Raw genomic sequence first — 55,243 nt, forward strand, 5'->3', positions numbered from 1 at the left:
GACCGGATTGACGATGCCCAGGATGTGGCCCGAACTGGACAGCACGAAGCGCTTTTCGCCCGCCAGATGCCGGTGGATGCGGAAGGCCTGCTGCCACGGCGCGATGTGGTCGTCCTCGGCTGCCACCGCATACAGCGGCTGGGTGATGCAATGCAGATCGAGCGGCTCGCCGGCCACGGTCAGCGCGTCCGGCTTGATCAGCTTGTTGTGCAGGTAAAGCTCGCGCAGATACCAGCCGTGCATGGCCTGCGGCATGCGCGTGGCGTCCATGTTCCAGTACAGCACGTCGAAGGGCGGCGGCGTTTCGCCATACAGCCAGCCATTGACGACGTAGTTCCAGATCAGGCTGTTGGACCGCAGCAGGCGGAAGGAGGCGGCCATTTCCTTGCCGTCGAGATAGCCCTTCTGCGCCATCGCGTCGCACAGCGAACGCACGCTGGATTCGTCGATGAATACCTCGATCTCGCCCGGCGCGCGGAAGTCGATCAGCGTGGTGAGCAGCGTCCAGTCGGCGACCGGAACCTCGTCCGGCGCGAAGCGGCGGTTGGCCCAGGCCATGTACATCGCCAGCGCGGTACCGCCGATGCAGTAGCCCACCGCGTGCACCTTCGGCGCGCCGGTCAGCGCGCGCGCGGTCTCTACCGCGGCATGTACGCCTTCGAGCAGGTAGTCGTCGAAGGTGACGTCACGCATCGAGGCATCGGGGTTCTTCCAGCTGGTGATGAACACGTCCAGCCCCTGGTCGAGCAGGTAGCGGATCATGCTTTTCTTCGGCGCCAGATCGAGCACGTAGAACTTGTTGATCCACGGCGTCACGATCACCACCGGTTGCGTGTGCACCTTCGCCTGCGTCGGCGCGTAATGGATCAGTTCGAGCAGACGGTTGCGCATGACCACCGCGCCCGGCGTGGTCGCCAGGTTCTCGCCGACCTTGAAGTCATCCGGGTCGGTCATGCGCACGTCGCCGGCCTTCAGGTCGTCGAGGAAGTTGCGGAAACCGCGCACCAGACTCTCGCCGTGCGTTTCCATCGCCTTGCGCAGCGCCACCGGATTGGTGAACAGATAGTTGGTCGGCGCCACCGCGTTGAGCCAGTTGCGCCACCAGAACGCCGCACGCTCGCGGTCCTTTTCCGACATGCCCGGCGTGTCGTACAGCATGTCCTGGGTGTGCCGGGTGAAGGCCAGATACCACTCCTTCATCAGGTCGAAGGTAGGCAGGTCGGTCCACGCCGGATCGGCGAAGCGCGCGTCGCCCTCGGTGACCGGAATCGGATCAGTGTCGGGCAGACCAAACAGCCGGTTCAGCGTGTGCTGCTGCAGCCGCCACAGATCGGACGACAGGCTGACCAGCCGGTCACTCAGTTCCTTGGGATGCGCTGCCCACGCCAGCTGCGCGTGCACGATGGGCGCGGTCATGCCGAAGGGGTCGGTCGAACGGGCGATGCCGTCGAGCAGTTCGTGAAAGGTCTGGTGCCACAGTTCGACCGGCCCGGCCGTGGTGGCCCCGTTTTCGGCGTCGTTCTCGTACGGGCTGCGGGAGGTGTGGTTCATGGTGCGGACTCCTGATGACATCGACCTCGCGGTCACTGTACGCCGATCGCCTGGTCGAATAACTTGCTGAACGCCTCGAAATTCTCGATGTGCGGCATATGGCCCAGGCCCGGCAGTTCGAACAGCACAGCGCCCGGAATCAACGCCGCCGCCGTCCGGCCCAGCCGGTCGTAGCGCCCCAGTTCGTACTCGACGCCAGGACGCATCCAGTTGCGGCCCGGTCCGGTACGGTCACGCGTGCCGATGATCAGACTGACCGGCACCGACAGATCCCCGAACTCTGTCACAACAGGCTGGGTGAAGATCATGTCGTAGGTCAAGGCATTGACCCATGCGACCTGATTCCTGTCCGGTCCCTGCATCTGGCCGATCATGAAACGGGTGAGCGCCGCGTAGCGCGCGTTCCACTGACCGTCGTAATAGTTGTCGCGCTGATACTTCGCGATGCTGTCGGCCGTCTGCTTCTGTTCGACGCCGTAAAAGAAGTCGGTGTCCTTGTGCTCGACATACTTCAGATAGTTCTCCAGCCCGATCGGATTCACCAGCACCAGGCGCTGCACCGCCTGCGGGTACATCAGCGCGAAACGGCTGGCCAGCATGCCGCCCATCGAATGGCCGACGACGATGGAGCGCTCGATGCCGAGCGAGGCCATCAACGCGCGGGTGTGGCGCGCCAGCGTCGGAAAGGAATACTGGTACTGGACCGGTTTGGACGACTTGCCAAAACCGATCTGGTCCGGAATGAGCACGCCGTAGCCCAGCTTCTGCAGATGACGCGCGGTGCCCGCCCAGTAATCGGCGTTGAAGTTCTTGCCATGCAGCAAGGTGACCACCGGCTTGCCGGCTTCGCCCGGAAGATGGATGTAGGCCATTTCGAGCGATTGCCCCTGCGACGACAGCGGGAAGAACTTCACGTCGAAGGCATAGGCATAGCCGCCGAGCCGTGCGTCGTAAGACAGCGTCGACACGTCTTCGGCGCGAGCCGGGGGAGAAAGCGGCAACAGCGCCGCGAACGCGAGGGCGCACAGTCTGGGCAGGAACACTGGATTCTCCGAAGTGGCACACCCCCGGTCGACGCGAGGTCGCCGCCGGGGTTCCGGAGCAGTGTAGGCGAGTCGCTTGACGCCGGCGTTCAGCCGCCGCTGAGTGCCTGCACGATGACCAGTTCACCGGCGGCATCGGCCGCCTGTGCCAGATCGCGCACCTGCTGTCCGTCGACGAAGAAGCGGATGTGGCGGCGTATCCGCCCCTGTTCGTCGATCATGCGGAAGGCGATGCCCGGATACTGCAGGTCGAGCGCGGCCACCACGTCGGCCAGCGTGGCGCCGTCGGCTTCGGCGTGCGCACTTTCGGTGTAGGAACGCAGCGCACTCGGTATCAGCACCTTCATGTGCACGGCCGCTCCGCCACCTCGACGGCGTAGATGTCGGGCAGGTGGCGCGCAATGCAGTGCCAGTGTGCGCCCTCGTCGCTGCTCGCCCACAGTTCGCCGCTGGTGGTGCCGAAGTAGAGTCCGACCGAGGGCTGAGCATCTGCCGTCATCGCCTGCCGCTTCACCGTCCACCAGGCCTGTTCAGCCGGCAGGCCGGCGTCCTGACGCTGCCATTGCTCACCACCATCGCGGGTGACGAATACCGCCGGCTTCCCGCCCGGGCTGGTGCGCGGCCACACGGCGGTGCCGTCCATCGGGAACACCCAGGCGGTGTCCGGATCGCGCGGATGCACCACCATCGGGAAACCGATATCGCCGACCTCGGCCGGCATGCCACCGCCGATGCGCCGCCAGCGCGTGGCCGGCCGGTCGAGCCGGTAGATGCCGCAGTGGTTCTGCTGGTAGAGCCGGTCCGGGTTGGCCGGGCACAGGCGGATGCAGTGCGGGTCGTGAAAGGTCGGCTGCGTCACGTCGAAACCCTCCACCACTTCGAGACCCTCGATCAGCGGCGCGAAGCTGCGACCGGCGTCGAAGGACTCGTGCACGCCGCCGCCCGACATCGCCATATACATATGCATCGGGTCGCGCGGGTCGACGATGATCGAGTGCAGCTTGGGACCGTCCGGCGTACCGTCCTGCGCCGTACCCATCCACTCCAGATATCGCGGGTCGTCGTTGATCGATGAGCACGGCGCCCACGTATCGCCGCCATCGTCGGAGCGGAACAGGCCCTGCGGACTGGTGCCGGCGTACCAGACGCCGGGCTGGCTGGGGTGCCCCGGCGTGAGCCAGAAGGTGTGATCGACACTGCGGCCCACGCCGCCATCGACCTTCGCGAAGGCCGGCGGCCGCGCGGCCTCGCTCCATGTCTGGCCGAAGTCGGTCGAGCGGAACATGGTCGGCCCGAGGTGGCCGGTCTTGGCTGCCGCCAGCAGCGTGCGGCCGTCACGCGGATCGAGTACCAGGTGGCTGATGATGTGACCGAGAAAATGCGGGCCATCGACCCGCCAGGTCTTGCGTTCGGCGTCGCCGTGATAGAGCCAGGCGCCCTTGCGGGTGGCGACCAGCAGGGTAACCGCAGATGGGGATGACATGGGCTTTCCTCCTTGTTCCGTGAGGGGCCGCGGCGCAGCACTGTGCCGCGGGACTACCCGGTCGACGAAGCACGCACCGGCATTTCGACATCGCAGCTCGTCATCGTTGCAGCTTTCGCGCCCCGGTCGCAAGATGACGTCATCGCATCGCCCGGGGAATTCCCATGCGTGTACTGGTCACCAACGCCGACGACGACTTCCGCGTCAAGGCCTACGCCGGCACCAGCGGCGTGCTGCTGGCGATGGACGTCGACGCATCGCGACGCGCCGGCCTGCTCGGCTTCGCGATCGAGCAGAAGGAAGGCACGAAGAAGTGGCAGTGGCTGCTGAACAGTCTCACCTTCCCCGGCCGCGCGCACACGCTGGAAAAATGGGCGGCCACCCCGAGCAATCTGGCGCCGATACAGAAATTCCGCTGGGCCGACTACAGCATCGCGCCCGGCACCCGCTGCCGCTACCGCGTACATCTGGTGTACGGCAGCGCCGAGCGGCCTGAACTGGGCGAGTCACTGGAGCTGGCGGTCACCACCGACGACGGCAAACCCAGGGGTCATGGCGTCGTGTTCAACCGGGCGGTCGCCGCCAGCCAGGCCTTCGGCCGCAAGTTTCCCGAGCTCGACGCGCTGCTGAGTCGCCCGGAGAACAAGGACCTGCCGATCGAGAAATGGCCGGCCGCGCCGCGCGACTGGCTGCAGAACGGCCTGCTCGACCGGTTGCTCGCCTTCATCGCCCGCGCCAAGGATTCAACCTGGGCGCTGGACATCGCGATCTACGAATACGAACTGAAGGCCATCGCCAGCGCCGTGCGGGCGGCGCACCGGCGCGGCGCGCAGGTGCGCGTGCTCTATCACGGCAAGGCCGGCGACGAACAGACGGTGCAGAACGAGGCGGCGCTGAAATCGATTCCGAAGGCGAAGAAGCGGGCGCGCCTCACTTCGAAAATCTTTCACCACAAGTACATCGTGCTCAGCAAGCTCGGCCGCGGCGGCACCCGCACGCCGCGCGCCGTATTGTGCGGCAGCACCAATTTCACCGAGAACGGCGTGTACCGGCAGGCCAATGTCGTGCACACCGCCGACGACAAGGCGGTGGCGGCCGACTATCTGGCGCTGTTCGAACAGATCTGGGCCGCGCCCGGCGACGTTGCCGCCACCCGCGCGTGGATCAACGAACACAACCCGGTCGCGCCGACCGGCCGCATCTGGACCGGCTTCTCGCCGCGCTCCGGCGGCGGCGACCTTGCCGCCTTCGCCTACCTGATAAACGGCGCCAAAAGCGACCTGCTGTTCGCCACCGCCTTCGCGCTGCCGGAACCGATACTCGACGCCCTGCTCGGCAAGGCCAACGACCAGGTGCTGCGCTACGGCATCCAGAACAGCGCCAGCCGGATTACCGGCTTCCACGCCGATCGCACCGCCGAATTCACGACGCCGGCGCTGCTCACCAGCGGTCTGGAAGGCTGGGTCAAGGAAGGTCTGCGCGGCCAGCGCGGCAACCTGCTGGTGCACCTGAAAGCCATCGTCACCGACTTCACCACCGACCATCCGGTCATCCTCAGTGGCAGCCACAACCTCAGCGCCTCGGCCAGCAGCGGCAACGACGAGAACGTCCTTGTCATCCGCGGCGACACCGACCTTGCCGACCGCTACGGTCTGGAAGTGCTGCGCTTCTACGAGCACTACCGCTTCCGCTACTACGCGAAACTGCTGAAACTGAAGGAGGCGAAGCCGCTGTCGCCGGATGACAGCTGGGCCGACGCCTATTACCGCAGGGGCAATCTGAAGATGCTGTCCAGGCTGCGCTTCTCCGGTCGCTGAAGTGCTGCGCTCATGCGCGAGCCGATATCTCCCAGCACGCCGCCGTGAAGCGCACCATTCCGTCGTCTTTGTAGGGCCGGAAAGCTTCGTGTAGTGCATCGATCACGCGTGCGCGGGTGTCTGCGTCGGCCTGCTGCAGCGCGCCCCCGACCGGGCCGAGCAGCGTGAAGTAGCGTTCGAGCTTGACGGCCGGCAGCGCGCATTCGATGTCGAGCGGATGGATATCGACATCCTGCCAGCCGCTGCGCGCCAGCACCTCGCGTACGAAAGTCCGGTCGGCGAAGGCGAACTGGCCCGGCGCGCCCGGGCGACGCGCGGGCAAGTCGGGCAGCAGCGGTTTGGCCGCGCGCTCGGCGGTGGTCATGAAGGCGTTCTCGTCGCCGCCGCGCCAGGCGATGGCGTGCAGCGCACCACCGCTGCGCAGCGCCGCGCGCAAATGGGCAAACGCATCGACCGGGCGCTCGAAGAACATGACGCCGAAACGCGACACGATGAGGTCGGCGGCGCCGGGCGCAAAGTCATGCCGTGCGGCATCGGCGCAGACGAAGCACGCGGCCGAGGCGCTGGCCAGCGCGCGGGCACGGGCCGCGGCGATCATCGGCGCCGACACATCGACACCGACACAGTGCGCTCCGCTGTCCAGTGCCTCGGCCAGCGCCAGCGTGGTGGCGCCGGTACCGCAGCCGACGTCGATCACGCTGCGCGCGGACCTCGTCCGTGCCCCCTCGACCAGCCGTTCGGAGAAGGGCGCGAACAGCGCATCGAGCAGCGGCTGTGCCTGCACCCAGGCGTCTCCGGCCGGACCGTTCCACAAAGCTGACTGCGCGTCGCCGTGCGTCGTTGAAGCATCCATCGTTTCTCTCCTGACTTGCCCGCGATGTGCGGTGTGAGCACTATGCAAATTCAAGTCGACTTGAGGTCAAGCCCATGAGCGATCTGGATATCGCCGAAGTGGCGCAACGCGCCGGCGTCACCGCGGCGACCCTGCGTTTCTACGAGGAAAAGGGGCTGATACGTTCGATCGGCCGGCGCGGTCTGCGCCGCGTATTCGGCGAGGGCGTGCTGGAAAGACTGGCCCTGATTTCGCTGGGCCGCGCCGCCGGTTTCTCGCTGGATGAGATCGGCCGCATGTTCGCACCGGGCGGCACGCTGGACATCGACCGTGGGCTGCTGGCCGAACGCGCGGACGAAATCGAACACACGATACGCAGGCTGAGCGCGCTGCGCGACGGCCTCCGGCATGCCGCGGCCTGTCCTGCGCCCAGCCATCTGGAATGTCCGACCTTCCGCCGCATCCTGCGCGCGGCGGAATCGAAGTCGCTGATGCGACGCCTGCCTTCGCCCCGCAGGACGGTCTGAACTCAAGCCGCAGCGCGCCGCCCGAAATCGGCCGCGTCGATGCCGAACCACGCGACGCCCGGCGTCTTCTCGACGACGATGCATTCGCCGTCGAGCCGGTAAGTCAGTTGCAGGTGGTGACGCGGGCTGGACAGCACCGCCGGATTGAATACCGCAAAGTTCTCGCCCTCCGGCCGGCGCACCGACTGCACCACCAGGCCGGGATGGCCTTCGCGGTGGATGCGCGCGCCGACCGACTGCGGGAAGCTGTAATCGAGCGGATGCAGCAGATCCGGCCAGTCGGCCGTGAGCGGCCGGAAATCCAGCAATGCAGCGGCGCAGCCCACGACATAGACCTTGCGCTCGGCCGCCACCGATTCGCGCTCGAAACCGGCGTCGGCCAGCAGACCGTTGCGCCAGTGCCAGGCGGACTCATAGACCGTGGTCTCGACCGACTCCGAGCCGTACCAGACGCCGTGACGGCCGTCGGAAAAGCGGCTGGCCTGCCAGTTCTGGAAAGGCCAGGCGATGGCGTTGAACCACTCGGCGTCCTCGAACGGACGGTGCAGCACCGGCGTAGCCGAGCGGTAAGGCGGCGGCTTGGCGTCGCCCTCCACCTTCTGCGCCAGCAGCCACTCGGCCGGATCCTCGGTCAGGTCATCGAACAGGTCCTGCGAACTGCGCAGCGACACGATGTTGCGGAACACGTCGCGCTGCACCTCGGCCAGCGCGAGGCGGGCGAACAGATCGCCGAGACTCACTGGCCGCGCGCCCGATCCAGATAGGCGCGCACCATCAGCAGCCCGGCAAAGCCCCACTCCTTCACCACCTCGACCGGGGTGAGGTTGTCGAAAGCGCGGTTGCGGGTGCTCATCCAGCGGTAGGCGAGGTCGCGGTTCTGCGGGAACAGCAGGCGCAGGTTCTTGTGAATGCCCAGCAGGTGACCGACCCGCTCGTACTGGTCGCGGCTGGTGCCGATCGGCTCGCCGCGCCGGTAGCGCGCCAGCGCCGCCCGGTTGCTGGCGGCGATGCCAAGCAGCGCGGCCTGGTCTTCGGTGCCGAGCTTCCAGTGATCGAGCAGGGTCATGATCATGCGGGCCAGTGCGCCCCGGTCTTCCGAAGCGCTGATTCCCTTGTCTGCGATGGCGCCCATGACGGCTGTCCTCCGTGATTCCGAATCAAGCTGAAGCATAGCCCATTTGTTTCGATTCACACGGTGTTTGTTCCCATGGAAACAAACATTCAGGAACAGCGCCCGCGCAGATGCTTCAGCGCAAGGCCTCGGCCATCGCCTCGCCCATGCGCACCGAACGGCCCGGCAGCCAATCGGCGCGGGCGCGCAGCACGCCCTTCGGGAACAGCATGACGACGGTCGAGCCGAGCAGGAAGCGGCCCATCTCCTCGCCGCGGGCGAGCCGGATGTCCTGATCGTCGTAACGCCACTCGCGCAGGGTTCCGCTGCGCGGCGGATTGATCAGCCCATGCCACACGGTCTGCATGCTGCCGACCACCATGGCGCCGACCAGTGTCAGCACGAAGGGGCCGAAATCCGAATCGAACAGGCAGACCACGCGTTCATTGCGCGCGAACAGGCCGGGCACGCCCGCCACCGTCGCCGGGTTCACCGAGTAGAGGCTGCCCGGTACATGGACCATGCGCCGGAGCCGCCCGGCACAGGGCATGTGGATGCGGTGGTAGTCCTTCGGGCTCAGGTAGATCGAGATCGCTTCGCCGCCGTCGAAAAGATCGACCAGCGCCGCGTCACCGCCCACCAGCGCACGTGCGCTGTAGGGGTGCCCCTTCACCTGCAGCAAGGTGTCGCCATCGAGCTGCACGCAGTCGATCACGGTGCCATCGACCGGGCTGACGAAGGGCGCATCGGCCAGCGGACGGGCGCCTTCGCGCAGCGCGCGGGTGAAGAAATCGTTGAAGCAGGCGTAGTCCGCGGGGTCAGGCCGGGCCGCCTCGCTCATGTCCACGCCGTACTTGCGGATGAACCAGGGAATGATGCCGCGCGTCCAGGGCGCCCGCGAATTCGCCACGAATTCGGCGAAACGCGTCAGTGCCTGCTTGGGCATGCCGTGCTGGGCCAGCACGAAAAGGCGATCACGAAGATCAGGTGACGGCATTGTCGGGTCTCATGTGGGGGTGCCTCCCCGGGCGGATACGCAGGACGGGTGGCAACACGGCCGCGAGCTGCTGAACAGGAAAGCCCCGATTTTCTGGCCCCGCATATTAATTGAAGCATGGGCCACCGGCATGCGTCGCGCCCACCGATGAACGCATCGTCTGCCGGTCAGCCGGTCGCCGAACGGAATCGCCACCGCCGGTCGGATGCGCTATCGAAGCACATGTCCCGATGCTAGGCTCATAACTTCATCCAACCCGACGCCCAGGCTGGCCCACCGCAGCGTGCGGCTGCACCGGTGTCATTGAAAGAGGAGCGGAACATGAAGAGAGCCACTTCTGCATTGCTTTGCCTTGGCCTGATCGCCAGTCCCTGCGCATGGTCCGCCAGCGGACAGATCGACAGCTTCGGCGCCAGCCAGACCACGGTGCAGGCCGGCAGCACGGTGGATTTCTTCGTGTCCTTCAACGTGAACACCTCGTCCCGGATGGACGGTGGCAGTGACCCGATAGAACCTGCAGCGGTCGAGGGGTACCAGGAATGGATGATCAACTGGTACTGGTACGAGGCTGAAACGGTGACGGCCGTCTACCTGCAGGCCGCCGGCCAGAACTTCAACGACTATCCCGCTGGGTCGCCCGGCAGCTCATATGCCAACGGCTGGACCTTCTCGGTACTGTTCCCGACCGCCGGCACCTTCGACATTGTCGTCGGCGGCGGATGGAGCGCCACGAACGCCATCTCTTCCGGCAGTGAGATCGCTTACCGGGATTGCATGAGTGATGGGGGCGGCGGGCTGAGCTGCTCGTCATGGCAGTACAGCTATCCGCAGTACGACGACTTCTCGTCGACCGACGGTTCATTCGATGGCAAGTCGATCACCATCAACGTCACAGCGGTGCCCGAGCCGATGACAGCCGCACTCTGGCTGGCTGGTCTCGGATGCCTGCTGACCGCCCGCCGCCGCCGGCGCCCCTGAACGGCCCGGCCTCCTCGCCAGTGGGAGGCATCGCAGCGGAACACGCGATGCGTCGGGCGCCGGAGCCCGCCGGGGACGGCCGGGAACGGCACGCGTCCGGCACAGGGCCGGGCACAATGCGACGACATGGCAACATCTTCGCCCAGGCAAGGTCTGCCTGCCGCACAGGTGTCGGCCGCCCTTCCGTACCCTGTGCGGGTCCGTTTCCGTCCCACTTCCATCGCACGCGCATGAGCAAGGCCTCCTTCTCCAACCGACTCCCCGCCGCCGCCACCGTCCGCGTGCGCGGCGCCCGCGAACACAATCTGAAGGACATCGACGTCGAGCTGCCGCGCGACGCGCTGGTGGCGTTTTCCGGCGTATCCGGGTCCGGCAAGTCCTCGCTCGCCTTCGGCACGCTGTATGCAGAGGCGCAGCGGCGCTATCTGGAATCGGTGGCGCCGTACGCACGCCGGCTGATCGATCAGGCCGGCGTGCCGGATGTCGACAGCATCGAGGGCCTGCCGCCGGCGGTGGCGCTGCAGCAGCAGCGCGGCACACCGGGCGCGCGCTCATCGGTGGGCAGCGTGACCACGCTGTCCAGCCTGCTGCGCCTGCTCTACTCGCGCGCCGGCCGCTACCCGGCACGCCAGCCCATGCTGCAGGCCGAGGACTTCTCGCCCAACACGCCACAGGGCGCTTGCCCGGACTGCCACGGTCTGGGGCGCGTGTTCGAGGTGAGCGAAGACACGCTGGTGCTCGATCCGTCGCTGACCATACGCGAAGGCGCGGTCAGCGCCTGGCCGCCGGCCTGGCACGGCCAGAACCTGCGCGACATCCTGGTCAGCCTGGGCATAGACATCGACACGCCGTGGGCGAAGCTGCCGCGCAAGGTGCGCGACTGGATCCTGTTCACCGACGAACAGCCGGTGGTACCGGTGTATGCCGGCTTCACGCCGGAGGAAACGCGTCTCGCGCTGCGGCGGAAGATGGAGCCGAGCTATCAGGGCACTTTCACCAGCGCACGTCGCTACGTGCTGCACACCTTCGCCAGCACGCAGAGCACGCTGATGAGAAAGCGGGTGTCGCGCTACATGCGGGCGAGCGACTGCCCGGCCTGCGACGGCAAGCGGCTCAAGCGGGAAGCGCTGGCGGTCACCTTCGCCGGGCTGGACATCGGTGCACTGTCGCGCCAGCCGCTGTCCGAGGTGGCACGCCTGCTGGCATCGGCTGCCGCCGGCGAGGCGGATGCACGGCTGTCGGAGGAAAAGCGCCTCGCCGCACAGAGGCTGGCCGGCGACGTGGTCGACCGCGTCGAGGTGCTGCTGCGGCTGGGCCTGGGCTATCTGACGCTGGAACGCAGCACGCCCACGCTGTCGCCGGGCGAACTGCAGCGGCTCAGACTGGCCACCCAGCTGCGCTCGCAGCTGTTCGGCGTGGTCTATGTGCTGGACGAACCGTCCGCCGGCCTGCACCCGGCCGATGGCGAAGCGCTGTTCGACGCGCTGCTGCAGCTGAAGCAGGCCGGCAACAGCGTGTTCGTGGTCGAGCACGACCTCGACATGATCCGCCGCGCCGACTGGGTGGTCGATGTCGGTCCGGGCGCAGGCAGCGAGGGCGGACGCATCGTCTATAGCGGCCCACCCGCAGGTCTTGCCACGGCCAGGTCATCGGCCACCGCGCGTTTCCTGAAGTCCGACCTGCCGCCGGTGCGCACACCGCGCACGCCGTCCGGCTGGCTGGCGCTGCACGACGTGAGCCGCAACAACCTGCACCGGCTGGACGCGCGCATCCCGCTCGGCGTGCTGTGTGCGGTGACCGGCCTGTCCGGCTCCGGCAAGTCCAGCCTGATCAGCCAGGCACTGGTCGAACTGGTGGCGGAGCACCTGGGCCACGTGGTCGAGGCCGAGCCGGACAGCGACGACGGCGAGCAGCCGCCGGTCGACAGTGCGCCGACCGAAGGCCGGCTGGGCGAAGGCGCGGACGCGATACGCCGGCTGGTGCGCATAGACCAGAAGCCGATCGGCCGCACGCCCCGCTCCAACCTCGCCACCTATACCGGACTGTTCGACGAGGTGCGCAAGCTGTTCGCGCAGACGCCAGCGGCGCGCAAGCGCGGCTACGACGCCGGGCGCTTCTCGTTCAACGTGGCCAAGGGTCGCTGCCCGACCTGCGAGGGCGAAGGCTTCGTCAGCGTCGAACTGCTGTTCATGCCCGGCGTGTACGCGCCCTGCGCCGACTGCCACGGTACCCGCTACAACCCGGCCACGCTGGCCGTGTCCTGGCAGGGCCGCAATATCGCCGAGGTGCTGGACCTCACCGTGGATCAGGCCTGCGAGGTATTCACCGGCGAGCCGCGGGTACGCGCCCCGCTCACGCTGCTGAGCCGGCTCGGCCTGGGCTACCTTAGGCTGGGCCAGCCGGCGACCGAACTGTCGGGCGGCGAGGCGCAGCGCATCAAGCTCGCCACCGAACTTCAGCGCAGCGGACGAGGCGGCACGCTCTACGTGCTGGACGAACCGACCACCGGCCTGCATCCGGCCGACGTCGAACGCCTGCTCGCCCAGCTCGAAGTACTGGTCGATGCCGGCAACAGCGTGGTGCTGGTCGAACACGACATGCGGCTGGTGGCGCGCGCGGACTGGGTGATCGACATGGGGCCGGGCGCCGGCGCCGAGGGCGGGCGCATCGTCGCCGAGGGACTGCCGGCCGACGTGGCAAAGGCGAAAGGCAGCCGCACCGCGCCCTATCTGCGGCGGGCACTGGAAGGCGGGCGCGGGAAAGAGTGAGGGGTCCGCTCGGACCCCAGTCTCAGGCGTAGGTATCGATGATGTTCTTGCTGGCGGGCGGCGCAGGCTGAGGGGTCGGCAGTGCCTGCAGCAGTTGCGCGGCGTTCGACGCCTGAATGTCCAGTGCCTTTCTGAGCACCAGGGTGCCGGCGGCGTCGACCACCTTCTGCTGCGACATCGAGGTAGCGGCGCTGGCGATTGCGGAAACGTCCATGTGATCTCTCCTGCGCCGACGACCGGCGCGCTGACAGTCTTAACGACGCGCAGCGCGCCGGCTTGAACGCGGACCGTTCGTCGCCGCTCGCATCACGCCACGGCCTCAACGTCCACCACGATCATGCCCGCTGCCACCGTGTTGTAGGTGCTGTCGTCGATGACGACGAAAGCGCCGGTCGAGCGGTTCAGCACATAGGGGTCGGCAAACACCGGATGTGCCAGCTTGAAGCGCACGCGGGCGATGTCGTTCATCACGAGCCGTTCGGCGGGCATACGCTCCAGCGTGTTCACGTCCAGCCGGTGCTCGATGGCCACCAGCTTCGCCCTGACTTCACGCGTCGTATGACGGATCAGGTAGGTGCGGGTGCGGTCCATCGGCAGATCCGACAGCCAGCACAGGTCGGCGGTGATCTGGCGCAGCACCTGCGGCGGGTACTCAGGCGCCACGATCATGTCGCCGCGCGACACGTCGATGTCGTCGTCGAGCAGCAGCGCGACCGACTGTTCGGCCCCGGCGTGTGCAAGCGCTTCGCCGCCGATCTCGATGGCCCGAACCGTGGTGCTCAGGCCAGAGGGCAGCACGCTCACCGTATCGCCGACCGCGATGCGTCCGGCCTCGACCCGGCCCATGAAGCCGCGGTAATCGTGCAACGCGGGATTCGCCGCGTCCTGCGGACGGCAGACCCACTGCACCGGAAAGCGGAAGGGGTGGGCGTGCGGTGCCACCGCTGCCGGCGCGCTTTCCAGCATCTCCATCAGCGTGGACCCGTCGTACCAGTGCAGGTGTTCGCCACGGTCGACCACCATGTCGCCGCGCAGGGCGGACATCGGCACGAAGCGCGCCTGCCCGATGCCGACGCCGGCCGCGAACGCGAGGAAGTCATCGCGGATGCGCTCGAACACCGGCTGCGCGAAGTCGACCAGATCCATCTTGTTCACCGCCACCACCAGCTGCGGAATGCCGAGCAGCGCCGCCAGCTGTGCATGGCGACGGGTCTGCGTCAGCACGCCGCGGCGCGCGTCGATCAGGATGATGGCCAGATCGGCGGTCGACGCAGCGGTGACCATGTTGCGCGTGTACTGCTCGTGCCCCGGCGCATCGGCGATGATGAACTTGCGCCGGCCCGACGAGAAATAGCGGTAGGCGACATCGATGGTGATGCCCTGTTCGCGCTCCGCCTGCAGACCGTCGGTCAGCAGCGACAGGTCGATCGCTTCCATGCCGCGGCGTGCCGACGTGCGCTCGATCGCCTGCAGCGTGTCGGCGAGGATGGCCCGGCTGTCGTGCAGCAGGCGGCCGATCAGCGTGCTCTTGCCGTCGTCCACGCTGCCGCAGGTCAGGAAGCGCAGCAGGCCCTTGTCTTCAGATGTACTCATATGCGGTCCTCGATGACCGGTCGCAGCGCGGCCGGTGCTCAGAAATAGCCTTCACGCTTGCGCTGTTCCATCGACGCGTCGCCGGTCTGATCGTCCAGTCGCGTGGCACCACGTTCGGTCAGGTCGGTGCTCGCGGTTTCGATAAGGATGCGCGCGACGGTATCGGCATCCGACTCGACCGGCGCCGTGCAGGAAATGTCGCCGACAGTGCGGAAACGCACCCGCCGTAAGACGACCTGCTCACCAGGCCGCGGCAGGCTGGTCAGTTCGCCGCTGGCCAGCGGCACGTTCACCGGCACCGGCAGACCGTTGCGCAGCACCACCTCGCGCTCGTGCGCGAAATAGATGGACGGCAAGGCCAGCCGCTCGCGCTCTATGTATTGCCAGACGTCGAGTTCGGTCCAGTTCGAGATCGGAAAGGCGCGCACGTTCTCGCCCACATGGGTGCGGGCGTTGTAGAGGTTCCACAGTTCGGGGCGCTGGTTCTTCGGATCCCACTGACCGAATTCGTCGCGGAAACTCATGATGCGTTCCTTGGCGCGCGCCTTCTCCTCGTCGCGCCGGGCGCCGCCGATGCAGCCGTCGAAGCCGAACTCCTCGATCGCTTCAAGCAGCGTGACCGACTGGTGCCGGTTTCGCGATTCGTCGGCGTGCTTGAGTACGACCGAACCGCGACGGATCGAATCCTCGACCGAACGCACGATGAGCCGCTCGCCCAGTTCGGCGGCGCGGCGGTCGCGGAACTCGATCACCTCGCGATAGTTGTGGCCGGTGTCGATGTGCAGCAGAGGGAAGGGGAAGCGACCGGGCCGGAAGGCCTTCTCGGCGATGCGCAGCAGGCAGACCGAATCCTTGCCGCCGGAGAACAGCAACGCCGGGCGGGCGCACTGGCCGGCCACCTCGCGCATGATGTGGATGGCCTCGGCCTCCAGCCAGTCCAGATGCGACAGGCTGGCGTCGTCGCGCAATGTGGGTATGGGTGCATTCATGACAGGAACCTCACTGGACGGGAACGGCGGATGGCGCGGACGCCTTGGTCGCTGCGCCGCCGGTGAAAGGCAGCGACTGCCACTGGCCGGCTGCGTAGCGCAGCATCCGGGCGCCGTCGAAGCGCCACAGATGCAGCCAGCCGTTGTCGACCAGCTGGCGCACCACGGCATGCTTGCCGAGCACGCGTTCGATGGCGGCCGCCGGCGCGTCGATCGCGACGGTCAGGCGCACCGGTTCGTGCACCCAGCGCTCGCCGTCGTGCAGCGACTGCCGCGACAGGCCGATGCGCAGATCGCCGCCGTTGCCTTCGAACACGCCGATGCGCCCGCCGACCACGTTGTGCAGCAGCTTGTTGCCGCTGCCGAAGTGCGCCGGTGCGCAGGTCGAAGCGTGGTACTGCCAGTTGATCCAGTGCGTCACCAGCATCGGCGCGGTCATCAGCAGTTCGAGCAGGCTGCCGTCGGCATCGCGCGCGCTGTCGTAGTCGTGCAGGAAGGTACGCCCGTTCAGCACCGCCGATTCGCTGCGCGCACGCGGCGCGATGATGAAGGCGGCGTTGCCGGCCAGGCCCCACTCCGGCCGCGTCTGCGCACCGTCGTTGGCGCGGCGGCGCAGCTGTGACAGCAGCGCGCCATGACCGGCGCGCGGGTCCAGGCCGAGACTGGCGGCGCGCTCGCGCCTGACCTGGTCGCCGGCGTGGGCGAATACCGGCTCCAGACGCTCCCAGCGGGCGCGCGCCTCGGCCGGCAGCAGGTCGAGATCGAAGCCTTCGATCTCATCGGTCGTCGTGTTGTGCAGCCCGGCGACGAACACCGTCACGGCGGGGATGTCGATGCCACGCTGCACCAGCGCCGCACGCACTCCGGCATCGTTGAGCAGGCGCGCAAGCGCGCGGGCATTCACCTCGCCGGTCTGTCCGCAGCAGGCGCCACAGTCGAGCGCGGCGGCATGCGCGTTGTTGGCGCTCTGGCTGCCGTGACCGATCAGCAGCACCAGCGGCGCCAGTTCGCGCTCCAGACCCATCGCGCGCAGCACGCGCTCGGCCAGCGCCACCCGTGCGTCGAGGTCCAGCCCGTCCAGCGTCGGGCGGCACAGTGCGCGATAGCGCGACGGCAGGCCGTCGAGGTCGTCGCGCGCACGCGCCTCGCGTGACGGATGCAGCCAGCGCGCCAGCTTGCCAACGTAGCCGACGCCGGCCGCTTCGACGAAGGAGAAAGCCGCTCCCGGCCAACGACTCGCCGACCGCCACGAGCGCCGACCGGCGAACTGACGCTGGCGCGCCGTGGCCGCCTCGACATCGAGCGGATCGCCGTCGCTGCCGCCGTCGATGCGATCGGTCACCTCGATCGCCGGAGCCAGCAGGCCGGGCAGTTGCGGGCGGCGGGCGTCGGTGGCGAAGGGCGTGTAGGCGATGGGCAGGCCGAAGAAGCCGGCAAAACCGAGCGTGCGCATGCCCGGCCACACCGCCTCCAGTGCCCGGCGCATCGGTTCGCTGCGCACGTCGATGCAGAAGGCCGCCTGCACCTCCGGCCGCGTCGCCGGCGCGTCCAGTACCTGCGGGCTGCTGGCGCAGGCCAGTCGCAGCGCAAGATCCCGCTGGTAGGCGGCGTCGAGCGCCGACTGCCATACTTCGTCGATGCGCAGCATGTCCTCGGCGCGGGCGAGCGTCGCCGGTGCCTCGGCCCAGGCCGCCTGCACCGCGGCAAAGGAGCGTTCCGCCGACTGGTCGCAGTGGCCTTCGAGCAGCAGCGCGCCCCAGGCCAGCCGGATGGCCAGCAGATCGCGCAGGTGCGGGTCCGCACCGCCGCGCTGCGCGGCCTCCCAGCCGAGATAGGCGCACCACGACGCCCAGCCGTTCACCGTCAGCAGCACCGCCTCGAGGTAGTCGGCCCATGCCTGCTCCGGCAGGCCCAGGCGCTGCAGCACCCAGCGCTCGGCCTCGACGCGGTCGGCCGGCAGCGCATGCAGCCGCCGGCTCAGATCGGGCAGACCCATCAGCACGCCGATGCCGTGGTCGTGGCTCAGCGTGTCGCGCCAGAAGGCATACAGACCGCCGCCGCGCTCGGGCTGCCAGTCGGCCTGGTGCTCGTCGAAATAGGCGGCGCAGGTCTGGCTGACCTGATGGGTGATGGCCTGCCGCCAGGACAGCCGCTGGTGGCGCGCCGGGTCGTCGTCGAGCACGTCGATCAGCAGCGGCAGCCGGGGCAGTTCGGGTGTCAGGTCGAGGGCGGCGACGCAGGTGGCGGCATCCAGTCCGTCGGTCGTGCCCGGCGGCAGCGAGGTCAGTGCAGCCGTCAGGTCAGCCGCGGTGACGCGACCGCTGCGCCAGGCCTGCTGCAGAAGGTCGCGCGACGGAAACACCGGTATGCCAGCCAGTACCGCCATCCGTGCGGCAACCGTGCGCACGCTGTGGCCGATGCGCGACCAGTGCGGATTGACGGCGATCGCCCGGTCCAGCGGCCAGGCTGGCGCGATCGCGGCGCAGGCGGTGGAACAGGCGGCATCGATACGGCGCTGCAGCAGGTCGTCACGCGGCGCATCGATCGGCGCGACGAGGTCACGGGGCGGCTGCGTGCGGACGGCTTCGGGGACAGAGGTGTGCATCATCATCTCCAGGCGATCGAATCAGGGCTGCGCGGGGGCGAGGTCGGCGTCGCCGGTGCGGCCGGCGGCGACGGGCGGAATCCAGCGGGCAGGCCACAGCGTCAGCGCGAGACGGGTGTAGAACTCATCGACGTAGAAGCCGGCGTAACTCAGACGTCGCCAGGTGGACAGCCACTGCGGCCGGGTCTGCAGCACGACCATCCAGCCGTAGAGCAAGGTCATGCCGGCCAGCGTGACGAGGCCGGCGACCTCGTCGGGCCGGTCGTTGAGGCCGAGCGGCAGCCGATGCGCGACACCGGCGGCCAGCGTCAATCCGGCCACGGCAACGAGACCGGCAGCGCCCTGCCAGAGCGCAGCACGCGTGCGCTCGGTAGCGGACGGCAGCCACAGCAGAGGCGCCCAGGCCAGCGCCAGAACCAGCGTCCACCATTGCGGCCAGTGTGCACCCGCCAGCCACGCTGTCGCCAGCACGGCCGCGCCAGTGATCAGCGGCGCCAGCAGCAGGCTGGGCAGCGCGGCACGCTGTTCGCCCAGCATCCTGCGCAGCCGCGTATCCCGGACCACACCGGAGGCGGCGAGGAAGGCGTGCGCTTTGTACAGCGAGTGGCCGATCAGGTGCAGCGCGGCGAACATGTACAGGCCAAGGCCGCACTCGAGCACCATGAAACCCATCTGCGCCACGGTGGACCAGGCCAGCCTCACCTTGATGCTCACCCGCGTCAGCATGACCATGCCGGCCAGCAGCGCGGTCGCCAGACCGGCGATCACCAGCAGCCAGCGCGCAGCGGGCACCGCATCGAGCAGCGGCGAGAAGCGGATCAGCACGACGCCACCCAGATTGACGACGCCGGCGTGCAGCAGGGCCGACACCGGGGTCGGCGCCTCCATCACCTGGATGATCCAGCCGTGCGCCGGCAGCAGCGCGGTGCGCAGGATGACCGCGATAGCGACGCACAGCGCGCTCGCCTGCAGTGCCACCGATGCGCCGTGCGCGTCAAGATGGCGCCACAGTTCCGACAATGAGCCGCTGCCGACCTCGTTCCAGGCCAGCGCCGCAGCGATGATCAGCAGGACATCGGCGAGACGGTCGGCCAGGCTCTTCTTGTGCGCCGCAAGCAGCGCGAACGGGCGGTCGCCGTAGAAGCACAGCAGGCGCTGCAGCGCGACGCCGACCAGCGCCCAGGCGGCGATCAGCAGAACCCAGTGGTCGGCGATCAGCATCAGGTGCACCGCGACCAGCACGCCCGACAGCGCCGCCACGTAGCGGCGCTGTCCTGCCTCGCCCTGCAGATAGCGCGACGAGAACACGCCGATCACCGTACCGACCGCCTGCACCAGGATGGCCATCGCTGCGGTGAACGGGCCGAGCGCGATCCAGCCGTCGAGGCGCGGACCGGGCAGATCGCTTGCCAGCCACAGCAGCAGCGGCGTGGCCAGCGCCGCCAGCAGCGCGACCGCGGACAGCTGCGTGAAGCGGCGCCAAAGTGGCGCATCGTCGCGACCGCGCAGCCGGCTCAGCAGCATCGGCAGGGACATCAGCAGGGCGGGCAGCAGCGCGCCGGCCCCCGACTTCAGACTGTATGGATCCATTCCACATCTCCTCGATAGCATTGGCATCGATGATGTGGCGCAGCAAACGTTCTGTAAAATACAATGAAAAGAATATTTCGTTCTTTTAATCAGAACAATGAATCTCGAACAGCTCAACTTCCATCACCTGCTCTACTTCTGGCGCGTCGCCCGGACCGGCCACCTGACGCGCGCGGCACAGGAACTGCACGTGTCGCAGTCGGCACTGTCGGCGCAGATCCGGCAGCTCGAAGAGCGCCTCGGCGAGCCGCTGTTCGAGCGCAGTGGACGAAGTCTGATACTTACTCACACCGGGCAGATGGTGATGTCCTACGCCGAGGACATCTTCGGACTGGGGCAGGAAATGCTGGGCCGGCTGCAGGGCCGCGCCGACGGGATGATCCGGCTGCGAGTCGGCAGCGTCGCCACGCTGTCGCGCAACTACCAGGAGAACTGGATACGGCCGCTGCTGACCGATCCGACGGTCGTGCTGACGCTGGAATCGGGCCAGATCGACGGCCTGATCGACCGGCTGCTCACACATCAGCTCGACGTCGTGCTGGCCAACGAAGCGGTCGCTGCCGACGCGAACCGCCCGCTCCACTGCCGCTTCCTCGGCAGCCAGGAAATCTGTCTGGTCGGCCCCGCCGCCCGCGGCCGGACCAAGGCGATGCGCCTGCCGGACGATCTCGACGGCGTCGACGTCGCGCTGCCCGGTCCGCGCCACGCGCTGCGCGCGCAGTTCGACGCCCTGTGCATGTCGGCCGGCGTCCGCCCTCGCCTGCGCGCCGAGGTCGACGACATGGCCATGCTGCGCCTGATCGCCCGCGACAGCGGCTGGCTCACCGTGCTGCCCGAGGTGGTGGTGCAGGACGAACTGCGCACCGGCGTCCTGGTGATGCTGGGCCGCTCGGCCGAACTGCGGGAGCACTTCTACGCCATCACGACCGCCCACCGTCACCGCATCGCGCGGCTGGAAAGCCTGCTCGCGGGGTCCAGCCCACCGCCGGAACAACCGACGGGCGGCCGGTGAAGCCAGCCGCGCCGTCATCCATTACCATTCTGTTGCAACTGCAACACGCCGCAACGGCTGTCGCACAGACGATTGACACGGCGGCGCGATGATCCGCAATGCACCGTACCGTCTCGCGGTGCCGGAAAGGTGATCGATCATGAATTCGCAGAGAGCAGCGGCCGCCGCACTGGCACTCGGACTGCTCGCGACCAGCAACGCGTGGGCGGACCGCGGCCACCGCCACGGGCATCGTCACGGACGCACCCACGTCGACATCGGCGTGGGCTTTGTCTTCGGGTCGGGCCATTACCGCCCCTGGTACGGCCCGTCACCCTTCTACTATCCCCCGCCCTACTACTACGGTCCGGCCTACTATCCGCCGGTGGTGATCGAGCGCGCGCCGCCGGTCTATGTCGAACGCGATCCGCAGCCGGTCGCCCCGGCGCCTTCGATGTCGCCGCCCCCGCCGCCGCCGAGCACCTGGTACTACTGCGCATCGGTCAACGGCTACTACCCTTACGTCACGGAATGTCCGGAAGGCTGGCAGAGCGTGGCGGCGCAGCCGCCGCGATGAGGTGCGCGCGATGAGGAAGTTTCAACATGCAGCGCTTGCCGCACTGACGCTCACCCTGCTCGCCGGCTGCGCGACGACGCCCAGCGGTCCGAGCGTGATGGCACTGCCGGGCACTGGCAAGAGCTTCGACCAGTTCCGTCACGACGATGCGCTGTGCCGCGAATACGCGCGCGAACAGACCGGTGGCACCGACGCCAGCGAAGCCGCCCGCGACGCCGGCGTGCGCAGCGCAGCAGTCGGTACCGCGGTCGGCGCCGCTGCCGGTGCGTTGATCGGAGGTCGTGAAGGTGCCGGCGTCGGAGCCGGCACCGGCCTGATCATGGGCGGCGCCATCGGCAGCGAAGCGGCACAGAGTTCGGCCCGCGGTACGCAGCGCAGCTATGACCAGGCCTACATCCAGTGCATGTACGCCAAGGGCCAGCGCGTGCCGACCTCCGGCCGCTTCGCCGACCGCGGCACCGGCTCGCCGGCGCCCGCACCTGCGCCAGCCCTGCCGGGACGGGCGAATGCGCCCTATCCGCCGCCACCGCCGGGCCATCAGCCGCCCGCGGCGTCGGCACCGCCCACTGCCGCGCAGTCCGGGCGCGGTAACTGGTACTACTGCGCGTCGGCGCGCGAGTACTACCCCTATGTCAGAACCTGCCGGGAAGGATGGCAGGTGGTGGAGGCCAGTCCGCCGCCAGCCGCTCGCTGACGGCGTTCAGGCGGCACGACGCTGTGCGCCCGCGATAACGAAAAAGGCCGGCTGAAAGCCGGCCTTTTCAATGCGCGCCGAAGACCTTAACGACGGCGTGCGGCAAAACCGACCAGCGCAAGACCGGCCAGCATCAGCGCATAGGCTTCCGGCTCCGGCACGACGGCCACGCCGCTGAAGCTCATTTCCGATACCGAGTAGGCGCCGTCGCCACCCATGGCGTAGATGCGCGCATAGCGGGCGGCCACCGACGGGAAGTCGATGGTGGCCTGGTATTCGGCGTTGCCGGCAACGCTGGAAATGATTTCGCTGCCGAAATTGGATTGACCTTCGAAAGCGAGGTTGGTGAACAGCGTGTTCCAGTTCAGGCCGTCGGTCGACACCTGCACCTGGTAGAAGTCATTGTGATCGACGCCGAGCAGCACGTCGGTCAGCGTGTAGAGCTGGCCGAAATCGAGCGTGAAGGTGGCGCCGGATGCGCCTTCCTGGCCCGACCAGGATACGGCGTCGACGGTGTAGAGCGTCAGCTCGGGTGCGACGTAACCATCGGCGAGGATGGACAGGTCGACGCCGTCGATCGAGTAGCTGCCGGTGGCGGAGGCGTTGGTCGGCGTGATCGGGGCGGCAGCCCAGGCGGAAGATGCGGCCAGCAGGGAGGCGGCGACAAGCAGGGACTTCATCGGGATGTCCTTATCGGTGAATTGCGTCGGCCACCTTGAAGCAAGACACGCACCACGCGAACAAGCCATTGATTCGAATCGGATTCATCACACGTCCGGCGCCCTGATGTCAAAACCGCCGACATCGGTGGCGCTCAGCCCATGGCGGGTTCGGGCGGCCGCACCAGCATCGCCACTGCCTGGGCCGCGATGCCTTCGCCGCGACCGGTGTAGCCCAGCTTTTCCGAGGTCTTGCCCTTCACGTTCACCGCATGCGGCGGAATGCCGCAGTCGGCCGCGATATGGGCCACCATCTGCGCGGCGTGCGGCGTGATCTTCGGGCGCTCGCAGATGACGGTGGCGTCGATGTTGCCGATCAGCCAGCCGGTGCCCTGCACCTTCTTCACCGCCTCGCGCAGCAGCACCCGGCTGTCGGCGCCGGCATAGGCGGCGTCCGTGTCCGGAAACAGGCGGCCGATGTCACCCAGACCGGCCGCGCCGAGCAGTGCATCGGTGATGGCGTGCAGCAGAACGTCGGCGTCGGAATGACCGAGCAGGCCTTTTTCGTGCGGAATGTCGACACCGCCGATGATGCATCTGCGGCCTTCGACCAGCTTGTGCACGTCGAAGCCCTGGCCGATGCGGAAGGGCAGCGGCGATGCGCCGAGCAGCGGATTCATGCGGCGTTCCCCCGTGTCTGCAGGATCAGTTCGGCCAGCTTCATGTCTTCCGGCCAGGTCACTTTCAGATTGGCCGCGCCAGCGGCAACCAGGCGCGGCTTCAGGCCGACGGCTTCGATGGCCGACGCTTCGTCGGTCACGTCGTTGCAGCGGTCGAGTGCGTCGTGCAGCGTGGCCAGCCGGAACATCTGCGGCGTCTGTGCCTGCCACATCGCGTCGCGCGGCACCGTCGCCTCGACCCGGTCGGTGGCGTCGGCACGCTTCAGCGTGTCGGCCACCTTCTGCGCCAGCAGGCCGCCGACCGGGTCGTCAGCCAGCGTGTCGATCAGCGTATCCAGCATGTCCGCGGACAGACAGGGGCGCGCCGCGTCATGCACCAGCACCCAGTCGTCCGGCCGCGCCCAGCCAGCGATTTCCCACAGTCCGTTGCGCACCGACACCGCGCGGCTCGGTCCGCCGCAATGCACCGGCATCAGCTTGGGTCCGAGCGCGGACCAGTCGAAGCCCTGCCAGTACAGATCCTCCGGCGCCAGCACGACCACCACGCGGTCGATGCGCGGGTGGGCGCACAGCGTCGCCAGCGCGTGGCGAATCAGCGGCTGGCCGGCCAGCGGCAGATACTGCTTCGGCATCTGCGCGCCGAAACGGCTGCCGCTGCCAGCGGCCGGGACCAGAGCGATGTGGCGCGGCATAGGGACTCAACTCCTGCACTGACGCGTTTCGAAGCCGCTCGCCGCCCGCCGGGGTGAGGCAGGGGTTTCGCAGCGCATGCGCTGCGCCTGGCGAACGGACCGGCTGTGCAAAGCCGGTCCCCGTAAGACAAGCCTTGCAGCGCGATGCGCCGCACCTGACCCATGCAGACACAGTGAGCGTGGGGGCATCACGCCAGCCAGCGACAGAGATCGCGCTTCATGTCGTCGACCGACTCCAGCCCGATGGCCAGCCGGATCAGGCTGTCGCGGATACCCGAGGCGTCGCGCGCGTCCTGCGAAATGCGGCCGTGCGTGGTCGTCGCCGGGTGGGTGATGGTGGTCTTGGTGTCGCCGAGGTTGGCGGTGATCGACAGCATGCGGGTCGAGTCGATCAGCTTCCACGCCTCTTCGCGACCGCCCTTCACCTCGAAAGCCACCACCGCGCCGCCGGTCTTCTGCTGGCGCATCGCGATCTCGTGCTGCGGGTGCGACGGCAGGCCGGGGTAGAACACGCGCGCCACCCAGGGCTGAGCCTCCAGCCAGCGCGCCAGTTCGAGCGCATTGGCCGACTGCGCCTGCATGCGTATCGACAGCGTTTCCAGCCCCTTCAGGATGACCCAGGCGTTGAACGGCGACAGCGTCGGCCCGGCGGTGCGCAGGAAGCGCAGCACCTCGTCCATTTCCGCCTTGCGGCCGCACACCGCGCCACCGAGCACGCGGCCCTGACCGTCGAGATACTTGGTCGCCGAGTGGATGACGATGTCGGCACCGAGTTCGATCGGCTTCTGCAGCGCCGGCGAACAGAAGCAGTTGTCGACCGCCAGCAGCGCGCCGGCCGCGTGCGCGACCTGGGCCACCGCGGCGATATCGATCACTTCGGTCAGCGGGTTGGACGGCGTCTCGATGAAGAAGAGCTTGGTATTCGGCTGCACCGCGGCGCGGTAGGCCGCGATATTGGTCGCCTCGACCAAGGTGGTACTGACACCGAACTTCTCGAAATAGGTCGCGAACAGTTGCTGGGTCGAACCGAAGATGCCGCGCGACGCGATGATGTGGTCGCCGCTCTTCAGCAGCGCCATCAGCGTCGACAGGATGGCCGACATGCCGGAACTGGTGGCGATGCAGGCTTCCGCGCCTTCGAGCGCGGCCAGGCGATCCTGGAACATCGTGACCGTCGGGTTGGTGAAGCGGGCGTAGACATTGCCCGGCGCATTGCCGGAAAAGCGGGCGGCGGCCTCGGCCGCGGTGTCGAACACGAAGCTCGAGGTCAGGAACAGGGCTTCGCCGTGTTCGCCGAACTGGCTGCGCTCTATGCCGGCGCGCACGGCGACGGTTTCGGGGTCGTACTGCGCCGGGTCGAAGGGCGCGCGGTCTGTGCTGCTCATGATGTGCTCCATCCAGCCTCATGGCCGGTCATGCGGAAGTTCGAAAACAAAGCGCGAGGCGGGAACGGAGCACGCAAAAACAAAAAACCCGTTCCGCCTCGGAGGCAAAACGGGTTTCCGCAGATACGTTCGTTTCGCCGCTTTAGCCGTATTTGTCCGGGGCCGCCCTCTTTCGACGACGGCCCCGCGCGCCCGCAAGCTGGATTCAAATCGGCGCGTAGTCGGGACATTAGCGCCCGGCCGCTGCAGACGTCAAGCGCCTGCAGCCATCAGGCGTTCTCTTCCGACGCCACCAGGTTCAGGTCGAGCTGGCCGCCGTCCTCGTCCGTCTGCTTGGGCGCTCCCTTGCGCTGGCTCTCGACGCCGTCGAGATAGGCAGCGGTCACGTCGCCGGTGATGTAGCAGCCGTCGAAGCAGGACGTCTCGAACTGGTCGATCGACGGATTGCAGGCGGTGATCGAGGCCTTCAGCATGTCCAGCGTCTGGTAGATCAGTTCGTCGGCGCCGATGGCTTCGCGGATTTCGTCGTCGGTGCGGTTGGAGGCGATCAGTTCGTCGCGGGTCGGCATGTCGATGCCGTAGACGTTGGCGAAACGGACCGGGGGAGCGGCCGAAGCGAAGTACACCTTGCGCGCGCCGGCTTCACGCGCCATCAGCACGATTTCCTGGCTGGTGGTGCCGCGCACGATGGAATCATCGACCAGCAGTACGTTCTTGCCCTTGAATTCCTGGGTGATCGCATTGAGCTTCTGGCGTACCGACTTACGACGCACCGCCTGCCCCGGCATGATGAAGGTGCGACCGATGTAGCGGTTCTTCACGAAACCTTCGCGGTAGGGCACGTTCAGCACGCGCGCCAGTTCCATCGCCGACGGGCGGCTGGAATCGGGAATCGGGATGACGGCGTCGATCTGCAGGTCGGCGTGATCGCGCTGGATCTTCTGCGCGAGGAACTCGCCCATCTTGACCCGCGACTCGTACACCGACACGCCGTCCATCAGCGAATCGGGCCGCGCCAGATAGACGTACTCGAACAGACAGGGCGCGTAGTTCGGACGCTCGGCGCACTGCTGCGTCCTGATCGCGCCTTCCGGCGAAACGAGCACTGCCTCACCCGGTGCGATGTCGCGCAGCAGCTTGAAGCCCAGCGTGTCGAGAGCGACGCTTTCCGACGCCACCAGCCATTCGGTGCCGTTGGCGGTCTCATGGTTGCCGATCACCAGCGGACGGATGCCGTAAGGGTCGCGGAAAGCGAGCAGGCCGAAGCCGGCAATCATCGCCACCACCGCGTAGGCACCGCGGCAGCGGCGGTGCACGCCGGCCACCGCGCGGAAGATGGTTTCGTGGTCGAAGGTCGGGCGCTCGCGCAGCGCCTGCATCATTTCGTGCGCCAGCACGTTGAGCAGTACTTCCGAATCGCTGGTGGTGTTGATGTGCCGCAGGTCGGTGCGGAACATGTCCAGCTTCAGCTCTTCGGAATTGGTCAGGTTGCCGTTGTGCGCCAGCATGATGCCGAACGGCGAATTCACATAGAAGGGCTGCGCCTCGGCCGCGTTGTAGGCAGAACCGGCGGTCGGGTAGCGCACGTGGGCGATGCCCCAGTTGCCCTGCAGATTGCGCATGTTGCGCGTGCGGAAGGCGTCGCGCACCAGGCCCGAGCCCTTGTGCATGTGGAACTTCGGCCCCTGCGCGGTGGCGATGCCCGCCGCGTCCTGGCCTCGGTGCTGCAGCACGAGCAGACCGTCGTACAGCAGCTGGTTAACGGGAGAGGTGGCTACGACGCCGAGTATTCCGCACATGATGGTCAGGCCTTAAAACGAATCTTTTTCGCCACGGATTCCGGCAGCCAGGGCTTCAACGCAATGGCTGCCGTCTCGAGTGGTGGCGTCAGCGCGGCCGACTTCCACCAGGGCTGCTCAGGTGCCGGGGTGTAGGCCGCGCCGACGACGAGGAGCATCAGTATAAGTCCCGCGCGCGCAAGCCCGAACAGCCCGCCCAGCACACGGTCCGGAATGTCCAGACCGGTGGCATGAATCAGCGAACGCATGAGCCAGCGCAGCACGCCGCACAGCAGCAGTACGGCTATGAAGGTGAGGGCGAAACCGGCGACTGCAAGCAGGCCGGGGTCGGAAATGAGGCCGGTCAGCAACTGGGCGGCGTCGCCGCCAAACTGACGGGCGGCGATGAAGGCGAGCACCCAGGCCGCCAGCGCGATCACTTCGCTCACCAGTCCGCGCATCAGCCCGATCGCCGTGGAGAAGACCACGATGCCGATCAGGCCGTAATCCAGAATCGTCATGAACGCGGCGCGATCATCGACCGCATGCCGGCCGCTTCGAGCTTGCGCTGCGCTGCCTCGGCAGCGGTGCGGCTGGAGAAGGGGCCGACCTTGACGCGGGTACGCGTCTGGCCGTCGGCCAGTTTCACGTCCTCGGTAAAGCTGGCAAAGCCCAGTTCCTTGGCACGCGAGCGCAGCTTGGCCACATTGGCGGCGTCGCTGAACACGCCGAGCTGCAGTGCAAAAGCGGTGCCCTGGCCGTCGAGCAGGGCGGCCGCACGTGCGGCTTCGGTCGGCGTCGGTTCGGGCTTCGCTGCCGGTTTGACCGGCTCCGGCTTCGCTTCCGGTTTGGGCGTGGGCTTGGCGGCTTCGGCCGGCGGCGGCTTCGGCGCTTCGGGCTTCACCACCGGCGCCGGTTTGGGCGCGTCGTTCCGGCTGGCCGGCAGCGGCTCGGAATCGGGCGGTGCCGGCGGCGGCGCCGGTTCAGCCGTATCGGCATCGGGCTGCGCGTCGCGCGCCGGTGACGCCAGCGGTGGTGCGGCGTCACGCGTAGGGATGCGGACCGCGATGTCCTGCGCCGGCGGGCGCGGCTCGTGGTCCATCACGATGGGCAGCACGATGGCCGCGGTCAGTGCCAGCGCGATCGCGCCGAGAAGACGGCGGCGCGCACGCTTGCGAAGATCGGTCTGCAGATCTGAATCGGTGGAAGCCACTTCGGGGCGAGTCCTGCGGGTGGGGATCAGCCCTTGGCGGGCGGTGTGGCGGCGTCCGGCAGCGGCGGCCGCGGCGACTGCGCGTACTCGCGCATCACTTCGGCCACGGTCAGGAAGGATCCGAAAACCACGATTCTATCATCGCCCCCCACGCGCTCCCGGGTCGCCTGCCAGGCCTCGACCGGCGACGCAAAGCAATCGACCGAGCCGGCGATGCCGCGTTCCGCGATCATCGCGGCGATGTCCGAGGCCGGAGTACCGCGCGGGCCGCCCAGATCGCACAGCATCCAGTGGTCGATGCGCCCCTTCAGGCGGTCGAGCACGCCGGCGATGTCCTTGTCGCGCAACATGCCCATCACCGCCCAGGTTTCCGGGTAGAAACCCATGCTGGACAGGTTCTCGTTCAGCACCGACGCGGCGTGCGGGTTGTGCGCGACGTCGAAGATGACCGCCGGCCGTCCGGGCATGACCTGGAAGCGACCGGGCAGTTCGACGGTCGCCAGGCCGAGGCGGATGTCGCCGACGGTGACCGGCAGCCGGTCCGACATCGAATCGAGCGCCGTGATGACGGCCGACGCGTTCAGCAGCTGGTTGGCGCCGCGCAGCGCCGGATAGCCCAGACCGCCGCGCTTGACCAGGCGGCCGGGGTCGCGCCGCCAGTAGCCCCATTGCTGACGGTCACCGCCAAAACCGAAGTCACGGCCGGAAATCTTCAGCACGGCGCCGATGGATTCGGCGTAGTCGATCACGGTCTGCGGCGGCACCGGGTCGCCGACGATGGCCGGGCGACCGGCGCGGAAGATGCCCGCCTTTTCGCGGCCGATCAGTTCGCGCGTATCGCCGAGGTATTCCATGTGGTCCAGATCGACGCTGGTGACGATGGCGCAGTCGGCGTCGAAGGCATTGACCGCGTCGAGCCGGCCGCCGAGACCGACTTCCAATACGATGGCGTCGAGATTGGCACGCTCGAACACCTGCCAGGCGCCCAGCGTGCCGAACTCGAAATAGGTCAGCGCGATGTCGCCACGCGCCCGCTCGACTTCAGCGAAGCCCTGGCAGAGCGCTTCGTCACTGGCCGGTTCACCGTTGATGCGCACGCGCTCGTTGTAAGCCAGCAGGTGCGGCGAGGTATAGGTGCCGACGCGGTAGCCGGCGCAACGCAGGATGCGCTCCAGCATGGCGCAGGTCGAACCCTTGCCATTGGTGCCACCGACGATGAACACCGGCACCTTTTGCACCACGCCGAGCGCCTTCTTGACGCTGAGCACGCGATCCAGTCCGAGCTGGATCACCTTCGGGTGCAGGCTTTCGAGATGCTGCAGCCACTCGGGCAGGGTCGAATACATGAATGGGCTGGGCAGGCCGGAATCTGGGCGGACGCGGATATTAGGCGAAGCCGGCTCAGCTCGCCAGCGCTGGCATGCGCTGCAGTGCCGCCAGCAGCCCGGCGATGCGGTCCGGCATCTCGCGGCGGTCGACGATCATGTCGACGGCGCCCTTCTCCAGCAGAAACTCGGCGCGCTGGAAACCTTCCGGCAGCTTCTCGCGTACCGTCTGCTCGATCACGCGCGGGCCGGCGAAGCCGATCAGTGCGCCCGGCTCGGCGATCACCACGTCGCCCATGAAGGCGAAGCTGGCGGACACACCGCCCATGGTCGGATCGGTCAGCACCGAAATGAAAGGCAGGCGGTTCTGCGACAGCTGGGTCAGCGCGGCCGTGGTCTTGGCCATCTGCATCAGCGAGAACAGGCCTTCCTGCATGCGCGCACCGCCGCTGGCGGCGATGCAGACGAAGGGCAGACGCTGCTCGACCGCCAGACGCACGCCGCGCACGAAGCGCTCGCCGACGACGGAACCCATCGAGCCGCCGAGAAATTCGAATTCGAAACACGCCACGACCACCGGCACCGTCTTGATGGCGCCCTGCATGACGACCAGTGCGTCGCCCTCGCCGGTGTCGTCGGCCGCCGCGTTCAGGCGGTCGGCGTAGCGCTTGCTGTCGCGGAACTTCAGCGGATCGACCGGCATCACCTCGTTGCCGATCTCGAACCTGCCTTCGCGGTCGAGCAGGCCGTCGAGACGTGCCCGGGCGCGCATGCGCGAGTGGTGATTGCACTTCGGGCAGACGTTCTGGTTGGCGGCCAGATCGGCGGTGTACAGCACGGCCTCACAGGCCGGGCATTTCGACCACAGCCCCTCGGGCACCGACTTGCGGCCGGCGGCCTCGCTGCGGTTGATCTTCGGGGGGAGAAGTTTCTGCAACCAGCTCATGCCGTGACCTCCTGGCTGTCCATCGCCTGACGGATGCTGCCCACCAGCGCCTTGACGCGCGGCAGAACCTGGTCCGCCGGGCTGCCTTCGATTTCCTCGATGATGCGGCTGCCGATGACCACACCGTCCGCCACCGCCGAGAGAGCCTTTGCCGACGCGCCGTCGCGGATGCCGAAGCCCACGCCCACCGGCATGCCGACCGACTTGCGGATGGCCGGAATGCGCTTCGCGACCTCGCTCACGTCGATGTGACCGGCACCGGTCACGCCCTTCAGCGACACGTAATAGATGTAGCCGCTGCCGATCTCGCCCACCGCCTGGATGCGCTTCTCGGTCGATGTCGGCGCAACCAGGAAGATCACGTCCAGACCCAGCGTACGTATCTTGGCGGCAAAGTCGTGCGACTCCTCGGGCGGATAGTCGACCACCAGCACGCCGTCGGCACCCGCTTTCGCAGCCGCCTCGGCAAAGGCGTCCACACCCATCGCCTCGATCGGGTTCGCATAACCCATCAGCACCACCGGCGTACTTGCGTTGGTGGTGCGGAACTCGGCCACCGCCGCGATCACGTTGCGCAGCGACACCTTCTTCAGCAGCGCGCGCTCGGACGAGCGCTGGATGGTCGGGCCGTCCGCCATCGGGTCGGAAAACGGCACGCCGAGCTCGATGATGTCGGCGCCGGCATCGACCAGCGTGTGCATCAGCGGCACGGTCAGCGAAAGATCGGGATCACCCGCGGTGATGAAGGGAATCAGCGCCTTGCGGCCGGCCGATTCGAGTGCGGACAGGGTGGAAGCGATTCGGGACATGTATTGAAACCGCCGGCCGGACCGCTTGCGCGCCCCGACCGGCAACAGGTTGATCGGGAACGCGTCAGAACTTGATGCCGGATTTCTCGGCCACGGTGTGCATGTCCTTGTCGCCACGACCGGACAGGTTCACCAGGAGGGCGGCGTCCTTCGGCATCGTGGCGGCAAGCTTCATCGCGTAGGCGATCGCGTGCGACGACTCCAGCGCCGGAATGATGCCTTCGGTGCGGCACATGCGATGGAAGGCTTCGAGCGCCTCGTCGTCGTTGATGGTGACGTACTCGGCGCGGCCGGTGTCCTTCAGCCATGCGTGCTCGGGGCCTACACCGGGGTAATCCAGACCGGCCGACACCGAATGCGTTTCGATGATCTGGCCGTTCTCGTCCTGCAGCAGATAGGTGCGGTTGCCGTGCAGCACGCCCGGGCGACCGGCGGTGAGCGAGGCCGAGTGCTGGCCGCTGGCCAGACCGTGGCCGCCCGCCTCGACGCCGATCAGGCGCACGTCCGGGTAGGGAATGTAGGGATAGAAGATGCCCATCGCGTTGGAGCCGCCGCCAACGCAGGCGATCACGGCGTCCGGTTGACGCTGGATCATTTCCGGCATCTGCCACAGGCACTCTTCGCCGATGATCTTCTGGAAGTCGCGCACCATCATCGGGTAGGGATGCGGGCCGGCGACCGTGCCGATGATGTAGAAGGTGTTGGCGACATTGGTGACCCAGTCGCGCATCGCCTCGTTCAGCGCGTCCTTCAGCGTCTTCGAGCCGCATTCGACCGGCACCACGGTGGCGCCCAGCAGCTTCATCCGGTAGACATTGGCGGCCTGACGCTTCACGTCCTCGCTGCCCATGTAGACCACGCACTCCATACCCAGGCGGGCGGCGATGGTCGCGGTGGCGACGCCGTGCTGACCGGCACCGGTTTCGGCGATCACGCGCGGCTTGCCCATGTGCTTGGCCACCATGGCCTGGCCGATCACGTTGTTGATCTTGTGCGCGCCGGTGTGGTTCAGGTCTTCGCGCTTGAGGTAGATCTGCGCGCCGCCGCAGTGATCGGACAGGCGGCGGGCGTGATAGACCGGGCTCGGGCGTCCGACGTAGTGCTTCAGCTCGTATTCGTACTCGGCGCGGAAGGCCGGATCGTCTTTCAGCTTGTCGTACTCGACGCGCAGTTCGTCGAGCGCGGCGATCAGGGTTTCGGCGACGAACACGCCACCGTAAGGACCGAAATGACCCAGAGCGTCCGGATAGTTGTAGGCCGAGGCAGACACCTCAGCCGGCAGATCTTGCTTCCCCATGCTCCACTCCTGATATGAACGCCGCCACTCTGGCGACGTCCTTGATGCCCTTGGCCGATTCCACGCCACTGCTCACATCGACCGCTGCCGGCCGGATGTTGCGCACTGCCTCGGCCACGTTGTCCGGATCGAGACCGCCGGACAGGATGAGCGGCATCGGCAGCGACGGCGGGATGAGGCTCCAGTCAAAGCGCTTTCCCGAACCGCCCCATGCTTCCGACCAGGCGTCGAGCAGCAATGCCCGCGCGCCGCGGAAACGGTCTGCGCATTCTAGCAAATCCGTTTCCGGCCTCACCCGGACTGCTTTGATGTAAGGCAGGCCGAAGCGTTCGCAGTATTCAGCGCTTTCGTCACCATGGAACTGCAGCAGATCGAGTGCGGCCTCGCGAGCCGCCCGCTCGACCGCGCCCGCGTCTTCATTGACGAACAGGCCTACGCGGGCGACGAAGGGCGGCACACGGCGCGCCAGTTCGGCCGCCCGCGCGACCGTCACCGCGCGCGGGCTCGGCGGGTAGAGCACGAAGCCGACGGCGTCCACGCCCAGCGCCAGCGCGCCGTCCAGATCGGCTTCGCGGGTGAAGCCGCACACCTTGATGCGAGTCCTGCGCACGTTGATTTCCCGTTGATTCAGTCAGTCGGGCCGACCGGCGGCAGGCGGAACAGGCCGTCTGCCGGCAGACCCCAATGCGCATCGTAGCCGACACCGACCAGATAGAGGCCGGCGGCGGCAAAGGTCGGCGCGGCCAGCCGGCGGTCGCGTTGCGCCAGCAATGACGGCATCCAGTCCGGTTCGCGCCGGCCGCAGCCGATCTCGACCAGCGCACCGACGATGTTGCGCACCATGTGGTGGAGGAAGGCATTGGCGCTCAGATCGAAGGTGATCCAGTCACCGCGGCGCCGGACATCGAGTGCCGTCATCGTGCGCACCGGGCTCTTCGCCTGGCATTCGGACGAGCGGAAGGCGGAAAAGTCGTGCTCGCCGACCAGCGCAATCGCGGCCTCGGCCATGCGCGCCGCGTCCAGCGGGCGGTGGAACCAGCCAGCCAGCGAGGCGGCGATCGCCGGCCGCACCGGGCTGTTGTAGAGACAGTAGCGGTAGCTGCGTGCATGCGCCGAAAAACGCGCGTTGAAATCGTCGGCCACCGGCTGCGCCCATCGCACCGCGACGCCCTTTGGCAGCAGCGCGTTGCAGCCGCGTACCCACGCCGTTTCCGGCCGCTCGACGGCGGTATCGAAATGCACGACCTGGGCCGTCGCATGCACGCCGGTATCGGTGCGGCCGGAGGCCTGCACACGCACCGGGTGGGCGGCGATGGCACCGAGTGCCGCTTCCAGCGCGTCCTGCACGGTCGGCCCGACCGGCTGCGACTGCCAGCCGCGAAAGCCCGAGCCGTCGTACTCGACCCCGAGTGCAATCCTCATCGGCTCACCCCAGTTTCACCCAGGTGACGCAGGCAGCCAGCGCCAGCGCAATGGCCAGCGCGTCCGCAGCACGCAGCGGCGCACAGGGCTCGACTGGCAGCGGCGCCTGTTCGGCCTCCGGCGGGCGCAGCCAGCTGCGCCAGGCGCCGCGCGCTGGCGGCTGTTCCAGGTCGCGCAGCACCAGTTGCAGGCGCAGCGCGAAGGTGTCCGGCCCCGGGCGTTCGGACGACAGCGGATGCAGCAGCCGGTGCATCGCACCGGCCAATTGCGGCAGCGTCATGCGTTCGAGCAGCACGGCCACGCAGGCGGCCATTGCCGCGAGATGCAGCGCGGCCTGCGCAGCGGCGCGAAGACCTTCGATGGTCGGCCCGGCGGTGAAGTCGTCGATCAGCAGACGCCCGGGCGTACCGAGCGAAAAGGTGACGGCGATGGCGATGAAGAGCCAGCGCAGGCGACGAAGCAGATGGAGTGCGCGGCGCGGCGCGAGCAGGCTCGCGGCGAGCAGGCTGCACGTCACCCAGATCCCGTGACGGGGCGATGCGGTGCCCTGCCCGGCCAGCAGCCACACCAGCCAGATGGCGAGCAGCGTGGCACCGTGCAGCGACAGGAACTTCGCCGCCGGAACGCGCAGCGGCATCGGAGGCCTATGCATGGACACCGTCGATGAAGAGAGGGCGCCGAGCATACCGCGCCCCGCGGCGGCTGCGCATCAGCGTGAGCGACGCCATACGTGCGTGAAATGAAAAAGCCGGCGCGAGGCCGGCTTTCCGCGACGAAAGGCCGGCGGAACGCAGCGCGTCCCGGCCCGGCACTCCGGATCAGGCGAGACGGCTGAGCATGTCGTTAGCCTGCGCCTGCTGTTCGGCCGTGCCTTCACGCACGACCTCCTGCAGCAATTCGCGCGCACCTTCCTTGTCGCCCATCTCTTCGTAGGCGCGTGCCAGTTCTAGCTTGGTTTCCGCTTCCTCGGCCGCGGTCTGCGGCGGCTCCTCGCCGCCCAGCATGTCTTCCGGATTGATCACCGTCGACACCGCCGACGGCGGCAGCTCGTCGGCCGGCGGCGCCGCTTCGGCCAAGGCCTTGCCGGCATCGCCCACCACGTCGGTCGCGAGCGTAGAGGGGTCGGAGCCGAGGTCGAGATTGATGTCCGACAGGTCGATCACCGGCTCGGCAGGCTGCGCCGGAACCGGCGCGTCGGCCGCGTCGAAGTTGAAATCGATCAGGTTGCCGATGTCGGTGCGTTCGAGATCGACCACCGCTGCAGCGTCCTCACTCCCCTCTGCCGCCGGTTCGCTCGGCAGGGACAGATCGAGATCGAAGGCGGGCGCATCCTGCTGGGCCAGCGTCTCTGCGGTGTCGGCGACGTTCTTCTCCAGCACCAGCGTGCTCACGTCTTCGCCTTCCGGCTTGTCCGCCGTGAAGTCGAGGCCGAGATCGAAGTCCAGCGAGGATTCGCCTTCGGATTCCTCGCCCGGCTTGGTCAGCGTGGTCGCCACGCCGACGGTCGGCGGCGGCGCTGCCGGCTCCGCCGGCGGCACATCGAGATCGAAGTCGAGGCCGGCATCGGCCGGCGATGCCGGCACGTCGACATCGAGATCGGTCAGCACCGGCGGCGCATCCAGTGCTACGGTTGCCTGATTTTCGTCCGGCGCGTCGCCCGACACCAGCTGGCCGATGTCGCCCGGCAAAGTCCAGGTATCGCGCATCTTGTCGGCACCGGCGACGACCACCGTGGCGGCCATCGCCGCCTGTGCATCGCTGGCCTGCTCGGCTTCCGGCGAACCGCCATAGAGCGGATTCGTCGGATCGACCGCACGACCCATCTGCGCGGCTTTCTCCCAGTCGGCGCCCTTGCCGCCGGTCTGCGCGTACAGCTCGGTAGCCAGCGTTTCGAACTGCTTCACAGACTTGCGCTGCGCGTAGATCTCGAGCAGCTTCAGGTGAATGGCGTGCCGGCTGGGCTCACTCTTCAGCGCTTCGAGCAGGATTTCCTCGGCCTGCGCATCGCGGCCATAGGCCATGTAGACGTCGGCCTCGGCAACCGGGTCGACGCCCTCATCGGCATCGATCGACGACAGCGACGACTGGCTGAAATCGGTCTGGATGGAGCTGGCGCTGGTATCGACGCTCTGGCCACCGCCGGTCGCGCCGATGATGGAGGTCGACGCTGGCACCGCTTCCATGCCGGCCGTGGTCGACGGCGGCGACACATCGGGCGCGGGCGCCTTGGCCTTGTACTTGCGGTAGCCGAGATAGCCGAGCAGCAGCACGAGAATGCCACCCAGGCCGGCGAGCGTACCCGGATCGGACAGCAAGCCCGGTTCCTCTATAGCCGCTTCCGGTTCTTGGTCGGTCGCCGCCGGCGGTGCGGCCGGCGTTTCCTTCGGCGCCTCGGCAGCGGGGGCCGGGGTCGGAGCAGGCTCGGTCTTCGGCGCCTCGGCGGCGGGCTTCTCGTCCGCCAGCGCGATCAGGTCGGGAACAGGCTTGTCCTCCGCCTTCTCAGCGGGAGCTTCCGGCTTCTTGCTGTCGGCGCCGGCAATCAGGTCGGGCACCGGCTTCTCTTCGGCCTTCGGTGCCGGCGCAGGTGCAAGTGCAGGTGCCGGTGCGGGCGCTGCCGCAGGCGGCGTCGCCGCCTTCTGCTGCGCTTCGGCCATCGGCGTGCTCTTCAGCTCCACCATCTTCTGCAATTCACGAACGTTGCGCTCGAGGTCGGCCAGACGGCTGTTGGCGTCCTTCAGCGCACGATCCTTGGCGATCACTTCCTCTTCGAGCGCGCTGATCTTGCCGGTGTCGGCAGCGGACTTCGACACCCGGACCTGGTCGGAGGCGGCAGCAGCGGCCGGCGCCTTGTCTTCGACACGCGCCTCGATCTTGCCGCCGGAACTGCGGCCACCGGCATCGGCGGCCGACGACGGGGTCGCGACGCTGCCGGCCAGGCGGGCTCGGTAGGCTGCGAAATCTGCGGTCTGAGCGGCAACGATGCTGCGCGCCTCCTGCGGCGACACGGCTTCGGCGGCCGACTGATCGGGAATGCTGAGAATGCGGCCAGCGCGCAGGCGGTTCATGTTGCCGCCGTCGAATGCGTCCGGATTGGCGCGCACCAGTGCAACCAGCATCTGGTCGAGACTGACGCCGGACGGTGCGTTTTCGGTGGCGATACGGCGCAGCGTGTCGCCACGGCGCACTTCATACGTGCCGTCCGCCGCCGGTGCGCGAGCCGGTGCAGCGGCCGGCGCGGCAGCAACCGCCCGTGGAGCGCTGCTGCCCGGTACGGCCACCGGTTCGACCGGCGCCGGGCGCGGCATGTCGGCCGGATCAAGCAGGAAGGTGTATTCGCGGACGAGTCGACCGGAAGCCCAGTTCAACTCGATCAGCATGTCGAGGTAGGGCTCGTTGACCACGCGGTCGCTGGTCACCACCAGCACCGGCCGGCTGCCGCGCTTGTCGACGGCGATCCGGACACCGGCGAGGCTGGACGCAAACTCGACGCCGGCCTGCTTGAAGGCGCTCGGCGAGGCGAGTTTGGCGGACATCGAGGAAAGTTCGTCTGCGGTGGCGGCGAGTTCGACTTCGGCGCGCAGCGGCTGGCCGATTGCAGACTGGACGGTGAGTTTGCCGAGACCGGCTGCCCCGACGGACAGCGGCAACGCCGACAGCAGCGCGGTCAGCAGGCGGATCGAATGTTTTTTATCGCTATGACGCACCGCGTTTTCCTCGCGCGCTAAAACCCAAATCTCAAAATAACATCATGGTCTTAGCCCTGCAAGCTAAACAGTCGCTTTATGTTGCGAAACTGTCTGTTACGACACGCTGCTTGCGGTGAAGCAGCGTGTCGGGTGCTACATCAGGCTTCGACCAGGATACGCAGCATGCGGCGCAGCGGTTCCGCCGCCCCCCACAGCAGCTGGTCGCCGCAGGTGAAGGCACCGAGATAGTCCGGCCCCATGTTGAGCTTGCGTACGCGACCGACCGGAATGGTCAGCGAACCGCTGACCGCTGCCGGCGTCAGGTCGCGCATGCTGTCCTCGCGATGGTTGGGCACGAACTTCACCCAGGCGTTGGCTTCGCGGATCATGCTTTCGATCTCGTCCAACGGCACATTGCGCTTCAACTTGATGGTGAGCGCCTGCGAATGGCAGCGCATCGCGCCAACACGGACACAGATGCCGTCGATCGGCGTGAGCTCGGCGCCGCTGCGGCCGAGGATCTTGTTGGTTTCGGCCTGGCCCTTCCACTCTTCCTTGCTCTGGCCGCTGTCCAGTTCCTTGTCGATATAGGGGATCAGCGAGCCGGCCAGCGGAACACCGAAGTTCGCCTTCGGGAAGTCCGCGCTGCGCAGGCTGTCGGTCACCGCGCGATCGATGTCGAGAATGGCCGACGCGTTGTCCTTCAGCATCGGTGCCGCCACGTTGTGCAAGGTGCCCATCTGGCTCAGCAGTTCGCGCATGTTCTGCGCACCCGCGCCCGACGCCGCCTGGTAGGTCATGGCGCTCATCCACTCGACCAGACCGGCCGAGAACAGCGCGCCGACGCCCATCAGCATCAGGCTGACCGTGCAGTTGCCGCCGATGTAGTCCTTCACGCCGCGCGCCAGACCGTCCTTGATTACGCCCATGTTGACCGGGTCGAGGATGATGATGGCGTCGTCCTTCATGCGCAGGGCGGAGGCGGCGTCGATCCAGTAGCCCTTCCAGCCGGCGGCGCGCAGCTTCGGATACACCTCGTTGGTGTAGTCGCCGCCCTGGCAGGTGATGATGGCGTCCATCTTCGCCAGCTGGGCGACGTCGGTCGCATCCAGCAGCGGCGCGCTGCCCTGCCCCACGTCCGGGCCGGCAGCGCCGACGCTGGAGGTCGTGAAGAACACCGGTTCGACCAGTGCGAAATCGTTTTCCTCGCGCATGCGCTGCATGAGCACCGAGCCCACCATGCCGCGCCAACCCACCATACCGAGCTTCAACATGTCCGTTTCCTTGTCCGTCCGTTACAGGGCCGCGAGTACCGCGTCGCCCATCTGCTTCGTTCCGACCCGGGTCGTGCCCGGTTCGAAGATGTCGCCGGTGCGGTAGCCCTGGGCCAGCACCTTGCGTACCGCATTCTCGATGCGCACGGCCGCGGCTTCGTTGCCGAAGCTGTAGCGCAGCATCATCGCCGCCGACAGGATGGTGGCCAGCGGATTGGCCACGCCCTTGCCGGCGATGTCTGGCGCCGAGCCGTGGCTGGGCTCGTACAGACCCTTGTTGTTGGCGTCCAGCGAGGCCGACGGCAGCATGCCGATCGAGCCGGTGAGCATCGAGGCTTCGTCCGACAGGATGTCGCCGAACATGTTTCCGGTCACCACCACGTCGAACTGCTTGGGCGCCTTCACCAGCTGCATCGCGGCGTTGTCGACCAGCATGTGGCTCAGCTCGACGTCCGGATAGTCCTTGGCCATGTCGGTGATGACCTCGCGCCACAGCTGGGTGCACTCGAGCACGTTCATCTTGTCGACCGAGCAGAGCTTCTTGCCACGCTTGCGGGCGGCCTCGAAGGCGACACGGCCGATGCGGCGAATCTCCTCTTCAGCGTAGATCATGGTGTTCCAGCCCACGCGCTGCTCGCCCCACTGGGTGTTGCGCACCTCGATGCCGCGCGGCTGGCCGAAATAGATGTCGCCGGTCAGTTCGCGCACGATCAGGATGTCGAGGCCGGACACGATTTCCGGCTTCAGCGACGAGGCATTGGCCAGTTCCGGGTAGAGGATGGCCGGACGCAGGTTGGCGAACACACCCAGTTCGGCGCGGATGCGCAGCAGACCGCGTTCCGGGCGCTGCTCGCGCGGAAGCGCGTCCCACTTCGGGCCGCCGACTGCGCCGAGCAGGATGGCGTCGGCTTCGCGTGCCAGCTTCGAGGTGGCTTCCGGATAGGGGTCGCCGGTGGCGTCAACCGCACCGCCGCCGAGCAGCGCGTGCTCGAATTCGATCTTCAGGCCGTCACTGCGCAGGGCCTCCAGCACGCGCAGCGCTTCGGCGGTGATTTCGGGACCGATGCCGTCGCCGGCGAGAACACAGACTTTCACGGATTGCTCCAGTAGGGGTCAGGCAAACAGCCAGGGCTGTTCGATGCGGCGACGCGCTTCGAACTCGCGGATCTTGTCGGCCTGGCGCAGGGTCAGGCCGATGTCATCGAAACCGTTGATCAGGCAGTACTTGCGGAAAGCATCGACGTCGAACTTGATGGCGTGGCCGTCCGGGCGTACCACCACCTGCTTGTCGAGGTCGATGTGCAGGCGGTAGCCCGGCGTACCGGCGCACTGCAGGAACAGCTGTTCGACTTCCTTCTCCGGCAGGCGGATGGGCAGCAGGCCGTTCTTGAAGCAGTTGCTGTAGAAGATGTCGGCGAAGGTGGTGCCGATGATGGCGCGGAAACCGTAGTCCTCGATCGCCCACGGCGCGTGCTCGCGCGACGAACCGCAGCCGAAGTTCTCGCGCACCAGCAGCACGCTGGCACCCTGGAAGCGCGGCTGGTTCAGTACGAAGTCCGGATTCAGCGGACGCTTCGAGTGGTCCTGACCCGGCTGGCCGACGTCGAGATAGCGCCATTCGTCGAACAGCGTCGGGCCGAAGCCCGAACGCTTGATCGACTTCAGGTACTGCTTCGGAATGATGGCGTCGGTATCGACGTTGGCGCGGTCCAGCGGCGCGACCAGGCCGTCAAGTACGGTGAATGCTTTCATGACTGTCCTTGGTTCGCCGCTTACTTCGCGGACTTCTCGATGGCCTCGCCACCCTTCTTGATGTCCTTGCCGATGCCTTCGACGGTGTTGCAGCCGGCCAGCATCAGGGTCATCGCGCTCAGGATCACGGCAATCAGCTTCATGTTCTGCTTTTCCTCGATCAGACAGTCATTCAGACAATTTCACGGACGTCGGCGAAACGACCGGCGATCGCCGCAGCCGCCGCCATCTGCGGGCTGACCAGATGGGTGCGCCCGCCGGCACCCTGGCGGCCTTCGAAATTGCGGTTCGAGGTCGACGCGCAACGCTCGCCCGGCTCCAGCCGGTCGGCATTCATCGCCAGGCACATCGAACAGCCCGGCTCGCGCCATTCGAAACCGGCCGCCTTGAACACCTTGTCCAACCCTTCCGCCTCGGCCTGCGCCTTGACCAGACCGGAACCCGGCACCACCAGCGCCAGCTTCACGTTGTCGGCCACGCGGCGGCCCTCGACCACGCGCGCCGCGGCGCGCAGATCCTCGATGCGCGAATTGGTACAGGAGCCGATGAACACCTTGTCGATGCGGATCTGGGCTATCGGCGTACGCGGCGTGAGGCCCATGTACTGCAGCGCACGGGCCACGCCCTCACGCTTGACCGGATCGGCGAAATCCTCGGGCGCCGGCACCTGGCCGCGCACGTCGGTCACCATTTCGGGCGAAGTGCCCCAGGTCACCTGCGGCAGGATCTTGCGCGCGTCGATATCGACCACGCGGTCGAACTGCGCGCCCTCGTCCGACTTCAGCGTGCGCCAGTACTCCACCGCGCGGTCCCACTGTTCGGCGCGCGGCGAGAACGGCCGGCCGCGCAGGTAGTCGATCGTGGTGTCGTCGACCGCCACCATGCCGGCGCGGGCACCGCCCTCGATCGCCATATTGCACAGCGTCATGCGGCCTTCCATCGACAGGCCGCGGATGGCCGAACCGCCGAATTCGATCGCGTAGCCGGTGCCACCGGCGGTGCCGATGACGCCGATGAAGTAAAGCGCGATGTCCTTGGCGCTGACGCCCTTGCCCAGTTCGCCTTCGACGCGGATGAGCATGGACTTCGACTTCTTCTGCAGCAGGCACTGCGTCGCCATCACGTGCTCGACTTCGGAGGTGCCGATGCCGTGCGCCAGACAGCCGAAGGCGCCATGGGTCGAGGTGTGCGAATCGCCGCAAACGACGGTCATTCCGGGCAGCGTGGCGCCGTTCTCCGGGCCGATCACATGCACGATGCCCTGGCGCTTGTCACGGAAGGGGAAATAGGCCAAGGCGCCGAAGGCGCGGATGTTGTCGTCCAGCGTTTCGACCTGGGCACGCGAAATCGGGTCGGCAATGCCCTGCTCCGAGCGGTCGGTCGGCACATTGTGGTCGGCGGTGGCGACGATGGAATCGACGCGCCAGGGCTTGCGATTGGCCAGTCGCAGACCTTCGAAGGCCTGCGGGCTGGTGACTTCATGTACCAGGTGACGGTCGATGTAGAGCAGTGCGGTACCGTCATCCTCGGTATGCACCACGTGACTGGACCACAGCTTGTCGTAAAGCGTTTGCGCCATTGCAACGATTCCGGCTGATCAGCGAAACCAGGGATTATAACCTTGCGGCGCAGCATCCAGCCGGCAGCGATCAGCCGCTGCGGACCACTTCACCCGGCGGCCACATGCGCGCCAGCAGCAGACATCCAGCCAGCGCGAACACCGAACTGAGCACGAAGGCCCAGCCGCCGCCAAGCGGCGCCCACATCCAGCCACTGATCAGCCCGCCGACCATGCCGCCGGCGCCGAAGGACACGCTGCCGTAAAGCGCCTGCGCCCGCCCCTGCTGGCGGGCGTCGAACCACTGGTTCAGCGCCGCCACCGAACTGGCGTGGAAGGCGCCGAAGGTCAGACCATGCAGCAGCTGGGCCGCCAGCAGCCAGGGAAGAGAGTCGACCAGCCAACCTATCATCGCGAAGCGCAGCACGGCGGCGGCCAGTGCCGCCAGCAGCATGGCGCGCAGCGCGAAGCGGCGCATCAGCGAGGGCATCCACAGGAAGACGGCGATCTCGGCCAGCACGCCCAGCGTCCACAGCGCGCCGATCAGGCTCTTGCTGTAGCCATGCTCGTCAAGATGGATCGAATAGAAGACGTACAGCGCACCGTGCGCACAGCTCATGAAGAAGGCGGCGCCGAACAGGCCGGCCACCGGGCGGCGACGCAGGATGTCGCGCAGGCCCTCGGTGGCGCGCGGACGGTCGGCGTGTTCCGGCGCCTCCGGCAGGCTGAAGGCGAACAGGCAGATGCCGCCCAGTATCAGGCTGCAGGCCCACAGCACGGCACGCAGGCCGGTGCGGTCCAGCATTTCGCCCAGCGCAAGCACGGTGATGACGAAGCCGATCGAGCCCCAGACCCGGATCGCGCCGTAGCGCGCCACCTTGGATTTCAGATGCTCCAGCGTCAGCGCCTCGACCAGCGGCAGCGACGCGCTCCAGAAGAAGGACATCAGCGCCATCGCGACGAACACGCCGACGAACTGTTCGGTGCTGAAGAAGATGAGGAAACCGGCCAGACTCGCCGCACCCGCACCACGGATGATGGGTGTGCGCGCGCCGATGCGATCCGCCAGCCAGCCCCACATGCCGGGTGCGACGATGCGCATCACCTGCATCAGCGACATGACGATGGCGATGTCGGCGGCGGAGAAGCCGATCGAGGACAGGTAGAGCCCGAAGTAAGGGGAAAAAGCGCCGACGAAGGCGAAGTAGAAGAGGTAATAGGCGGACAGTCGCCAGTAGGGGAGCGGCATCGGGCGAAGTGTACCGCAGCCGGCAGCGCGGCCGGCGGCGATTCAGCGCGTGCCGTGGCGCAGCTGAATCACCCCTTCGCCGACGCGCTGCGCGACCAGATCGGACTGAATGCCCTCGCTGTAGCTGACGATGTCGTAGCCGGCATAGCCGCCGGCGCGCGCCAGCTGCTCGGCACGCCGGCGGAACACCATGCGCGCCTCACCCTCGCCGCCCGGCCGCGTGCGCATCTTCTTCATGCCGAGGTAGTAGGTGTCCTCGGACAGCTGCGCCTCCTCGATGGTCCAGTTCGGCGCCATCGGATCGAGCACGACGTAGGCGAGATAGGCAGCGCCGGCGAAGTAGATGAGCTTTTCCGGCGTCGTCGTGTAGCCCGGCGTCAAGCGCAGCTTGGTGTCCGGAATGACGGAACTGGTCGCACTCGGCAGCGAGCGATCGAGCGACGAACAGGCCGCCGCCAGCATGGCGGCAAGCAAGGCTGCGGACAGGCGTGCCGTCATGATCAGGCTCCGATGAAGTTGAACAGCGACAGGCCGGACACCTTCAGGAAGGACTGCTGAGCCGCCTGCAGATATGCCTGCTGCTGCGTGAGCTTGCTCAGTGCCTCGGTGTAGTTCAGGTCGCGCAGGTTGGACAGCGAGGACTCGAACTGCAGATTCACCTCTTCACCCAGCGAATCGAGCGCCGCCAGCTCGGAGCTGCGAGCGCCGATGCGCGCTCGCGTGGTCAGCAGGTTGTCGGTCGACCGATCGATGTTGGAAATGGCCGAGCCGATCGCATTGCTCACCTTGGCCAGCGCGTTCGCGTCGCCGGAGGCCGGCTGTTCGAGCGCGAGAATCACGTCACCGATGGTTTCGAACACGCTCTGCGACGTGCTGATCTGCATCGACACGCGATCGCCATCGGCGGGGGCGCCGGTCATCGAGAAGCGGGCGCCGAAGTTGAAGGGCGGCTCGGAACCGCCGTTCGAGCGCAAGTTGATCACGTCGCCCGGCAGGAAGGTCCGCGGCAGCGGCGCGCCGCCGGGCGCGGCACCGGTCAGCAGCGAATTGCCGCTCGCGTTGTCGATGATGTCGTAGGTGGTCACGCCGCCGGACACCGCGAATACGACCTCGAAGTCGCCCGAATTGGCCGGATCGTTCCACGCGCTCATGTCAGTGACACTGCCGGCGTCGAGCACTGCGGTGCCGCGGTTTGCCGGGTCAGGCGTCAGCGAGAAGTTGCCGTTGCCGGAGGGCACGCGCATGAACACGTTGGCGCCGGAATCGCTGATCGCCAGGCGGCGATTGCTGCCCACCTGTGCTTCGCGCTGACCGTCGTCGCCGGCGTAGCTCACACCGGCCTCGACACTGCCGGAGAAAGGCTGGGTCGTGCTCTTGTAGCCGCTGAAAAGATAGTCGCCGAACGCGTCGCGCGAATTCGCGATGCCCATCATTTCGGAGAACATCGCGCGGATGTCGGTAGCAATCGCCTTGCGGTCGGAATCGGCCAGCGTCGCGCTGCGTGACTGGATCAGGCGCTCGCGGATGGTTGCCAGGATGTCGCCAGCGGTGGCGATCTGCGATTCGGCGAAGCCGAGCGCGCTGCTGGCGTCGCGGCGGTTCACCGCGAACTGGTCGTTCATCGACTTCGATTGCTCGACTTCGAGCGCCCGAGCGGACGCCACCGGATCGTCGGAGGGCGCCAGCACGCGGCGGCCGGTGGACAACTGCTGCTGCAGCCTGAACAGGTCGCCGCTCTGACGCACGAGGCCCGAGGTGCCGGTTTCGTAGATGGTGTTGGTGGAAACGCGCATTACAACTCTCCTCAGCCGCCCAGTTGCAGCACGGTGTCGAACAGCCGACTGGCGATTTCAATCATCTTGCCGGACGCCTGGTATGCCTGTTGATAACGGAGCAGATTGGCCGCTTCTTCATCGAGATTGACGCCCGACAGTGACTGCTGCGACTCGGTGACACGCGACAGCAGCACGTCCTGTGCCTTCTGGTTCACCTGGATTTCGCGTGCCTGCGAACCGATCTCGGCAACCATCTGCGCATAGGCACCCTGAAAACCGGTGGTGCCGCCGGCCAGCGTGTCCGCGTCCTGCAGCGCGGCCAGTGCCAGCAGGTTGCGGTTGTCGCCCTGACCGCTGGCATTGGCCTGTATGGTGAAGGTGTCACCGTCGCGCGGAATTCCCGACAGCTGGAAGGTGAAGCCGCCCTGGCCGGCAAAAGTGAAACTGGCGCCGGCCGAATCGGTGGCCGGGTTGTAGGCGATGGTGCCGCCCGGCCCGCCGGTCACGTTGAACACATTGGTCGCGGCGTCGAAGGTCAGCGTGATCGGGCCACCCAGCGGCAGGCCGGTGGTCGAGGTGACGGTACCGGCACTGATGGCGCCGGTGCCGGCGTTTGTCAGGCTGGCCGCGGTGCTGATCGGCATCGCCACCGCCAGCATGCGCGGGTCCGACAGCAGCGTGCGGATGTCCGACGCGCCGTTGCGCGTCGGCTGGATCAGGAAGCTGTCGCCGGCGGCCAGCGTCGTGGCGCCCGAATCCAGCGTGAAGCCCTGCGGGCTGCCGGCGGGCGGCAGACCACCCAGCGTCGCCGCGGTCCAGCTTACGTTGTCGGACAGGCGGGTGAGCGTGTAGTTGGCGCCGTCGTAGCGCAGACGGTAGTCGCTGGTGGTCAGTTCAGACGAATCATTGATCGTCACGTTGACCTGGGCCGCCGCGACCGTGCTGTTGGTGCTTGCCGGCAGCGCGCTGCCAGACAGCGTATTGAAGAAGGCTGTTCCCAGCGCCCCGTTCAGGTCCTGACCGAGCAGGTGTTGCGCGTTGAACTGCTCCGCCATGCCGATGGCGACCCGGCCGAGCGCATTCTGTGCCTCGTCCAGCGTTTCGCGGCGGAAGGCCAGCAGGCCGCCGAGCTTGCCACCGCTGAGCGAGGATTCCTGCATGCGCAGCACGGTGCCGCCGGGCGCGGTGTAGGTGACTTCGGTGCGGCTGGCGTCCTCGACCGACGGTCCGGCGGTCAGCTGGAAGGCGCTGCCACCAACGACCACGGGCTGACCGTTGCCGATGAACAGGTTGATCGAACCGTCGCTCTGCTGCAGTTGGGTCACCCGTACCAGGTCGTTCAGCTGGCTGATCAGCCGCTCGCGCATGTCGAGCATGTCGTTGGCCAGACGGGTCGGCCCGGTGCTCGCCTCTGCCACGGCAATCTGGTTGTTGTAGCGCGCGATCTGCGTGGCGAGCTGATTGATTTCCTCGACGGTGCCCGAGATTTCGCCATTGAGACCGGTACGGACCTCGTCCAGCCGCAGATCGAGCGCGTTGAAGCGCGCGGTCATGGCCTGTGCGGCCGAAATGACCGACTGCCGGGCGGCGAGCGACGTAGGTGAGGCGGTCACGCTCTGAAGTGCATCGAAGAAGCCGGACATCGCGGGCGACATGCCCGCGTCGGTGTCGGCAAGCAGGTTGTCGAGCGCGCCGATCTGGTCGGCGTAGGCGTTGTACTCGGCGCTCTGCGTCCGCGCCTCCATCACCTGGGCCGTCAGGAACTGGCTGTAGATGCGGCGCACGGTCTCGATCCGTGCGCCCTGGCCGAAGAAGCCGGCACCGGTCTGCTGCGGATCGTTGGTACCGAAGATGACTTCCTGCCGGGTATACCCGGTGGTCGCCGCATTCGAAATGTTGTGACCGGTCGTGACCAGTGCGGCCTGTGCCGCATTCAGTCCGGAGATGCCGATGCTGTAGAGCTGCGTTCCCATGATGTGCCGTCTCGTCAGAGTGCTTGGGACACATCAAAGCAAGAGCTTTGCCAGCTCCGTTTTATGGGCGTCACACTGGGCTGGAACAATGTCGGGGATGGTCACCCCCGCTCATCGCATATCGGCCACGGACGTGGCTTTCAAGACATCGGCCGGACGGGCCGAGGTGGTCCGGCGGGCGCACCGGCTGACACCGCTCGAACGCGCAGTGCTGATCGTCGCCGACGGGCGGCAGGATTTTGCCGGCTTGCTTGCCGCTCTCGGCCGCGCGGCCAGCGGCGACATGGAGGCGGCGGCCGCGTTGAGCAGGCTGATCGAACTCGGACTGCTCGACATCGAGCGACCGGCGCCAGTCGCCTCAGCCGGCCGGAAGTCGCTGGCGCTGGCCCGCCTCTACCTGATCGAAAGTGTGGAGCGCGCCTTGCGCGGACAGACCGACGCGCTGAAACCTCTGCTGCGCGACGCCACCGACGAAGCGGGCGTGCGCCGCGCGTTGCTGGCCTGCGAGAAGGCGCTTCTGGATGCGGGAGCGGCCCGACAGGCCAGCCTGATCCGCGCGCGCTGTCTGGAACTGCTGCCGTGAAACACGAGCCGGCTCTGCCGCCCTGCCCGCAGGCTCAGCCGGACAAGGCAGCGCGCAGCAGCGGCCCCTTGATGATGCGTTCGAGCTTGTCGGCGTAGGCCGGGTCGGTGGCGTAACCCGCCTGCTGCAGGCCACGGGCGAAACTGCCGGCGTCCTGCGCACCGAGCACGCGGGCGTAGCGCGGCTGGTTCTGCAACAGACGGGCGTAGTCGGCGAAGCTCTCTTCGTAGGAGCCATAACTGCGGAAGGCATCCGTCTGTTTGGTCCAGCGGCCGTCGATGAACTCGCTGGCCGAAACGGTGACGGTCTGCCCCTGCCAGCTGCTGCCGGCTTTGATGTTGAAAAGGTTGTGGCTCGGCTTACCGTCGGCCGACGTCAGTTCGGCCCGGCCCCAGCCGGTTTCGAGCGCGGCCTGGGCAACCAGGAACTGCGCCGGAATGCCTGTCGCACGACTGGCAGACAGCGCGGCCGGCCACACCCGCTCGACGAAGGCGCGTGCGTGCTCCGGCACATCGCGCGTCCTGACCGGCGCAAGTTCGGCCAATGCCGCTTCGAGATCGGCGGCAGCGGCTGCCTCGCCCGGCTGCAGACTCTGCCGCAGGGCGGCAGAGCTTGCCGCCGCCGGCATCCGCGGCAGGCCCTGGTACAGCCCGGCTTCGGACAGCGGCTTCAGTTCCGGCTTCACCGAGGTATCGGCGCTGTTCGCATTGGCCGACAGCTGCCGTTCGAGCACGCGCGCCAGACCGGTACCGCCGCCTTCAGTCATGACCTGGGCCCATTGCTGGTCCAGCATGTCCTGGTACATCTTGCTTTCCTGCCCGCCGAACAGCTCGTCGCCGTGCGAGGCCTCGCGCATCGACTTGATCACCACCTGCAGGAACATTGCCTCGAACTGCTTGGCTGCGGCCTTCAGCGCCTCCGGCGAGTTGTCGCGCGCCGCGCGGCGCAGCACGTCGAGGCCGCGCACGTCCGCGGCCAGCGTGTTGAGCGCGGCGTTTTCCATCAGATCACTTCCAGTTCGGCGCGCAGCGCACCGGCCGCCTTCATCGCCTGCAGGATGATGATGAGATCCTGCGGATTGGCGCCCAGCGCGTTCAGCGCACGGACGACTTCTGACAGATTCGCACCCTTCTTAACGTTGATCAGCGCGCTGCCTTCCTGCTGGATGTCGATCTGGTTGCGTTCGGCCACCACGGTCTGCCCGCCGGACAGCGGTGCCGGCTGGCTGATGACCGGCTCGGAACTGACGGTGACCGACAGGTTGCCGTGTGCGACCGCACAGCTGTCCAGCGTCACGGCCTGATTCATCACCACCGAACCGGTGCGCGAATTGACGATCACCTTGGCAGCCTGCTGCGCCGGCGTGACGTCGAGATTCTCGATGCGGCTCATGAAGGCGACGCGCTGGTTCGGGTCGAGCGGCGCGCGAACCTGGATGCGCCGGGCGTCGACCGCCACCGCGGTGCCGGGGCCGGCACTGCCGTTGATTGCATCGACCATGCGCTGCGTGGTGCCGAAATCGGTGGTGTGGGTTTCGAGATTGATGAAATCGCCCTCGCCCACCGCCGTCGGCACCGCACGTTCAACCGTAGCGCCCCCGGCGATGCGGCCGACCGACAGATGATTGATCGTGACGGACGAGCCACCGGCAGAGGCACCGGCGCCGCCGACCACCACATTGCCCTGGGCCATGCCGTAGATCTGGCCGTCCGCGCCCTTGAGCGGCGTCATCACGAGGGTGCCGCCGCGCAAGCTCTTGGCGTTGCCCATCGACGACACGGTCACGTCCATCGCCTGACCGGGCCGCGCGAAGGGCGGCAGGCTGGCGGTCACCATGACCGCGGCGACGTTCTTCAGCTGCAGATTCTGTCCGGGCGGCAAGGTCACACCCATGTTGCCGAGCATGTTGATCACGCTCTGCACGGTGAATGGCGTCTGCGTGGTCTGGTCACCCGAACCGTCGAGGCCGACCACCAGGCCGTAGCCGACCAGCTGGTTGTTGCGCACGCCGGACAGCGACGCCAGGTCCTTGATGCGCTCGGCACTGGCGGGCAGCGCGGCCAGCCATGCAAGTACGAAGAATGTGATGAAGCGCTTCATTTCAGTTCGCCTTCCGGGCGGCAGTACAGTGCCTTTTATACGCCGGCGACCAGGAACCCGATGGCCGGAAAAGAGGGCTGATTCCTCATCACAGCGGCAGGAAGCTCAGGAAGAAACGGCCCAGCCAGCCCATCACCTGCGCCTCGTCGATATAGCCGGTGGCGCGGTACTCGATGCGCGCGTCGGCCACCTGGGTAGACTGCACCGTGTTCGCCGCAGTCACCTGGGTCGGATTCACGACGCCGGAGAAGCGGATGTACTCGTCACCCTGGTTGATCGCGACCTTCTTTTCGCCGGATACCAGCAGATTGCCGTTGGGCAGCACCTCGATCACGGTGACCGTGATGGTGCCGGTAAAGTTGTTGTCCGCCGAGGACGCGCCCTTGCCGGCGAACACGTTCTCGCTGTTCGCCTGTACGCCTATGCCCTGCGCGCCCTTGAGCGGTACGCCGGCGATGCGCGGCACGCTGACCTCGATGTCCTGCGAGCGATCGGCCGAGCTCGACGACTTCTTCGCCGCCTGCGTGCGCTCGCTCAGGTTGATCACCAGCGTGTCGCCGACCATGCGCGCGCGACGATCCTCGAACAGCGGTCGCACGGCGCCCGGCTGGAAGATCGCACCGGCGTTGGTCTGATACTGCGGACGCGGTTCCGGACGCACCGACATAGGCTGATGCACCGCGGTCGGCGGCGTCGTCGTGACGCAGCCGGCAAGCATTGCCGCCACGACCAGCACCACGGCAAAACCTGCGCAGCGGGCGGCAAGGTGAAGGCGTTGGGCATTCATGGTGGTCTCCGCCGGATCTGTTACAGCTGGGTCAGTCGGGCCAGCATCTGGTCCGAAGTCTGGATGGCGCGCGAGTTGATTTCATAGGCGCGCTGGGTCTGAATCATGTTCACCAGTTCCTCGACCACGTTCACGTTCGACGTTTCGACGAAGCCCTGATTGAGCAGGCCGGCGCCATTGGTGCCCGGGGTGTTCGGCGTCGGTACGCCGCTGGAGGCGGTCTCGACGAACAGGTTCTCGCCGACGCTCTGCAGACCACCGGTATTCACGAAGGTCGCCAGTTGCAGCTGGCCGATCTGGGTCGGCGCGTTCTGCCCGGCCTGCAGCACGCTCACCACGCCATCACGGCCGATGGTGACCGTCACCGCATCGGCCGGAATGGTGATCTGCGGCTGCACCGGGAAGCCGCTCGAAGTGACCATGACGCCCTGCGCGTCCTTCTGGAAGGCGCCGTCGCGGGTATAGGACAGCGTGCCGTCCGGCATCTGGATCTGGAAGAAGCCTTCGCCCTGGATGGCCACGTCCAGCGTGCCGCCGGTCTGCTGGATATTGCCTTGCGTGTGGATCCGTTCGGTCGCCACCGGACGCACGCCGGTACCGATCTGCAGGCCCGACGGAATGGTGTTCTGCTGCGTGTTCAGCGCGCCCGGCTGACGCATGGTCTGGTACAGCAGGTCCTCGAATACGGCGCGGGCACGCTTGAAACCGTTGGTACTGACGTTCGCGAGGTTGTTGGTGATGACATCGAGCTGAGTCTGATGTGCATCCATGCCGGTGCGGGCAATCCACAGCGAGCGAATCATGGTCGGTTACTCCGGTTGTCAGTTATTGCCCAGAACCTGCGAGGCAGCCTGGTCGTTGCGTTCCGCGGTCTGCAGCATCTTGGTCTGCATCTCGAACTGGCGGGACAGCGAAATCATCGCCACCACCTGATCGACCACATTCACATTGCTGCCTTCGAGGTAGCCACCGACCACACGCACGTTCTGTGCCTGCGGCTGCAGGCCCGGCGCGGTCGAGCGGAACAGGCCGTCGTCGCCACGCTTGAGCGTGTTTTCGGGCGGATCGACCAGCTTCAGACGGCCGATCGGATTGACCTGGTTCACGCCGCCGGTGCGCTGCACGGCGGACAGCGTGCCGTCGGCACCCAGCGTCACCTCAGTGTCCGGAGGGACAGTGATCGGACCGGTCTCGCCCTGCAGAGGAATGCCCTCATGGTTCTGCAGGATGCCGGTCGGACTGATCTGGAAGTGGCCGTTGCGCGTATACGCCTCGGTGCCGTCGGGCATGGCCAGCGTGAACCAGCCCTTGCCCTGTATGGCCATGTCGTACGAACGCCCGGTCTGCTGCAGCGCGCCCGGCGTGTAGTCGTTCTTGACGCTGGCGTCGATGACGAAGGCGCGCGACGCGAACGCTTCGGTCTGCACCTGAACGGCACGCAGACGATGTTCCTCCGCGCGATAACCTGTGGTCGATGCATTGGCGAGGTTGTGGGCGACCGAAGCCTGACGCTCCATCGTCCACTTCGCGCCGGTCATCGCGGTGTAGATCACGCGGTCCATGACAGCTCCTCAGTGCGCGTCAGCGCAGGTTCACCAGCGTCTGCATGATCTGATCCTGCGTCTTGATCGACTGCGCGTTCGCCTGATAGGCGCGCTGCTGCGTGATCATGTTCACCAGTTCTGCGGTGAGATCGACGTTGGAATCCTCGACCGCGCCCGGCTGCAGACCGCCGCGATTGCCGGTACCGGGCTCACCGACGGCCGGCGGACCGGAGAAGGAGGTTTCCGCCCAGGCATTGCTGCCCAGCTGCACCATGCCATCCGGGTTCTGGAACGAGGCGAGCACGACCTGACCCAGCGTGCGCGACTGGCCATTGGTATAGCGGCCCTGGATGATGCCCTCCGGCGACACGCTGAGGCCGGACAGCCGGCCCGAGGTGTAGCCATCCTGCGCCACGGCATTCACGCTGAACGTGGTGCCGTACTGGGTCGAGTTGCCGAGGTTGAGATCGAAAGCCAGCGGACTGGTGGCACCGGTGGTGATGGCAAAGGACTGCGCCACCGTAGACGGTCCGACGAGACCGCCGTTCGAATTGAAGGTCAGCGAAGTCGCTGCCGTCGGCGCGCCGCCGTCAAGCGTGGTGTAGAGATCCCACTGGTTCGGGGTGGCCGATTTCACGAAGTACATCGACATCACATGCGGATTGCCGAGCGAATCGTAGGTGGTCATCGACGTGGAGTACGAGAAGCTCGACGTGTCTGCGGTCGAGAACGGCGCCGTGACCGGCGGCGACAGTCGTGAATCGAGGTTGACCGCGAGGTTCGCCTCCGTGGTCGACGTCGGCTCGGCGCCGGACAGCGCGGTGTCGATGCGCAGATCGATCGGCGCGGTCACCACGATGTTGTCATTGGCGTCGGTGCCGTAGCCAGTGAGCCGGTAACCGGAGCCATTGACGATGTAGCCCTGCTTGTCGACCGAGAACTGGCCGTTGCGCGTGTAGAGCACGTCGCCGTTGTCGCTCATCCGGAAGAAGCCCTCACCGTTGATGGCGATGTCCAGCGGATTGCTGGTGACGGTGATGTTGCCCTGCGAGAACTGCTGGGCAACGCCGTTCACCCGCGCGCCGATACCGATCTGGGCCGAACCGCCGCCGCCCAGCGTGGTCGCGTAGATGTCGGCAAATTGTGCCTGCGACTGCTTGAAACCCACGGTGGTCGAGTTCGCGACGTTGTTGCTGATCGCGTCGAGCGCCTTGGAGGCGATGTTCAGTCCGGAAAGTCCTTGCTGGAAGGCCATGATTCAACTCCCGATCAGTAGATCTGCTTGATGTCGTTCATCGTGACCAGCCCTTGCTGGCCCACATTCAGGCGGGTAACTCCGCCGGTGCGCTCGACGCTGCCGACCACCGCGAGTTCGAGCGGCGTGCTGGTCAGCGTCTTGCCCCCCTGCACCGCTTTCACGGAGAAGGAGTACGACCCATCCTGAGCAACTGCCGTGCCAGAGTTGTCCTTGCCGTCCCAGACGAATTGCGTGATGCCGGCTTCCTGATCGCCCAGCGCCATCTCGCGGACGATCACGCCGTTTGCGCCCTTGATCGTGACGACGACGTCGTCGGCCGGTGTGGTCAGCTCGACCCCACCCATCGACTGCCCCTCGACCAGCTTCAGGTCCGAACCTTCGATTAGTACTGCGTGACCGACTAGTGCCGTCGCCTGCAGGTGCTGCGCATCGCTGGTGCTCTCCATCATCTTTTCCAGCGTGCTGTTGAGTTTGGTGATGCCATCGACGGTGCTGATCTGCGCCAGCTGCGAAGTGACCTGCGCGTTGTCCATCGGGCTGAGCGGATCCTGCATCCTGAGCTGCGTGGTGAGCAGCATCAGGAAGCGGTTCTGCGCCGCATCGAGTTCGGACGTTGCCTGCTTCTGCGTGGTGTTCAGCGAGCTGTATAGGTCGGCGGCAGAATTGCCATTGACGGGATTGGTGGCCATGGCTTTGTCCTTACTGTCCGATGGTGAGGGTCTTGAGCATCAGCTGCTTCGCGGTATTCATCATTTCCGCGTTGGTCTGATAGGAGCGGGAGGCGGAGATCATGTTCACCATCTCCTCCACCACGTTGACGTTGGGCATCTGCACGTAACCGTCGGCGTTTGCCGCGGGGTTGGTGGGGTCGTAGGTGCTGCGCAGCGGCGCCGCGCTCTCGACGATCTGCGTCACGCGCACACCGCTGGCTTCGCTGCCGTCGGCGATCGGCTTCATCTCGAACACCACCTGCTTGGCGCGGTAGGGCTGGCCGTTGGCCGTGGTGACCGAATCGGCGTTGGCGAGATTGCTCGACGTCGTATTCAGTCGCACCGACTGCGCAGTCAGCGCCGAGCCGGCAATCCCGAACACATTGAACATGTTTCCTGCCATGGTTCAGCCTCCTTACTGGCCCTGGATTGCCTGCTGCATCGTGCGCAGGCGACCGCTGATGAAGGTGAGCAGCGCTTCGTACTGCACCGAGTTCTCGGCAAACGCCGCGCGCTCGACGTCCATATCGACGGTGTTGCCATCGACGCTGGACTGCGTTTCGGTGCGGTACTTCATCGACTGATCGAATGAACCGTCGCCCTTCGCTTCGATGTGCTTGCTGGAGGTACGCGCCAGTTCCA

The 55,243-nt window shown here is 67.0% G+C and carries 54 protein-coding genes (2 of these 54 running past the window's edge); 8 read left to right on the forward strand and 46 right to left on the reverse strand.

Going from position 1 to position 55,243, the window contains the following annotated elements:
* The 4 genes from METRZ18153_RS0114480 to METRZ18153_RS0114495 all read right to left on the reverse strand — a co-directional run.
* On the reverse strand, positions 1-1,551 hold the 5' portion of the coding sequence (locus METRZ18153_RS0114480) for a PHA/PHB synthase family protein (protein WP_020165402.1). 222 nt of this gene lie to the left of the window's left edge; only the first 1,551 of its 1,773 coding nucleotides appear in the window; it begins with the start codon at positions 1,549-1,551; its stop codon lies off the left edge, out of view.
* A 32-nt stretch (positions 1,552-1,583) separates the two neighbouring features.
* Complete coding sequence (locus METRZ18153_RS0114485) at positions 1,584-2,594, reverse strand: alpha/beta fold hydrolase (RefSeq protein WP_232416054.1); 1,011 nt, start codon at positions 2,592-2,594, stop codon at positions 1,584-1,586.
* A gap of 89 nt (positions 2,595-2,683) precedes the next feature.
* On the reverse strand, positions 2,684-2,941 hold the full coding sequence (locus METRZ18153_RS0114490) for a MoaD/ThiS family protein (protein WP_020165404.1): 258 nt from the start codon (positions 2,939-2,941) through the stop codon (positions 2,684-2,686).
* A complete protein-coding gene (locus tag METRZ18153_RS0114495; protein ID WP_020165405.1) occupies positions 2,938-4,077 on the reverse strand; it encodes a WD40/YVTN/BNR-like repeat-containing protein in 1,140 nt (379 codons plus the stop codon). Before METRZ18153_RS0114495 ends, METRZ18153_RS0114490 begins: the two co-directional genes overlap by 4 nt.
* 164 nt (positions 4,078-4,241) lie before the next feature.
* On the opposite strand from METRZ18153_RS0114495, the gene METRZ18153_RS0114500 reads away from it, so the two are divergent.
* Entirely contained in the window at positions 4,242-5,894 is a 1,653-nt protein-coding gene (locus METRZ18153_RS0114500; protein ID WP_020165406.1) for a phospholipase D-like domain-containing protein, read from the forward strand.
* Between the two features lie 10 nt (positions 5,895-5,904).
* Here METRZ18153_RS0114500 and METRZ18153_RS0114505 read toward each other — a convergent pair whose 3' ends face one another.
* Complete coding sequence (locus METRZ18153_RS0114505; RefSeq protein WP_020165407.1) at positions 5,905-6,747, reverse strand: class I SAM-dependent methyltransferase; 843 nt, start codon at positions 6,745-6,747, stop codon at positions 5,905-5,907.
* A gap of 74 nt (positions 6,748-6,821) precedes the next feature.
* On the opposite strand from METRZ18153_RS0114505, the gene METRZ18153_RS0114510 reads away from it, so the two are divergent.
* Entirely contained in the window at positions 6,822-7,253 is a 432-nt protein-coding gene (locus tag METRZ18153_RS0114510; protein ID WP_020165408.1) for a helix-turn-helix domain-containing protein, read from the forward strand.
* Between the two features lie 2 nt (positions 7,254-7,255).
* Here the strand turns inward: METRZ18153_RS0114510 and METRZ18153_RS0114515 are convergent, their stop codons facing one another.
* The 3 genes from METRZ18153_RS0114515 to asd (METRZ18153_RS0114525) form a co-directional block, all read right to left on the reverse strand.
* Entirely contained in the window at positions 7,256-7,993 is a 738-nt protein-coding gene (locus METRZ18153_RS0114515) for an RES family NAD+ phosphorylase (protein ID WP_020165409.1), read from the reverse strand.
* Positions 7,990-8,385: an MbcA/ParS/Xre antitoxin family protein gene (locus METRZ18153_RS0114520; protein WP_020165410.1), complete on the reverse strand. Its 396-nt coding sequence runs from the start codon at positions 8,383-8,385 to the stop codon at positions 7,990-7,992. The genes METRZ18153_RS0114515 and METRZ18153_RS0114520 overlap by 4 nt, the downstream gene beginning before the upstream one ends.
* Positions 8,386-8,500: 115 nt before the next feature.
* Complete coding sequence (asd, locus tag METRZ18153_RS0114525) at positions 8,501-9,361, reverse strand: archaetidylserine decarboxylase (protein WP_020165411.1); 861 nt, start codon at positions 9,359-9,361, stop codon at positions 8,501-8,503.
* A 321-nt stretch (positions 9,362-9,682) separates the two neighbouring features.
* On the opposite strand from asd (METRZ18153_RS0114525), the gene METRZ18153_RS0114530 reads away from it, so the two are divergent.
* A complete protein-coding gene (locus tag METRZ18153_RS0114530; protein WP_232416055.1) occupies positions 9,683-10,339 on the forward strand; it encodes a PEP-CTERM sorting domain-containing protein in 657 nt (218 codons plus the stop codon).
* Between the two features lie 230 nt (positions 10,340-10,569).
* Positions 10,570-13,107, forward strand: a complete 2,538-nt coding sequence (locus tag METRZ18153_RS0114535; protein ID WP_020165413.1) for an excinuclease ABC subunit UvrA — start codon at positions 10,570-10,572, stop codon at positions 13,105-13,107.
* Between the two features lie 22 nt (positions 13,108-13,129).
* On the opposite strand, the gene METRZ18153_RS0114540 is transcribed toward METRZ18153_RS0114535, so the two are convergent.
* From METRZ18153_RS0114540 to METRZ18153_RS0114560, 5 genes are all read right to left on the reverse strand, one after another.
* On the reverse strand, positions 13,130-13,321 hold the full coding sequence (locus tag METRZ18153_RS0114540; RefSeq protein ID WP_020165414.1) for a YjfB family protein: 192 nt from the start codon (positions 13,319-13,321) through the stop codon (positions 13,130-13,132).
* Positions 13,322-13,413: 92 nt separating this feature from the next.
* Positions 13,414-14,700 (reverse strand): sulfate adenylyltransferase subunit 1, encoded by a 1,287-nt coding sequence (locus tag METRZ18153_RS0114545; RefSeq protein WP_020165415.1) that lies wholly within the window; start codon positions 14,698-14,700, stop codon positions 13,414-13,416.
* Positions 14,701-14,738: 38 nt separating this feature from the next.
* Complete coding sequence (gene cysD, locus METRZ18153_RS0114550) at positions 14,739-15,689, reverse strand: sulfate adenylyltransferase subunit CysD (RefSeq protein ID WP_051091685.1); 951 nt, start codon at positions 15,687-15,689, stop codon at positions 14,739-14,741.
* Between the two features lie 10 nt (positions 15,690-15,699).
* On the reverse strand, positions 15,700-18,300 hold the full coding sequence (locus METRZ18153_RS0114555; RefSeq protein ID WP_020165417.1) for a YbcC family protein: 2,601 nt from the start codon (positions 18,298-18,300) through the stop codon (positions 15,700-15,702).
* A 15-nt stretch (positions 18,301-18,315) separates the two neighbouring features.
* A complete protein-coding gene (locus tag METRZ18153_RS0114560; RefSeq protein WP_020165418.1) occupies positions 18,316-19,884 on the reverse strand; it encodes an NADH-quinone oxidoreductase subunit L in 1,569 nt (522 codons plus the stop codon).
* A 97-nt stretch (positions 19,885-19,981) separates the two neighbouring features.
* Here METRZ18153_RS0114560 and METRZ18153_RS0114565 point away from each other — a divergent pair, with 97 nt between their 5' ends.
* From METRZ18153_RS0114565 to METRZ18153_RS0114575, 3 genes are all read left to right on the forward strand, one after another.
* Positions 19,982-20,896 (forward strand): LysR family transcriptional regulator, encoded by a 915-nt coding sequence (locus METRZ18153_RS0114565; RefSeq protein WP_020165419.1) that lies wholly within the window; start codon positions 19,982-19,984, stop codon positions 20,894-20,896.
* Positions 20,897-21,035: 139 nt separating this feature from the next.
* Positions 21,036-21,452 carry a hypothetical protein gene (locus tag METRZ18153_RS0114570; protein WP_020165420.1) on the forward strand — a complete coding sequence of 139 codons (417 nt, stop codon included), beginning with the start codon at positions 21,036-21,038 and terminating at the stop codon, positions 21,450-21,452.
* A gap of 10 nt (positions 21,453-21,462) precedes the next feature.
* Positions 21,463-22,146 (forward strand): YMGG-like glycine zipper-containing protein, encoded by a 684-nt coding sequence (locus METRZ18153_RS0114575; protein ID WP_020165421.1) that lies wholly within the window; start codon positions 21,463-21,465, stop codon positions 22,144-22,146.
* 86 nt (positions 22,147-22,232) lie between these two features.
* On the opposite strand, the gene METRZ18153_RS0114580 is transcribed toward METRZ18153_RS0114575, so the two are convergent.
* The 24 genes from METRZ18153_RS0114580 to flgK form a co-directional block, all read right to left on the reverse strand.
* A complete protein-coding gene (locus tag METRZ18153_RS0114580; protein ID WP_020165422.1) occupies positions 22,233-22,826 on the reverse strand; it encodes a discoidin domain-containing protein in 594 nt (197 codons plus the stop codon).
* A gap of 134 nt (positions 22,827-22,960) precedes the next feature.
* Positions 22,961-23,485: a 2-C-methyl-D-erythritol 2,4-cyclodiphosphate synthase gene (ispF, locus tag METRZ18153_RS0114585; protein ID WP_020165423.1), complete on the reverse strand. Its 525-nt coding sequence runs from the start codon at positions 23,483-23,485 to the stop codon at positions 22,961-22,963.
* Entirely contained in the window at positions 23,482-24,177 is a 696-nt protein-coding gene (gene ispD, locus METRZ18153_RS0114590) for a 2-C-methyl-D-erythritol 4-phosphate cytidylyltransferase (RefSeq protein ID WP_020165424.1), read from the reverse strand. Before ispD ends, ispF begins: the two co-directional genes overlap by 4 nt.
* 188 nt (positions 24,178-24,365) lie before the next feature.
* Positions 24,366-25,574 carry an O-succinylhomoserine sulfhydrylase gene (locus METRZ18153_RS0114595; protein WP_020165425.1) on the reverse strand — a complete coding sequence of 403 codons (1,209 nt, stop codon included), beginning with the start codon at positions 25,572-25,574 and terminating at the stop codon, positions 24,366-24,368.
* Positions 25,575-25,831: 257 nt separating this feature from the next.
* On the reverse strand, positions 25,832-27,361 hold the full coding sequence (gene purF, locus METRZ18153_RS0114600) for an amidophosphoribosyltransferase (protein ID WP_020165426.1): 1,530 nt from the start codon (positions 27,359-27,361) through the stop codon (positions 25,832-25,834).
* Between the two features lie 5 nt (positions 27,362-27,366).
* Positions 27,367-27,861, reverse strand: coding sequence for a CvpA family protein (locus METRZ18153_RS0114605; protein WP_020165427.1), 495 nt, complete (start codon positions 27,859-27,861; stop codon positions 27,367-27,369).
* On the reverse strand, positions 27,858-28,553 hold the full coding sequence (locus METRZ18153_RS0114610) for an SPOR domain-containing protein (protein ID WP_020165428.1): 696 nt from the start codon (positions 28,551-28,553) through the stop codon (positions 27,858-27,860). Before METRZ18153_RS0114610 ends, METRZ18153_RS0114605 begins: the two co-directional genes overlap by 4 nt.
* Positions 28,554-28,579: 26 nt before the next feature.
* On the reverse strand, positions 28,580-29,899 hold the full coding sequence (folC, locus tag METRZ18153_RS0114615; RefSeq protein ID WP_020165429.1) for a bifunctional tetrahydrofolate synthase/dihydrofolate synthase: 1,320 nt from the start codon (positions 29,897-29,899) through the stop codon (positions 28,580-28,582).
* A gap of 55 nt (positions 29,900-29,954) precedes the next feature.
* Positions 29,955-30,824 (reverse strand): acetyl-CoA carboxylase, carboxyltransferase subunit beta, encoded by an 870-nt coding sequence (accD, locus tag METRZ18153_RS0114620; protein WP_020165430.1) that lies wholly within the window; start codon positions 30,822-30,824, stop codon positions 29,955-29,957.
* Positions 30,821-31,633, reverse strand: a complete 813-nt coding sequence (trpA, locus tag METRZ18153_RS0114625; RefSeq protein ID WP_020165431.1) for a tryptophan synthase subunit alpha — start codon at positions 31,631-31,633, stop codon at positions 30,821-30,823. The genes accD and trpA overlap by 4 nt, the downstream gene beginning before the upstream one ends.
* Positions 31,634-31,697: 64 nt before the next feature.
* Complete coding sequence (gene trpB / locus METRZ18153_RS0114630) at positions 31,698-32,930, reverse strand: tryptophan synthase subunit beta (RefSeq protein ID WP_020165432.1); 1,233 nt, start codon at positions 32,928-32,930, stop codon at positions 31,698-31,700.
* Complete coding sequence (locus tag METRZ18153_RS0114635) at positions 32,905-33,519, reverse strand: phosphoribosylanthranilate isomerase (protein WP_020165433.1); 615 nt, start codon at positions 33,517-33,519, stop codon at positions 32,905-32,907. Before METRZ18153_RS0114635 ends, trpB begins: the two co-directional genes overlap by 26 nt.
* 38 nt (positions 33,520-33,557) lie before the next feature.
* Complete coding sequence (truA, locus tag METRZ18153_RS0114640; protein ID WP_020165434.1) at positions 33,558-34,352, reverse strand: tRNA pseudouridine(38-40) synthase TruA; 795 nt, start codon at positions 34,350-34,352, stop codon at positions 33,558-33,560.
* Between the two features lie 4 nt (positions 34,353-34,356).
* On the reverse strand, positions 34,357-34,989 hold the full coding sequence (locus METRZ18153_RS0114645; protein ID WP_020165435.1) for a hypothetical protein: 633 nt from the start codon (positions 34,987-34,989) through the stop codon (positions 34,357-34,359).
* A 181-nt stretch (positions 34,990-35,170) separates the two neighbouring features.
* Positions 35,171-38,056 carry a FimV/HubP family polar landmark protein gene (locus METRZ18153_RS0114650; protein ID WP_020165436.1) on the reverse strand — a complete coding sequence of 962 codons (2,886 nt, stop codon included), beginning with the start codon at positions 38,054-38,056 and terminating at the stop codon, positions 35,171-35,173.
* A 140-nt stretch (positions 38,057-38,196) separates the two neighbouring features.
* Positions 38,197-39,312 carry an aspartate-semialdehyde dehydrogenase gene (asd, locus tag METRZ18153_RS0114655; RefSeq protein WP_020165437.1) on the reverse strand — a complete coding sequence of 372 codons (1,116 nt, stop codon included), beginning with the start codon at positions 39,310-39,312 and terminating at the stop codon, positions 38,197-38,199.
* A 21-nt stretch (positions 39,313-39,333) separates the two neighbouring features.
* The gene (leuB, locus tag METRZ18153_RS0114660; protein WP_020165438.1) at positions 39,334-40,407 is read right to left on the reverse strand and encodes a 3-isopropylmalate dehydrogenase; all 1,074 of its coding nucleotides are present in this window, start codon (positions 40,405-40,407) and stop codon (positions 39,334-39,336) included.
* A gap of 18 nt (positions 40,408-40,425) precedes the next feature.
* Positions 40,426-41,064, reverse strand: coding sequence for a 3-isopropylmalate dehydratase small subunit (gene leuD, locus METRZ18153_RS0114665; protein ID WP_020165439.1), 639 nt, complete (start codon positions 41,062-41,064; stop codon positions 40,426-40,428).
* Positions 41,065-41,084: 20 nt separating this feature from the next.
* On the reverse strand, positions 41,085-41,207 hold the full coding sequence (locus METRZ18153_RS0114670) for an entericidin A/B family lipoprotein (RefSeq protein WP_019917319.1): 123 nt from the start codon (positions 41,205-41,207) through the stop codon (positions 41,085-41,087).
* Between the two features lie 29 nt (positions 41,208-41,236).
* Positions 41,237-42,643: a 3-isopropylmalate dehydratase large subunit gene (gene leuC, locus METRZ18153_RS0114675; protein WP_020165440.1), complete on the reverse strand. Its 1,407-nt coding sequence runs from the start codon at positions 42,641-42,643 to the stop codon at positions 41,237-41,239.
* A gap of 70 nt (positions 42,644-42,713) precedes the next feature.
* Entirely contained in the window at positions 42,714-43,871 is a 1,158-nt protein-coding gene (locus tag METRZ18153_RS0114680; protein ID WP_020165441.1) for an MFS transporter, read from the reverse strand.
* A gap of 42 nt (positions 43,872-43,913) precedes the next feature.
* Positions 43,914-44,369, reverse strand: coding sequence for a hypothetical protein (locus METRZ18153_RS0114685; RefSeq protein WP_020165442.1), 456 nt, complete (start codon positions 44,367-44,369; stop codon positions 43,914-43,916).
* A 2-nt stretch (positions 44,370-44,371) separates the two neighbouring features.
* On the reverse strand, positions 44,372-45,664 hold the full coding sequence (gene flgL / locus METRZ18153_RS0114690; RefSeq protein WP_020165443.1) for a flagellar hook-associated protein FlgL: 1,293 nt from the start codon (positions 45,662-45,664) through the stop codon (positions 44,372-44,374).
* Positions 45,665-45,675: 11 nt separating this feature from the next.
* Positions 45,676-47,619: a flagellar hook-associated protein FlgK gene (flgK, locus tag METRZ18153_RS0114695; protein WP_020165444.1), complete on the reverse strand. Its 1,944-nt coding sequence runs from the start codon at positions 47,617-47,619 to the stop codon at positions 45,676-45,678.
* Positions 47,620-47,752: 133 nt separating this feature from the next.
* Here flgK and METRZ18153_RS0114700 point away from each other — a divergent pair, with 133 nt between their 5' ends.
* The gene (locus METRZ18153_RS0114700) at positions 47,753-48,202 is read left to right on the forward strand and encodes a hypothetical protein (protein WP_029143798.1); all 450 of its coding nucleotides are present in this window, start codon (positions 47,753-47,755) and stop codon (positions 48,200-48,202) included.
* A 34-nt stretch (positions 48,203-48,236) separates the two neighbouring features.
* Here the strand turns inward: METRZ18153_RS0114700 and flgJ are convergent, their stop codons facing one another.
* The 9 genes from flgJ to flgB form a co-directional block, all read right to left on the reverse strand.
* Positions 48,237-49,205, reverse strand: coding sequence for a flagellar assembly peptidoglycan hydrolase FlgJ (flgJ, locus tag METRZ18153_RS0114705; RefSeq protein ID WP_020165446.1), 969 nt, complete (start codon positions 49,203-49,205; stop codon positions 48,237-48,239).
* Positions 49,205-50,302 carry a flagellar basal body P-ring protein FlgI gene (locus METRZ18153_RS0114710; protein WP_020165447.1) on the reverse strand — a complete coding sequence of 366 codons (1,098 nt, stop codon included), beginning with the start codon at positions 50,300-50,302 and terminating at the stop codon, positions 49,205-49,207. The genes flgJ and METRZ18153_RS0114710 overlap by 1 nt, the downstream gene beginning before the upstream one ends.
* Before the next feature lie 88 nt (positions 50,303-50,390).
* On the reverse strand, positions 50,391-51,089 hold the full coding sequence (locus METRZ18153_RS0114715) for a flagellar basal body L-ring protein FlgH (protein ID WP_020165448.1): 699 nt from the start codon (positions 51,087-51,089) through the stop codon (positions 50,391-50,393).
* A gap of 20 nt (positions 51,090-51,109) precedes the next feature.
* Complete coding sequence (gene flgG, locus METRZ18153_RS0114720; RefSeq protein WP_020165449.1) at positions 51,110-51,892, reverse strand: flagellar basal-body rod protein FlgG; 783 nt, start codon at positions 51,890-51,892, stop codon at positions 51,110-51,112.
* Between the two features lie 18 nt (positions 51,893-51,910).
* A complete protein-coding gene (gene flgF / locus METRZ18153_RS0114725; RefSeq protein WP_020165450.1) occupies positions 51,911-52,651 on the reverse strand; it encodes a flagellar basal-body rod protein FlgF in 741 nt (246 codons plus the stop codon).
* 19 nt (positions 52,652-52,670) lie between these two features.
* On the reverse strand, positions 52,671-53,888 hold the full coding sequence (gene flgE, locus METRZ18153_RS0114730; protein ID WP_020165451.1) for a flagellar hook protein FlgE: 1,218 nt from the start codon (positions 53,886-53,888) through the stop codon (positions 52,671-52,673).
* 14 nt (positions 53,889-53,902) lie between these two features.
* Complete coding sequence (locus tag METRZ18153_RS0114735) at positions 53,903-54,580, reverse strand: flagellar hook assembly protein FlgD (RefSeq protein WP_019917302.1); 678 nt, start codon at positions 54,578-54,580, stop codon at positions 53,903-53,905.
* A gap of 10 nt (positions 54,581-54,590) precedes the next feature.
* Positions 54,591-54,992: a flagellar basal body rod protein FlgC gene (gene flgC, locus METRZ18153_RS0114740; protein ID WP_020165452.1), complete on the reverse strand. Its 402-nt coding sequence runs from the start codon at positions 54,990-54,992 to the stop codon at positions 54,591-54,593.
* 24 nt (positions 54,993-55,016) lie between these two features.
* Positions 55,017-55,243, reverse strand: partial view of a flagellar basal body rod protein FlgB gene (gene flgB / locus METRZ18153_RS0114745; RefSeq protein WP_020165453.1) — the 3' portion only. 181 nt of this gene lie beyond the right edge of the window; the window shows 227 of its 408 coding nt (coding positions 182-408); its start codon lies off the right edge, out of view; its stop codon occupies positions 55,017-55,019.

It is taken from the genome of Methyloversatilis discipulorum (assembly GCF_000385375.1).
Lineage (GTDB): Bacteria > Pseudomonadota > Gammaproteobacteria > Burkholderiales > Rhodocyclaceae > Methyloversatilis > Methyloversatilis discipulorum_A.

What these genes read in the sequence shown, in the direction of transcription:
- METRZ18153_RS0114670 (WP_019917319.1), bottom strand. Translation starts at nt 41,207, where the DNA reads ATGAAGCTGATTGCCGTGATCCTGAGCGCGATGACCCTGATGCTGGCC.
- flgL (WP_020165443.1), bottom strand. Translation starts at nt 45,664, where the DNA reads ATGCGCGTTTCCACCAACACCATCTACGAAACCGGCACCTCGGGCCTC.
- asd (WP_020165437.1), bottom strand. Translation starts at nt 39,312, where the DNA reads ATGTTGAAGCTCGGTATGGTGGGTTGGCGCGGCATGGTGGGCTCGGTG.
- METRZ18153_RS0114510 (WP_020165408.1), top strand. Translation starts at nt 6,822, where the DNA reads ATGAGCGATCTGGATATCGCCGAAGTGGCGCAACGCGCCGGCGTCACC.
- METRZ18153_RS0114680 (WP_020165441.1), bottom strand. Translation starts at nt 43,871, where the DNA reads ATGCCGCTCCCCTACTGGCGACTGTCCGCCTATTACCTCTTCTACTTC.
- flgG (WP_020165449.1), bottom strand. Translation starts at nt 51,892, where the DNA reads ATGATTCGCTCGCTGTGGATTGCCCGCACCGGCATGGATGCACATCAG.
- METRZ18153_RS0114605 (WP_020165427.1), bottom strand. Translation starts at nt 27,861, where the DNA reads ATGACGATTCTGGATTACGGCCTGATCGGCATCGTGGTCTTCTCCACG.
- METRZ18153_RS0114715 (WP_020165448.1), bottom strand. Translation starts at nt 51,089, where the DNA reads ATGAATGCCCAACGCCTTCACCTTGCCGCCCGCTGCGCAGGTTTTGCC.
- METRZ18153_RS0114575 (WP_020165421.1), top strand. Translation starts at nt 21,463, where the DNA reads ATGAGGAAGTTTCAACATGCAGCGCTTGCCGCACTGACGCTCACCCTG.
- trpB (WP_020165432.1), bottom strand. Translation starts at nt 32,930, where the DNA reads ATGGGGAAGCAAGATCTGCCGGCTGAGGTGTCTGCCTCGGCCTACAAC.
- METRZ18153_RS0114495 (WP_020165405.1), bottom strand. Translation starts at nt 4,077, where the DNA reads ATGTCATCCCCATCTGCGGTTACCCTGCTGGTCGCCACCCGCAAGGGC.
- folC (WP_020165429.1), bottom strand. Translation starts at nt 29,899, where the DNA reads ATGTATTCGACCCTGCCCGAGTGGCTGCAGCATCTCGAAAGCCTGCAC.
- METRZ18153_RS0114560 (WP_020165418.1), bottom strand. Translation starts at nt 19,884, where the DNA reads ATGGATCCATACAGTCTGAAGTCGGGGGCCGGCGCGCTGCTGCCCGCC.
- METRZ18153_RS0114505 (WP_020165407.1), bottom strand. Translation starts at nt 6,747, where the DNA reads ATGGATGCTTCAACGACGCACGGCGACGCGCAGTCAGCTTTGTGGAAC.
- purF (WP_020165426.1), bottom strand. Translation starts at nt 27,361, where the DNA reads ATGTGCGGAATACTCGGCGTCGTAGCCACCTCTCCCGTTAACCAGCTG.
- trpA (WP_020165431.1), bottom strand. Translation starts at nt 31,633, where the DNA reads ATGTCCCGAATCGCTTCCACCCTGTCCGCACTCGAATCGGCCGGCCGC.
- METRZ18153_RS0114580 (WP_020165422.1), bottom strand. Translation starts at nt 22,826, where the DNA reads ATGAAGTCCCTGCTTGTCGCCGCCTCCCTGCTGGCCGCATCTTCCGCC.
- accD (WP_020165430.1), bottom strand. Translation starts at nt 30,824, where the DNA reads ATGAGCTGGTTGCAGAAACTTCTCCCCCCGAAGATCAACCGCAGCGAG.
- METRZ18153_RS0114500 (WP_020165406.1), top strand. Translation starts at nt 4,242, where the DNA reads ATGCGTGTACTGGTCACCAACGCCGACGACGACTTCCGCGTCAAGGCC.
- METRZ18153_RS0114685 (WP_020165442.1), bottom strand. Translation starts at nt 44,369, where the DNA reads ATGACGGCACGCCTGTCCGCAGCCTTGCTTGCCGCCATGCTGGCGGCG.
- METRZ18153_RS0114710 (WP_020165447.1), bottom strand. Translation starts at nt 50,302, where the DNA reads ATGAAGCGCTTCATCACATTCTTCGTACTTGCATGGCTGGCCGCGCTG.
- ispD (WP_020165424.1), bottom strand. Translation starts at nt 24,177, where the DNA reads ATGCCGCGCCACATCGCTCTGGTCCCGGCCGCTGGCAGCGGCAGCCGT.
- truA (WP_020165434.1), bottom strand. Translation starts at nt 34,352, where the DNA reads ATGAGGATTGCACTCGGGGTCGAGTACGACGGCTCGGGCTTTCGCGGC.
- flgK (WP_020165444.1), bottom strand. Translation starts at nt 47,619, where the DNA reads ATGGGAACGCAGCTCTACAGCATCGGCATCTCCGGACTGAATGCGGCA.
- METRZ18153_RS0114735 (WP_019917302.1), bottom strand. Translation starts at nt 54,580, where the DNA reads ATGGCCACCAATCCCGTCAATGGCAATTCTGCCGCCGACCTATACAGC.
- METRZ18153_RS0114490 (WP_020165404.1), bottom strand. Translation starts at nt 2,941, where the DNA reads ATGAAGGTGCTGATACCGAGTGCGCTGCGTTCCTACACCGAAAGTGCG.
- METRZ18153_RS0114530 (WP_232416055.1), top strand. Translation starts at nt 9,683, where the DNA reads ATGAAGAGAGCCACTTCTGCATTGCTTTGCCTTGGCCTGATCGCCAGT.
- leuC (WP_020165440.1), bottom strand. Translation starts at nt 42,643, where the DNA reads ATGGCGCAAACGCTTTACGACAAGCTGTGGTCCAGTCACGTGGTGCAT.
- METRZ18153_RS0114545 (WP_020165415.1), bottom strand. Translation starts at nt 14,700, where the DNA reads ATGAGTACATCTGAAGACAAGGGCCTGCTGCGCTTCCTGACCTGCGGC.
- METRZ18153_RS0114535 (WP_020165413.1), top strand. Translation starts at nt 10,570, where the DNA reads ATGAGCAAGGCCTCCTTCTCCAACCGACTCCCCGCCGCCGCCACCGTC.
- flgE (WP_020165451.1), bottom strand. Translation starts at nt 53,888, where the DNA reads ATGGCCTTCCAGCAAGGACTTTCCGGACTGAACATCGCCTCCAAGGCG.
- METRZ18153_RS0114555 (WP_020165417.1), bottom strand. Translation starts at nt 18,300, where the DNA reads ATGATGATGCACACCTCTGTCCCCGAAGCCGTCCGCACGCAGCCGCCC.
- METRZ18153_RS0114595 (WP_020165425.1), bottom strand. Translation starts at nt 25,574, where the DNA reads ATGGAGCACATCATGAGCAGCACAGACCGCGCGCCCTTCGACCCGGCG.
- cysD (WP_051091685.1), bottom strand. Translation starts at nt 15,689, where the DNA reads ATGAATGCACCCATACCCACATTGCGCGACGACGCCAGCCTGTCGCAT.
- flgF (WP_020165450.1), bottom strand. Translation starts at nt 52,651, where the DNA reads ATGGACCGCGTGATCTACACCGCGATGACCGGCGCGAAGTGGACGATG.
- leuD (WP_020165439.1), bottom strand. Translation starts at nt 41,064, where the DNA reads ATGAAAGCATTCACCGTACTTGACGGCCTGGTCGCGCCGCTGGACCGC.
- flgC (WP_020165452.1), bottom strand. Translation starts at nt 54,992, where the DNA reads ATGTTCAATGTGTTCGGGATTGCCGGCTCGGCGCTGACTGCGCAGTCG.
- ispF (WP_020165423.1), bottom strand. Translation starts at nt 23,485, where the DNA reads ATGAATCCGCTGCTCGGCGCATCGCCGCTGCCCTTCCGCATCGGCCAG.
- flgJ (WP_020165446.1), bottom strand. Translation starts at nt 49,205, where the DNA reads ATGGAAAACGCCGCGCTCAACACGCTGGCCGCGGACGTGCGCGGCCTC.
- METRZ18153_RS0114540 (WP_020165414.1), bottom strand. Translation starts at nt 13,321, where the DNA reads ATGGACGTTTCCGCAATCGCCAGCGCCGCTACCTCGATGTCGCAGCAG.
- METRZ18153_RS0114570 (WP_020165420.1), top strand. Translation starts at nt 21,036, where the DNA reads ATGAATTCGCAGAGAGCAGCGGCCGCCGCACTGGCACTCGGACTGCTC.
- METRZ18153_RS0114645 (WP_020165435.1), bottom strand. Translation starts at nt 34,989, where the DNA reads ATGCCGCTGCGCGTTCCGGCGGCGAAGTTCCTGTCGCTGCACGGTGCC.
- METRZ18153_RS0114565 (WP_020165419.1), top strand. Translation starts at nt 19,982, where the DNA reads ATGAATCTCGAACAGCTCAACTTCCATCACCTGCTCTACTTCTGGCGC.
- METRZ18153_RS0114520 (WP_020165410.1), bottom strand. Translation starts at nt 8,385, where the DNA reads ATGGGCGCCATCGCAGACAAGGGAATCAGCGCTTCGGAAGACCGGGGC.
- asd (WP_020165411.1), bottom strand. Translation starts at nt 9,361, where the DNA reads ATGCCGTCACCTGATCTTCGTGATCGCCTTTTCGTGCTGGCCCAGCAC.